Here is a 57671-nt window from a genome sequence, read left to right on the forward strand (position 1 = left end):
AGTTTTTAAATTTACCTAGCGATCGCTAATGATTGTGCAAGGATTTTGAGCCTCTAGATGTTATAACTTTGCACTTGCTTGGTGGAAAAAGGCTTGAACCCCTTATCTGGACTACCTTACACTTTTATTCAGCAACCCCTAAGTATTGCCATTTTCGGGTTTTTTACCGTTACCTTCTTGAGTTATGGACTCGGCTATCAACTCCTGAAACATTTCAGTTGAGTTAGCTGGGTCTACAAAGACAATTTTGGCATTATTGCTCTCACTAAGTTTTTGGCTGGCATCTACATAATCTTGAGCTACAAGATACCGCAGAATGCCCCTACTTTCGGGATTGGAACGTAATGCTTGAGAAATTATCTCCACTGATTTCATAGTTCCTTCTGCTTTCCGAATAGCAGCTTCCTTCTGCCCTTCTGCTTCGGTAATCAGCGCCCGTTTTTTGATTTCAGCAGCTTGCTCCTCTTCTCTTGACTTTCGCACACTCTCAGGTAGTGTAATATTCTGAAGATCCAACCGGACAATCTCAGCTCCCCAATCCGTCGTTACATCATTTAACTGATCTGCGATCGCTGAGTGCATCTCTGCTCTAGAGACATTGGTCTGCTCAAGGGTGTTCTGGGCAATGATTTCTCGGAGCGTGGTTGTAGTCAGGTTTATCAGCGCTGCTTGGAGATCTTCAATAGCGTAAAAGCTTTTCTCAATATCTCTAAGGCGCCAGTACACAACACCATCGACTTCCAGGTTAATGTTATCTTTGGTGATCACATTCTGAGGCTTGATGTCTAAAATTTGCTCTCGCGTAGTATCTTCCATCACAATCTGATCGACAAAAGGAACAATAAAGTTAAGTCCAGGCTTAAGTTTCCGATGATACCGACCCAAGCGCTCAACTAAGGCTTCATTACCTTGATTAATCAGTTTTGCAGAACCTAAGGCATAACCTATAAGCACTAAAACTATAAAAATGATTGGCTCCATATATACTCCTATTCAGCTTTGGGGAGAATTTAGTGTCAAGGATATGCTAATAGCTTGTCATATCTTTGAGTTTAATGTTTTGAGTCTGTAATTTTATGAACACCAGTTCTAATGTCGAGTCGCTGCGCGTCTTGTACATATTCTATAAGTAGAACTGTTTTGCAGAATGCGTAGAAGCTTTGCTTCTTGTCGTCAGACATCGCTATTAAAGCACCTTGATAACACGCTGGCAAGGACTACTTGATGTAATCAAAATTACTTGTACTGACACCTGCAGACGGTCGAGGTTTTAATTCAGTATATTCACTTCTTTTTGTCCAAATAAATGTAAAATTTAGCAGGGATTTAAAAACCCCACTACGATCCAGGCCAAACGCACCTTATTTTCTCATAAAAACTAATCTGTAGATTACCGCTTAATTGTTCACGTTCGTTATAATATCGGAATTATTTTTAGCAGCATTAGCATCTGGATATAAATTACTAAATGAGGGCAGGATAAACTTTTAAAATATGTAAATATAATAGTATTTTCTCATTTCTGGTAGTAGCCAAGACTATATTTTTCGCCAGTTAATAGTACAATTATGAAAATTTAGTATTATAATTTTTCCATATTCTCTACTGCCGCTGAGAGTGCATTGGGACACTTAGATTAACTTGTAGCTAAGTGCCAATTTTACAACTCAGAAGCACACATAACCCGCCTCAACTGGACGATTAACCTCTTAATCTAACTTTAGCTCAGGGGGATTTTACTAAGTTTGAGGCTGATATTACAATGGAAACTATTGATAATGAGGAAAAAGCAAGAATGACTCAGGTGCTTCTAGGAGAGAACGAAGGAATAGACTCAGCTTTGCGTCGGTTTAAACGCCAGGTTTCCAATGCTGGTATATTAGCCGACGTAAGGTATCATCGGCACTTTGAAACACCGATAGAAAAACGCAAACGTAAGGCAGTGGCAGCTAGACGCAAAAGAACTTTTAAATAAACCCATGTGGTTTGGAACTAGCGTTGCTTTATTTAATAACCTTAAACAGGCAACAGCGTGTAGACATTGCCATTATTTTTACAAAAATTAAGCAAGATGTACCCACACCCCAATTAGGGTATAGATGAGTCATCTTCCCTATGCGCGGAGTGTGTCAGAGGTGTTATTTTGGTTGGATGGAACAAGATAAAATCGCTGCCCATCAACCAAAATAAGTGCTTTTGCCAAGCTTACCAAAAAGGGGAAAAAGGGAAGGGGGAAGGGGTAAAGGAATTAAAGTTAAAACTTTTCCCCATACGGTATAAAGCCCACTTCGGCAAGCTCAGTGCATCGCCTATTTTTAAATATGGAGAATAAAGAAGATTTTTAAGACACGTAGTGCGTTCGCTCTTAGCGTCTCGTAGAGAGAAAAATCAGCGTCCAGATTTTTGTTACCCCTATTTTAAAATATGGGGTTCCCTTTCCCCTTTCCCTTCTTCATAGGGCAGTATTCATGCCTTCTTAAGACTCAGAATTATTAATGGTGCGGCTATTACAAAGATTCATCGCCTTTTCTACTCCCTGCTTAAGGCTTAGTTCTATACACTCAACTACGAACTGAAGTACAAGAGACATCAGCTGATTTTCCGCAACAGAAAATCGCCCCAGCACATGGGATATAGTATCTGAATCATCGTTATTAGCTGCATCTTTGGGTTTACCAATACCGATTCGCAACCGGGGAAAGTTTTGGCTGCTAAGATGTGCGATGGCGCTTTTCATGCCGTTATGTCCCCCAGCCGAACCAGACAAGCGCAAACGAGTCTTTCCTAAAGGCAAATCCATATCGTCATAAATTACCAGCACCGACTCAGGCGGCAATTTATACCAACTTGTCACCGCTTGGATTGCTTGTCCTGAGCGATTCATATAAGTCAACGGTTTTAGCAAGCGAATCTTACCTCCACCTGATGCCATACCCTCGCCATACTCTCCCTGAAACTTGCGATTTTCCGCGAAGGGAATGCGCCAAGAACGGGAGAGAGTTTCCACAGCAGCAAAGCCGATATTATGGCGTGTTTGGTCGTATTTGCTTTCTGGATTCCCCAACCCGACAATTAGCTGGGGAATCACCAAAGCTGGTTGCGTAACACCTTCTGTCATTTTGCCTAAAATAAATCTATATGCAGCACTCTTTTAGCTAGTAGTCTGCCAAAACAACCTTGATGAGTGAATAAGTTTGTAGTCAGGACTTTAGTCCTTGATTTGAGTGCTAAAGCGCTCACTACAAACCCAGCAAACTTAGCTTGTCAGACTACTAGGTTGGGAAGAGCTAGCGGTATCATGTTCAGATTCAGCAGACTCGATTTGCTTAGGTTCCAATTCAGCAGTAGTCTTTACAGTTTCTTCTAACTGTTCTACTTCTTTTTGAAACTCGTTTTGAAAATCCTTGGAAGCTTCTTGGAAACTACGAATTGTTTTGCCCACACTCCGACCAATCTCTGGCAGTTTCTTTGGGCCAAAGATTAACAATGCTACTACCATAATTACACCCATTTCCGGCAGACCGATACCAAATATATTCATTTTTTGTCTCCTATAAACTCTAAAACCATTACACTACAAAAATTCACATATTATCTAGTCTACTCAATAGTTAGTGTGCACTGACCATTGACAAAAAAACCCGGACGAGCCGGGTGTAACTTAACTTGTTATCCAAACTTGATAGCTCTGTATCCGTTAACGCCCTACAGTCCGCCAATCGACAAGTACATCCTGAATCAACAGTGATTTATTGTAAAGTTGCAGAATAATCAGCAGAAACACGAAAAATAGCAAAATAAAAACAGCCATTACAGGGGTAGTACCCCAACCTGGAGACACCTTCCCATACTCAGAATTCAGGGGTTTCAGGATATCTCCCAACCAAGTCCTTTGCGCCATAGTTCACCTAAGATTACTTGCCAAAGCTTTTTTTAATCTTCTGTAATATTCTATAAGAATAGCACTCATAATCTATACCTCAATTATGGAACCCGCAATAGTTCTTAGCATTTCTGTGGCTGTCATGGTGGTTGGCATCACCGTACTGTCGATTTATACCTCCTTTGGCCCTCCTAGCAAGCAATTGAACGATCCCTATGATGACCATGAAGACTAAAAGAGTAGAGACGCAATTAATCGCGTTTCTACAAGATGCTGATCCCAGCTAAGGATTAGTCGCTGGTATCACCTTGAAACTGGCGATTTTCCAGGGTGGTATCGTCAAGATTTGTTGCCCAGATGAGAATTCAGTAGTTGAGGAACGCTCTAACAAATCTACCGTGTCTCCTAGACTCAACCCTAAATCACTTTGTAAAGATAGCTTGGCTGTATCTCCGTGACATTCATAACACCGCAAAATCAACTGTTGCGGATCATCTTCCGATAGTTTCAAGGCCATCAAGATTAAATTTTCAGCTGATAAATTCAGGAAACTCGCCCTGTCAACAGTGCTGTTAGCGGTAGCGGAGCCTTTAGCCCGTGTCCAGTTGTAAGTAGTGAGTGAGTTGACTATCACTTGTAAAGGTGTATTCAATTCATAGCCACGTCGTACCGTCTGGGCTGATTCCCAGCGATCGCCGTGGGGATACAATGTATATGTAAATTCGTGAAAGCCTCGGTCAGCGTCTATATCTGGCCAAGTAGAACTTCGTAGCAATGTCAGGCGGAGTTGATTTGGTTTGCTGTCATAACCATATTTAGAATCATTCAGCAAACTGACACCATATAAACCCTCCTTTATCTCCCCAGTTAAATCAGCCCAACGTAAGGCGGGGACTTCCCATTTTGCTTGTTCTGCGGGGGTTTGGGGTTTAGTTGAACGGCGAATCGCGCCACAGGGAATTTCATAGGTAGCAAAGTCTGCTTCGATATTTAGAGGAAAAGCAGCTTTCACTAATACATGATTTTCTTGCCAATTGACGGTGGTGGCAATATTCAGCAGAGGTGAGCCAGCTTGGAGAATATAGTCTTGGCAGAATTCCGATTCACCCAACTGACGCACCACGCGCACACGACTTTGCACTGTACCTTGTTCTAGCCACTGAATAGATTGAAGATTTGTTGAGGGTAAGGGATGATCAGCATAATTGGGATCAATATTCCAAGCATCCCAATATTGACCACTGTCTTTAAAAGCTTGTAGTTGATTTCCCGCCCCACTCAAAACTTCCCGTTGATAAGTTTTGTCAAAAACACTTGATAAATCTCCAGTATCAGGATCTATAACAACTCGCAGGAATTCATTTTCTAAAATCCAGCTTGGAAGAAGTGGAGGAGATATGACAGATGTAGGGGATGAGGGGGAAAGCCAAAATATGCGGTAGCCTACTGGTGGAATTTCGGTGGCGAGAAATAGTAGCGTTGATTGTGCAAATAATTGGGAGGTCAGCTGTTTTCCAGAAGCATCGTAAATCTGCCATTGCTGGGTAGCTGTTGCTGGCGTGGGTAAGGCTATAGAGACTACCTCAGAACGCTGCCAATTGAGAGAATTGAAAACGAAAATAGGCAAACTATCAGATTTTGGTGGTTCTGATAGAGTAATGTGAGATGCGATCGCTAAAAGTGATGACTGTAATATCTTCGTTCCTACTTGTTCTACTTGCTGCCATTGCGGTAGTGCATCCAGATAAACTTGGCTAATTGAAGAACCAGGTAAAATATCGTGAAACTGTTGAAATAACACCTGCTTCCAAGCTGCTTCGATTTCGGCTTTGGGATATGTCACGCCACAACTGATGTTTGCCAAGGTAGCAAATAGTTCGGCTTGATACAATAAAATTTCACAACGACGATTCCAGCCTTTTTGATCTGCGTGGGTAGTATAGCAACCTCGATGGAATTCGAGGTATAGTTCGTCATTCCAAGTAGGGAATGAGGGGGATGGAGGGGAATAATAACTGCTGACTTCTGACTCCTGACTTCTGACTCCTGATTTAATTTGCTGTAAATATTTTTCAGCCGTCGTAAATTCTAAATTTGGGAAGAAAGGCGACTTTTGCCAGCGTTGGGCGGTTTCTAACATATCACGAGTGGGGCCGCCGCCGTGGTCGCCGACACCGGGAAGCCAAAGGGATTCTAGCAACCCAGTTTGGGATTGCCATTCAAGAGCATAGGATGCCATTTTAACTGGGTCAATGCTTTCACCGATGGGTGCAGACATCAAACTAAAGACTTCACTGCCGTCAGGCGATCGCCACCAAAAAGCCCCATAATCAAATTTAGTAGTATCATTCCACCGCAACTTCTGGGTGACAAAATACTCAATTCCAGCATTAGCGAAAAACTGCGGTAAAGTTGCACAGAAACCAAAAGAATCTGGAACCCACACCACAGTTGAAAGCTGGCCAAATTTTTCCTGGATGTAGCGTTGACCATACAATAGTTGACGGACTATTGATTCACCAGCAATTAGGTTGAGTTCCGGTTCTACCCACATCCCGCCAATAACTTCCCAACGTCCAGTAGCTACCTGCGTTTGAATTGCCTTAAACAAATCCGGGCGATGTTCTTCAATCCAAGCATAAAGTGCGGGAGTCGAATGACAGAAAATTAGCTCAGGAAAATCTTCTTGCAACTTTAGAACCGACTCAAAAGTTTTTTGTGCCGCATTCCAGGTTTCACTCACAGTCCATAGCCATGCTAAATCTAAGTGAGCATGACCCAACAGGAAAATTTTAGATTTTTGATCCCCCCAACCCCCCTTCACAAGGGGGGCTAAGATGTCCGATTGAATTAGGTTTTGGCGTAAAGATAAAAACGATCTTACTAACTCTCCCTTCTCCTCTGCGCCTTTGTGGTTCGTAACCTCCCCCACCATCGCCGCCAAAACATCCAGCTTCTCCGGCGCAAATTTTTCCAAATAAAGTTGCACCACAGCTAACTCATCAGCCACAAAACCCGGATCGGGATTATTATTATCAATAGACTCATAAACTAGGAGCGATCGCACTAAAGCACCATCACAATGTCCCGGACTCACTAACCGCAAAGCCACAATAAACTCTTCCCCTGGCGTCACCCCCTGACTGACAAGCACTCTAGGCGAACAATCAAATAAATCACCCTCCAGCACCAACTCCCCATTTACATAAATCTCAGCCGAATCCGCCCACCAAACTAGCGCCAGCCGTAAAGATAACCCAGATAAAGGATAACCCTGTAAATCTTGGGGAACCACCAATCTTTGCACTAGCCATAGAACTTTTTTCCCACCTGTCCAAGTGATATGTTCTTTAGCATTTAACTGAACAGGTTGCCAATGAGACGAATCACCAGCTACAACATCAGTAATAATCAGGTCAGATTCCTGGTATAGCCAGGTAGACTGAAGATTAATTTGACAGTAAGAGCGCAGTTGCTCAATCGCTTCTTGTAAGATGAATTTGGCATCGGATTGAGAGACAGTCGGGGTCATATTTTCGCTAAAATGAGGTGTTGGTCGTTTTTATTGTTTGGCGGAGTCTAATAACTCAACAAGACTTAAACTAAAAAATTACTACTATGTCTTCTGGTTCCTCTGGTCATTATCAAAGCAGACTATTTAACTTTGTTCAACATCAATCTCGACGGGTGACACAACGGTGGGAACACACCTTCCGACATTTGCAAGTTGCCACTAAATGGGGTGTGGAGATACTACTTTATCCAGTGTATCTACTGTTTCAGTCATCGGAAATATCTGGGAAAACGCTATACACCAAAGAACCACAACCTAGCCTAAAGTTACAACCAAATGATCCCGATTTTCCACCTGAAACTTTTCTAACTGTTGATAGCCCCATTCAAAATGTACTTGAGGCTGTTTATTATCTATCATCTGATGAAGCCGCTTCTATTCCTGCAAAAGTATCTGAACCTTTCAACCCCTTGGTTCTCTTGGGAGTTTTTGGGCTGAAATTTGTTTATAACAACTCTAAAAATAACGCTACTTTTCCTCAATCCTTAACTATTACAAAGAATAAAGCGGGAAGTCTCAATCCCTCACAGCTAGAAAATGCCCTCCAGCAGCATCTTCCAGTGGTAAGGGGAATTGCCACAAATTTGATGAATCGTAATTTGGTACTTGTTACTGCCGACAATGAAATTTTAGATATTTTGACACCCCAGCAGCAGGCAAAATTAGAAGATCAAATTATTAACGAAGTTGCTAAGTACTGGCAGTTTTGGAGGTTGATTGCAGCGAAAAAAGAAACGGAGCTATTACCACAAATTGACAGGTTATTAGCAAAACTGACTGACGCAAATACAGTCAAAATTCCAGTTTTAGCCGAGGGGATACCGAAAGATTTACTTCATACAGATAAATTATTAGCATTTCTAGATGTAGCTGTTGCTAAGTTGGAATCAAATGCTTTAGTACCTGTGCAAGAACGTAGCCAGGAAATTGTCAAAGTTGCCCAAACTCAGTTAAATATATTTCTTTATGGCAAAGAGCAATTAGCTGGTACGGGAGAAATTGCAACCAATACTAATAGTTTAGAAACTCATACACTGAATTTTCAGGCTTTGATTGAGGAGGCGCTTAATTACTTTTTTGGTGTTGGGAGTAGAAAAACACTTGAGCCAACAACCACTGCTGATAGATTGCCAGGTAAACTATTATCACCACGCATTAGAAAAGTTTTGTCCAAAAGCCGTCAGTTCGAGAACCAGGATTTAAAAGATGATCCTTGGTTAACATGGAATGATTTATTTGGTAGCACCGAAACCGTTGCTGACAAGCCAGTTGCACCTTCTCAAACTATAAATTCTGCTTTAGCCTCAAGTTTACCAGTAGGACATTTTTCACAAAATAATTTGACTGTAAAACAATCTAAAGTTGGCTCTGGCTTAGTACGAAAGAAACAACCAACTAGTAATGTTACCTCAAGTCAAAAAATATCGGGAAAAGTCGCTTCTATAAAAAAAACCCAAGCCCGTATTTCCCAAAGTAAAAGCGATAATTACAAAGGGGAAATTTTGCAGCAACAATTTCACCAAAGCAGTGAAGTTGAGGTACAGCCAGATTGGATAGAAACTAAAGCAACTTCAACTGGTTATGAGAAACACCCCTTAGAGCAACTTCTGGAATGGCTTGATTATGTTATGCTCTGGCTAGAAGAGAGATTTGTAAATATTTTTCAGTCGTTGCGGCAGCTATGGCAGAGGAAATAGTACTAATTCGTAATGACGCTCCTACGTCGCTAACGCTGCGCTAACGTAATTCGTAATTAAGCAAGTTAGATTACATGAGCAACACTTACTATATGAGACAAGGCTCATAAACAAGTACAATACCTAAACACAAAAAAGACAATAATTGCAAAACCCGCCGCTACATAAAACACGCTATTAATTCCGCCAAAACCAAAGGCATAGCCCATCAATAACGGCCCTAAAGTTTGCCCTAATCCAAAAAATGTACCGTTTACTGATATAATCGTCGCTAAATATTCTCTTGGTGCTAAATCTGCTAAAAGTGTTTGGATGCTAGGAAAACCAATGCCAAGCCCAATGCCAAAAATTGTACTAGGGATTAATAATAACCATAGATTTTGTACAAAGGGAACAATTAACATTGCTAAACCATAGAAAATATAAGATGCACTAATTAAAGTCTTAGCTGGAAATCTTCTAGCTAATCTGCCTAACTGAGAAGATGTAATTGTAATTGCCACAGAAACACTAGAAAGTAGCAACCCAATTATGGTAGGCGGTGCTTTAAATGTATCGCTAATTAATTGTGGTAAATAAGTGACGTAAGCGCCATAAAGGAAAACAAAGTTAGCTGCACTGGCAATAAAAAGTCCAAATAACTGACGATTTTTGAGAACTTTTACGGCATTACTTAAATACTGTTTGAGGTTGCGATCGCCTTGTGGTTCGGGATTTTTAAGTACAAACAACACTAATAACCCCAATGGAATCGCTAATATGGAAAGCGCAAAGGGATAATACCAACCCATTGTTGCTAATGCGCCACCTATCAGTGGATAAGTTGCGGTGCCAATACTGCTAATACTGGCATTGTAACCCATTGCGGTAGTACGTCTGTCTCCTGTATACAAATCGCCGATTAAGGTGATACCAAGAGAAAGCAAAGAAGCAGCACCAATTCCTTGCAGCAAACGTAACCATAGCAATAAATCAAAATTGCGGGCAAAGGCGCAAGCTGTACCAGCTATGCCAAATAAAAACAGTGAAGGAACGATAATTCTCTTTCTGCCCCATCTATCGGCAAGGACACCAATAATCGGCCCTAAAATCAGAGATGGTAATGTAAATACTGTAATCAATAAACCCAAATTTTTTGGATTGATATTTAAATCTTTTGCTAATTGCGGAAAAGCCGGAGTCACGCTGGAAACTCCGATAACAGCAATCAGTACAACTGCACAAATAATTTGAAAGTTTAACTCTAGATAAATTGGTTTCTGTCGTTCAAAGTGGCTGTTATCTTCTGGTGAATTCATGATAGTTATCCTGTCTATAAATCAATACGGTTCAGTTAGCGCAAAAAACCTTAAGCTGCGTAGGTTGGGTTGAGGAACGAAACCCAACATTTAGGCAGGTTTGTTGGGTTTCGCAAAGCCTCAACCCAACCTCCGATTCTCCTTAACTAAACCGTATTGGTCTATAAATAATCAAGAACGCGAAGTGTATGACGTTGACTGCGATCGCTCGTCCAATTCCCCGCGATGCACCTGTAACAATTACAACTTTTCCTGCTAACGCTGCCATAGATTCACCTGGTTTTGTTTCAGTTATTAATATATACACAAGATAAAAGTTAGGAGAACATTTTAACTCCTAACTCCTTACCGATGGCTAGTAGAAGGAACTTTGCCATCTTGACTAACATCTACCTCTTGAATCTGATGACGATGTGGACTGAAGCGATGGCGAATGTTGCCAATGACGATATATAAAATTGGGACAAAAAACAGACTTAAGAAAGTAGAGACAATCATCCCACCAGCGATCGCCGTCCCAAGAGATTTTCTACTAGCTGCTCCGGCTCCTTCGGGATTTACCAATGGCCAAACACCCAAGATAAAGGAGACGGAAGTCATCAGAATCGGTCGCAAACGTTCTTGTGATGCTTGCACCGCCGCTTTGGTAATTGAAAGACCCCGCTCTTGCAGTTGGTTGGCAAATTCTACAATCAGAATGGCATTTTTACTTGCCAAACCAATCAGCATTACTAAACCAACCTGGCAAAACACATCGTTAGGTAAACCCCGCAACATCTGCGCTGACAACGCCCCTAAAATAGCCAAAGGAACTGACAGCATAATAATTATTGGGTCAACATAGTTTTCATACTGAGCAGCCAGCACCAAAAACACGAAGACAAGTCCCAATCCAAAAATTAAAGGCGCTAGACCACCGGACTGTTTCTCTTCGGCGACAATCCCCGACCATTCATAACCCATACTTGCTGGCAAAACCTGCTTTGCTAGTTTCTCCATTGCTGTTGTTGCTTCACCGGAACTATAACCAGGAGCAGCGGAGCCATTAATTTCAATGGAGCGGAACAAGTTGTAATGATTAATCGTTTGCGCCCCAGTAGTAGGAGTAATTTTCACAAAATTGCTCAGAGCAATCATCTGATTAGTGGCAGAACGGACGTATAATTTACCGATATCCGCCGGGTTGGAGCGAAACCGAGCGTCTGCTTGGACATAAACCCGGTAAGTCCGCTGTAGTAAATTAAAATCGTTGACATACCGCGAACCCAAGTAAGACTGTAGGGTATTAAAGATATCGTCTACTGCAACTTGCAGGGATTTGGCTTTGTTACGGTCTACTTCAATCAACATCTGCGGCGTATTTGCACTAAAAGTGCTAAACACAGCTTGCAATCCTGGTGTCTGATTTCCGCGCTGGAGTAACTGACCCATAACTTGCAGCAGGTTATTTAAACCGCTGTTCCCTCTTCTATCTTGTAGCTCAAACTGGAAGCCGCCAAAACTGCCTAAACCCTGAATAGATGGCGGATTCACTGCGAAAATTCTCGCTTCGGGAATTCCCCCTAGCACTCCCCCCAACTTGGCAATGATTGCCTGTGCTGACTGTCCCGGTTCGTGACGCTTGTCCCAAGGCTGGAGTGTCGAAAAAATCGCGCCACTATTGGCAGAGTTACCACTAAAACCAAAGCCCCCGATCGCAAAAGTACCTGTGACTTCCGGCAATTTGAGGATTTCTTTTTCTACCTGAGCCATGACTTTGCTCGTGTAGTTGAGTGAAACTCCCTCTGGCCCTTGGATAATGGTGATGAAATAACCTTGGTCGTCATCAGGGATAAAGGCTGTAGGTACGCTGATGTAAAGCCAGCCCGTCACCCCCAATAACAATATAAATACTCCCACGACGAGCGCTTTAATCCGTGTCAAACCTTTGAGTACGCGCTCATATTCTTGACGCATCCAGTCCAGAAACCTGTTAAACCGCCCAAAAATCCAGCCCAACCAACCGCGTGGTCTTTGCCCCGGACGCAGCAGCAAGGCGGAGAGGGAAGGAGTCAGGGTAATAGCCAGAAAGGTAGAAATTGCCATTGAAAAGGCGATCGTTAGTGCAAATTGCTTGTATATCTGTCCTGTAGCTCCTGGGAAGAATGCCACTGGTATAAATACAGCCATTAACACTAGGGATGTGGCAATTACTGCCCCGAACAGTTCCCGCATTGACTCAGAGGCAGCTTGTCCGGGTGACATTTCCTCATCTTCAATTAAGCGAGAGATATTTTCAACGACGATAATTGCGTCATCAACCACCAATCCCGTTGCCAAAGTTAAACCAAACATGGTCAGGGTGTTGATCGAAAATCCAAAAACCTTGATAAAGGCAAAAGTACCAATCAGAGTTAGGGGAACGACAATCACCGGAATGAGTGTAGTCCGCCAGTCTTGTAAGAAGATATAAATTACTAAGACGACAAGAGCGATCGCTTCTACCAACGTCTTAATTACTTCTGCTAGAGATGCTTCGATAAAAAGTGTGGTATCAAACGCCACTTGATATTCTAATCCTGGCGGAAAACTTTGCCTCAGTCGGATCATTTCCGCTTTCACTGCCTTAGCAACGTCTAAAGCATTACTCCCAGGACTGGGAAATATCCCTAGACCTACACCTTCATTGCCTTTAAATCGCAGGAAAGTACTGTAATTTTCTGCTCCCAACTCCGCCCGACCCACATCTCTGAGCTTGACCAGTGTGCCATTCTCAGATGTGTTGATCACCATGTCGGCAAATTCCTCTACCCCACTTAGTCTACCAACAGCTTGCAAATCGATTTGATACATCTGATCTGGTAATGTTGGCTGCTGTCCGATTTGCCCAGCACCCACCTGCAAGTTTTGCTCGTTGAGTGCATCGATCACATCTTGGGCGGTGAGGTTACGGCTAGCAAGGCTGTTGGGGTTGAGCCACAAGCGCATTGCATAGCGGCGTTCACCAAAAATCTGCACCTCACCCACACCCTTGAGTCTTTTCAGGGCATCTGTTATGTAGAGGTCAGCGTAGTTACTTAAAAAAATGTTGTCGTATTCTTTGTTATTTGAGTACAGCCCGATCGCTAAGAGGATGTTGTTAGATTGCTTAGTGACGGTGACTCCAGTTTGCTGCACAACTTCTGGTAACAGCGGTTCGGCGATCGATATCCGATTCTGCACATCTACCGCTGCAATATCTTTGTTGCGCGATGCGTCAAATGTGACGGTAATTGTACTATTGCCGTTGTTACTGCTGTTTGAAGTCATGTACTTCATGCCTTCAACGCCATTAATCTGCCGCTCTAAGATAGTTGTAACGGTATTTTCTACGACTTCGGCATTAGCGCCGACATAGTTAGCACTAACGTTAATTTGAGTCGGGCTGATCTCTGGATATTGATCTGTGGGTAGTGTAGGGATACTGATGGCTCCCACCAGCAGAATGACGATGGCGCAAACACTTGTAAATACAGGTCGCTTAATAAAGAAATCAACAAACATGGGGATTGGGGATTGGGGATTAGGTCTTAAGTATTAGGTATTAAATATTAGGTCTTAGGTTTTTATTGTATTGGGGATTAGGGATTGCGTGTTAGGTACTAGGCATTAAAGTATTGGGTAGCAGGTATTTGGTTATTCAAAAAACTCTTCCCCATTACCCCTTATCCCCAGAGGGGGCCCCACAATCCCCATTTTCAAGCTTCTGGAACGATCGCCACCCCATCCCTCAGATTGAGCAACCCTGAGATCACAATTTTATCTTCTGACTGTAATCCTTCGATAACTTGGTAATTATTACCTCTACTCTCGCCTAGCTTGACTTGTTTTTGCCGAGCTACTTGTTGAGATATACCTTGGGGAGATTTTTCTGTTTCAACTACATAGACAAAAGTTTCTCCAGCTACACGAGTCACTGCTGTTGTCGGAATTAAGACTCCGGGGCGCTGATTCCAGATCACTCTTGCCCTTACCAACTGATCTGCATTTAGCTGACCTTTAGGGTTATTAAAGAGGGCTTTGATCAGTATTCCTTGTGTTTCATTACTGACATTAGTTGCAATAAAAAATACCCTACTTCTATCTAATTTCTGACCTTGTGGGTTCAAAACCTCCACTGGCATTCCCTTACGCAATTGTGGCGATCGCTGTAATGGTACAAAGATGTTAACTTCTAAAGGTTGATTTTGGGCGATCGTAACTAATTGTGTAGAAGTATTAACCAAGTCACCGACTTTTACCGGGATGTTGCCAACTGTACCACCAAAGGGAGCGGTGATTTTGCCGTCCTGAATCTGGACTTGTTGGTTTTGAGTATTTAAATTAGTTTGCTGCAAGGTTTTTTCAGCCTGCAATATGGTGGCTCGTTGGGCTTGAATCCTAGAATCAATGGCATCAAGATTAGTTTTGACAGTGGCGAGCCGATTAGCAACCTGATTTCTAGTCTGTCGAGACACGGCTCCTTCCTCAGCTAAAGCAGAATACTTTTCGTAGTCCTGCTGGTATAATTGCACATTAGCAACGTAGGATGGTCGTTCTGCTTCCAGAGATTGGAGTGTAGCGCGGGCATTTTCCAATTGCACTAAAAATGCCTGAGGCGCAGTATTGCCCCTTGTTATAGCTGCTTGTTGCGTTGTAGGGTCTACTTGGATAATTGCTGCTCCTTCTGTAACTTGATCTCCCGATTTAACAAATATCTGGGTAACTTGACCCGGAATCTTTGGTTGGAGCGTGAGCGATCGCTGGGATTTTAGGCTAGCAATAAAATCTGAACTTTCCTCAATTATGCCGCTTTGTACTGTCGATATTTTGACTCTTACCCCTTGAAGTTGAGTGTTAGCAGTTGAAGGTGCTGAATTTTGGGGAGTGAGCAAACGCCAAACTATAGTTGCTCCACCCCCTAACAATAATAGAGCTGCTAAAAATAACCACAGCGATCGCCTTTGTCTAGGAGGTGGTTCAAATGAGGTTTGGGGAAGATTATCTTCAAAATCAGTTTTTGGCTCAGGGGATGTCATGGCTGATAAGGGGGCAGGGGGCAGATAAACAAATTAACTGGAAATCAGTCAAAATTGTGTCTATTTATATTTAAATTACTGATTTAGCATGATATTTTGTGTCAAATTATATGTTATTACATCCAAATTCCTTATATTACGTGTTGATGTGATTCATCTAATATGCTTGATGTCAACATTTTTTCAAAAACCTTGGAGAGAGCAGTTTGAAAACGCTGACGATGCTTGAGTTTCAAAAAAGGTCGAATTATCTCTGCGTAGGTGTAGCCAGCCGTAGACATCGCACCATAGCCCTCTCTATTATCAATAACTCGAATTGCTCTCAAAGTTCCTAGCTGTATTTCTTTTTTTACCATCAACTCAGAAATTCCAATTGCACCTAAACCATTCTCAATTGCGGCTTTTGTCATCTCTCCACTGCTGAACACTAAAATAACATTGAGTTCACTGAGATTGATTCCCCAATTTTGTAAAGCTTCTTCAAACCTTTGCTGGGTTCCAGAACTTGGTTCTCGCATCACCCAAGGGGTTTTAGTTAGTTGTGTTAAATCAATTTCTCCCCACTCAAACCAAGGGTGAGTTTGTCCTACCACAATTTGTAAGCGATCGCTCCCCACAATTTCGGATTCTAGAGTACTCTGAAGCACTGGCTTAACATCTCCTTCCACCAAACCCAAATCAAACTGTCCTGCCGCAGTTCCTACACAAATCTCTTCCGTATTCGCTAAGGTACAGTCAATTTTAATACTTGGATATCGGCTCTTAAACTCACTAATCTTACTTGGTAGCCAGTAGTTACCAATTGTCAAACTCGACCCTAATTTCAATTCACCCCGTTGGAGATTGTTCAATTCCCGCAATCCCCTTGCAGTCAAGGTTACTTGGTCGAGAATTTTCTGAGCTTCCACTTGGAGTAATTTACCAGCCTCAGCAATTTCAATATGGCGACCAATTCGATGGAACAGTTTCACACCGTATTCTTGCTCTAAGTTGTGGATTGCTGCACTAACCGCAGGTTGTGTAATATAAAGCTCTTCCGCTGCACGAGTAAAGTGCAAGTGCTGCGCCACAGCCAGAAAGATTTTTAGCTGCTCAAGCGTCATCCCTGCCATTTATAGTATTCCTAAGACTTGGTATCAAAGTTTTAATCACTTACATTTATCATTTTGGCAAAAAAAAGTTTAATTCTATCGGTAAGTTTGATTAAAGTATAAATCATGCTTTCGATACGGATTCAAACAGCCAAAGTAGAGTTTGAAAATTTCAGTCCAGCAAATGAGCGAAGCGCGTCAGGCAATACGGTTTAGTTAAGAGGATATTTGAAAAGTAGTTGGCTGTAATTTTAGGCACTTATTGAGCCTTCCTAACCCCCCGTGAACGCAGCTATCCATTATAAACATCTTTCTTAATAAAAGTTTTGACAAAAGCCAGAAATTGTATATGTTCTATACGAAAACTCTGAAACATAGCAAAGTCAGCAAATGGAACAATCGATCACACAAGAACTAGAAAAACCAAACGGTTAATCAAAATAGTCGAAAATTTAAATGCTAAACCCGAAGCCAGCGTTCCGCAAGCAAGTGGAACATGAATGTCAGATATTATCCTCATTAAAGAGCTTGATTGGATGATGGGATCTTACTTAAAGATAACTGGCTGTTTTGATGAATATCGAGAAACCCTCAGTGGTAATTTAAGGAGTACGATCAAAAGGTCCGGAAAGAAACTCTATCAACTAAAAAAAGACGATTTGTAAAGTAGTATAAAACTTTTAGTAATTAAGAATAATAGGTGTAGGTTCAATACTTCTGAGTTAAGGACTTTTAACTCGGAATTGGCTTTGGGGATAAAGATAAAAAGATTTTTTAAGGGACACGTAGTGCGATCGCCTAGCGTCTTGTAGAGGCAAAAAACGTGTCCCTGTTTGAAACCCCTAAATTTCTTTATGGGGTTTCCCTTGTATTCTCTGCCAATGTTATCTAGTTATACCGAGAATGTCTTTTTAAAACCGAACCTTGTACAACTCGAATAATTCGGTTGATTTCTGTGCTATTACTTTCGCACCAGTCGCTTTAATTGTTTTTTCCCACTCAGCTAAAGGCTCTAAAAACACCTCAGCACCCAAATAGGTTTCTAAAACAGCCCAATCTTCTGCTAAAGGCTGTTCTGGATTAAGGATGTCAAATACAAAATGTCCGCCAGGTTTCAACACCCGCTTGACTTCCATCAGTACAGCATTCCAATATTCAAGGGGAAAATAACAACTAAATCCGGTTGCGATCGCTAGGTCAAATTGCTCTGATGAATAGCTTAACTGATCAGCTGCTCCCAACTCAACACCTTTGAATAGCTTAGAATTCAATTGCGGCCCACGGGAATTAAGGGTATCACGTGCCACATTACTGATTTCTTGCCCATGAAAAAATGCTTGCCAATCCCGCCAAGGATAAATTAAAAAGCTGATCCCACAGCCAATATCTATACAGTGTTGGTTTTTTTGAGGTTGAGCAATTTCCCAGAAAGATGAAGCAATTCTTCCTGAGAAACTCCCAGCAATCCACTCGCGGAATATCGGCATCGCCTGTACTTCTATTGGGAGTTCAAAGGTTTCACCTTGATACTCCCGGTTAAAGCGATAGGCTATTTGGGCTAATCTTTCGTCCCAATTGGTCAATTTTTGTGAAGAAAAGAGATTTTGTAACTGCGAATCGGACTTTTTAGACATTAGATTATTGCTGCTCTTTCTAAGGATTGTAGTCAAATTCGCTTTGCGATCGCACTAATTACTTTAGCTGGTTAAAATCTTCTTCTGTAATGCCCAACTGTTTGAGAATTTCATAAAACAACCAACTACCAATTTCAGCGTTGCCATGAATGGGAATTGTAGTTACTCGTCCATCTGGATGTTGCCAACGAGCATGACTACCCTTCTCTCGGACTTTTTCAAATCCTAGTTTTCGGGCAACCCTTTCCAATTCACTTGCTTTAGCTGGCATTTGCAATCACCAGTTCTACATCTCCAGGTAGAGAACGCCCTTGTTGTTTGTACTCTTCTTGAATCATTTCAAAAACAGAGACAAGTTCAGTATGGGCTTCATCTGGTGTTTGTCCCCAAGCGTGACAACCAGGAATTGCTGGAACATAGGCAACAAATGTGCCATTATCATCAGGGCGAATCACAGTAGTATAGTTTTGCAGAGACTTCATAGGGATAGCCTGAAGTTTAGGTTATATTTTTTTAGTTTCAAGCGATGTCTAACAACAAGCTGCTTCTCTACGAGATGCTCCGCGTAGCTTGCTTCGACCTAGTAATATGCGTCTACACCTGACTCTTAATTAGGATGCGATCGCCTATAATTTTAATATTACAGTGTGTGCTTCAAGGAAAAATTCTGTAGATGTCTTTGCGGTGACCAACTCGTTGGCAGATTAATGTTTTTGTTGTTTGATCAAGAGTAATACTAATACGATAATTACCAACTCCAATCTTATATTTATCACTATAGCCTTTCAGTTTTCCCAGATATCCTAATTCAAACGGATTCTCTGATTCAAGTTCTTGAAACACGATAGGTTATACGCGGCTTTGAATCTCAACTGGTAAAGCAGCGAGTTCTTTCAAGAATCTCTTAGTATAGTCAACTTGCCACATTTTCTTCTTTTAGTGCTTGATAATATTTTAGTGCTTCATCTTTTTACAGTGGTTCTTCTTCCTCTACCTCTTCCATGAATTTTACTAAACCGTAATTTTCAAGAATTTCTTCAATTTTTTCAAATTCTGCGATAGGAATTTGTACGGCAATAGGTCGTTTATTTTCGTCAATAACATAGCTTTTGTGAAGTTCAAGCATTTTAATAACTCCTATGTGTAGAAATCCATACCCTTACTACAAGCTGTAGTAATGAAGCGGGTTTTTATGTCTTATTTTTCCCCAAAACTCACCTGAACTAACTATTTTAAATATTCTTCGTTAGATAGATAAATCTCTATATTCTCTAATATTGCCTTTAAATAAGAAATAACTCTTTTTTGAATTTTTAATAACTCATACGCAGTAGCGTTTCTACCAACTTCCTCAAATGACTTAGAACCATGTGCAAGATCATTTCTGTTGGTCTTAACTGTTAGTAAATCGCTCCCATTTTGAGTTTTTCTAGCATTTGTCTTATATGAAAAACCATACATATTTGCTGTATCTTTTATTTCTCTTGCATCGACATTACCTGAAAATAATCTCTTTTTGTTAAAACTAGCTGATATAATATCAACTGAAATATTTTGGATACTAACTAAAAGATTATTTGTGGATTTATTATCTTTATCTTTAATGTTATCAATAATAATCTTTTTAATTTCATCTCTAACATCATCAAAAGAAATATTTTTATTTTTTAGTTCATCGAAAACTGCTTCAATCGCATTAGTCATAGTGGATTCAATTAGATTATAGAGCAACAAAAATCCTGTTGCTTTAAGAGTTTTTTCTAAGTCATTGTTTATTGATTTGGTTTTTGTATTCTTAGCATTACCCATGCTTAATTTAATTGAACCTTGCTCTAAATTTTTCAAAAATAAAAAATATCTACTAACTTCTTGAGCGCGTTCATCAAAATCTTGAAATAATGTACTTTTCATTAATTGCCTAGAAGCTGATCGCGAACATAATGAATACGCTTATTGACCTTATTTTGAGAACTACTTGCATCAGATGGAGTACAATCTTTAAATGCTTGAGAATCTAAAAAACCAGTTGATTTTGGTACTAGATTTGGGTTTTCTCTTAATGCTAAAGCAATACCGACAGAGATTGATTCAAACTTGATTCGAGTTGTCGGTTCATAGCGATTTTTTATTTTTCGATAAATATGTAAAGCATTAGGAAAATGCTTTTTCACAAATTCTAACATCAAATAAAACTCATTTTTCATTGTATCAATACTTAGAGAACTAGATTTATTTTCTTGTTCTAAATAGTCATCTAAAAACTCATGAACTTTTCTACCAGAGTAATTTTTATAATTATTTAAAAATGCAAAAAAACGTAGTACAAATTCTTGTGGATCTCTTTTATCAATTTCAGGTTTAGTAAAAGAGCATAAATCTTGAAAGTTTTTATTTCTTGATAGTTCCTCAATTAGATCGAGAAACTTTCCTGGTTTACTTCCCCTGCGTTTCTCCATTTCGTTTAATTCAACACTACCACTATTAATTCTCTCAAAAAGATCCCTTCTGACTTCTTCATCTGCTTCTTCTGTTAATTGAATCATTCTAATAGTAGTTCTGTTAAAACGTCTTTGGCGTTGTGGCGGTAAATCTTCAAAAGTAAACCCATTTAGAGTTTTTAATTTTTCCAGATTTTTTAATCTAAGTTCATTGTTAATAAACCTAGTTAAAGTGCGAATACGTTGTGTACCATCTATAATTTCTAAACGTGCTAAATCTTCTGATTCTGATATATCAGCAACGAAAATATAAGGTATTGGTAAACCTAAAACTACAGATTCAATAAATTTTGATTGCCTATCTTCATCCCAAGCCATTTCTCGTTGATAGTCTGGAATAAAGAATTCATTTTCATCTTCAGCTTTGCCATCTAAATATTTTTTAACAATTACTTCGATAGGGTATTCTAAGGTGGTGTAGTCAACACGCTTTCTTTTGTCACGAATTTCTTCTTCAGCCTTTTCTTTACGTTCATCTGTAATTTCTAATTGAGTTACCATAACTTGACCATTTGTTTTCGTTAATGTTTAGTCTTAGAGATTTTTGTATTGATTTAACTAATCTGACCAAATTTTCCCACTTGGCTAAGTTAAAGATGAGTCTCGAAAAAACATTCTATCTGATCTAATAATTCTACTAAACCCTAACTTCATTAAGCTTAAGTATCTTCTCCCCAGGAATCATATCATTTCCTAAAGTTAAGACTCGCTTTAGCTAAAATTATACCAACTGTTAATTTTATCTACTTACAGACAGGGTTTTTTCACCAACCATATCCGCAAACAGTTTAACTTCAGCATATTTGATTGGATAGGGATCAGCCATAATTGTCCAGCTATCTTTAATTAAGGCATTTTTCACGGCATTATGGTAGATATCTTTTGCTGGCATTTTTACCCAGATAATAAAAATTAGGTGGGCATTGCCCACCCTACTTTACTTAATAACGCAAACTACTAGCTGGCATACCCAGAATATCCTCAAGCCTTGGCATATCTTCCAACGCAATCACGCGCCCTTCATCCTCAAAACCGACGATTTGATCAAAGTTCAAATACCGATACAAATCATCGGCAAAAGGCTCAATTCTATTCGCCACAATATCCAAATATTCCTGCACTGTCGGAAGCCGCCCCAGCAGCGCACAAACTGCGGCTAATTCTGCTGAACCAAGATACACTCGCGCATCTTTACCCATGCGATTATTGAAGTTGCGGGTAGAGGTAGAAAATACTGTTGTGCCATCAGCAACTCGCGCCTGATTACCCATGCACAAACTGCACCCTGGCATTTCTGTTCTAGCACCCGCAGCCCCAAAAACGCTGTATACACCTTCTTCTTTTAATTGGTGTTCATCCATGCGCGTTGGTGGTGCTATCCACAGGCGAGTTTTCACTTCACCTGCACCTTCCAAAACTTTCGCTGTTGCCCGATAATGACCAATATTCGTCATACATGAACCGACAAATACTTCTTGTACTGGATCATTAGCAACTTCCGATAATAATTTAACATTATCGGGGTCATTGGGAGCGGCAACAATTGGTTCTTTGATTTCGTTCAAATCAATTTCAATTATTTCGGCATACTCCGCATCGGCATCGCCTTCTAATAACACAGGATTTGCTAACCATTCTTCCATCTTTGCCACACGGCGCAGCATGGTACGCGGATCATGATAGCCTCGTGCTATCATATTTTTCAGCAGCGCTATGTTAGAACGCAGGTATTCCGAAATTGTCTCTACACTCAGCTTAATTGTACATCCTGCACACGATCGCTCGGCACTAGCATCGGTGAGTTCAAAGGCTTGTTCAACTTTTAAATCTGGCAAACCTTCTATTTCCAGAATTCGCCCAGAGAAAACGTTTTTCTTGTTCTGCTTCTCTGCTGTTAGTAAACCTTTTTGAATTGCCACGTAGGGAATGGCATTCACAACATCCCGCAGAGTGATACCTGGTTGCAATTCACCTTTAAATCTTACCAAAACTGACTCTGGCATATCTAAAGGCATGACACCCAAAGCGGCTGCAAACGCCACTAATCCAGAACCCGCGGGGAAGGAAATACCTAAGGGGAAGCGGGTGTGAGAGTCTCCGCCAGTTCCCACGGTGTCGGGTAGCAGCATCCGATTTAACCAAGAGTGGATGATACCATCACCGGGACGGAGGGCGACACCGCCACGGGAGGCAAAAAAGTCGGGGAGTTCGTGATGAGTTTGGATATCAACTGGTTTGGGATAAGCAGCTGTGTGGCAAAAACTCTGAACCACTAAGTCTGCACTGAAACCAAGACAGGCGAGTTCTTTTAATTCGTCGCGGGTCATGGGGCCTGTGGTATCCTGGGAACCAACGGTTGTAATGATGGGTTCGCAGGATGTGCCGGGACGCACACCAGGTAATCCGCAAGCTTTACCTACCATTTTTTGTGCTAGGCTGTAGCCTTTGCCTGTATCAAAGGCTTGCTGGGGACGAGTAAAGACTGTGCTGGGTTCTAAACCAAGTGCAAGACGGGTTTTATCGGTGAGAGTACGTCCAATAAGTAGGGGGATGCGTCCACCTGCGCGAACTTCGTCGAAGATGGTGTCAGGTTTGAGGGCAAAGGTGGAAATGACTTCGCCTGCAACGTTTGTAATTTCGCCTTTGTAGGGATGGATGGTAATTACTGCGCCGGTTTCGAGTTTGCTGACATCGCACTGGATAGGCAAAGCACCGGCATCTTCTGCTGTGTTAAAGAAAATAGGCGCGATCGCACCACCTAAAATATAACCCCCAGCGCGTTTGTTTGGCACAAAAGGTATATCATTTCCTGTATGCCACAATACTGAGTTGATGGCAGATTTACGCGAGGAACCAGTACCAACTACATCCCCTACGTAAGCTATAGGATGCCCTTTTTTCTTCAGTTCGGTAATGGTTGCCAAGCTTCCCGGTTGCCGTAACTCTAACATCACTAAGGCGTGTAAGGGTATATCTGGGCGAGTTGTAGCACTTTGGGCGGGGGATAAGTCGTCGGTATTGGTTTCGCCAGGAACTTTAAAAACGGTGACAGTAATCGCTTCTCTTACTGTGGGGCGCATGGTAAACCATTCAGCTTCCGCCCAAGAGTCAATCACCCGCTTGGCGAAAGGATTGGTTTTAGACAACTCTAAAATATCGTGGAAAGCATCATACACTAAGAGGATTTTGCTTAAGGCGTTGGCGGCGTAAGCGGAGATGGGTTCCTTTCCTTGTCCACCCATGACTAGAGGTGTTTCAGATGAGTCTGACAGGGATACGGTAGGCCATTGCAGCAAATCGATTAAAGATTGCACGTTGTAACCACCTACCATCGTCCCTAACAATTGCACCGCTTCTATGCGCGAAATTAAGGGACTAGTGATTTCCTTTTTGGCAATGGCACTGAGAAATCCAGCTTTGACATAAGCTGCTGGATCAACACCCGGAGAAACGCGATCGCTCAATAGATGTAATAATATATCTTCTTGACCCTTTGGGGGATTTTTCAATAATTCACACAGTTCAGCTGTTTGCTTTGCGTTTAATGGTAAAGGTGGTATTCCTAATGCTGCCCTTTCAGCAATATGTTGACGGTATTGTTCTAGCATTTTTATGTTCTCCATTGGGGTATTATCCCCTTAATTATGAGCTAATTTAACGCCAGCTTTGGCTATCACAGTTTACCCTATTTTTATTGTTGAAAACGTTAATGATAAACGATTCCGTGAGATGATGTTTTATGGCTGATATCTAATCTTCGCTAATTGCACTCAACTCTGTAAGACGACGGGTAAGCTTTTATATACTTAGATTATAGTTCATTAAATCAAGTGATAAATTTGTCTAGTCGTTACGAATCTCTGATAGCGTAGCATGATTATTTGCTGACACAATCTCTTTAAGAACCTTCAATTGTTGTTCGTTTAACTTTGCTGGAGTTTGTTGTATCCTGATAGGAACTATATTTCCTGTTTCTCGATAGTGTTCAATAAAGCTTAAAGCCACTCTAAATCTTTTGGCTAAATGGCGTTGTGATATTCCGCCTTTTAAATATGGAGCAACTATCTTTTGACGTAAGTCGAGCGAGTATGCTTTCATTTCTATCCTTATTTAGATGCACAACCTTATTTATTTAACTAGGTGTAACTCGGTAGACCGGGAAATTCTATATTACATTCCAAAATATCTCTCCTCTGCTTCCCTGCTCTCTAACTTTTTTGGGGTATAAAAAAAATAAGTATATGGATTTGACTATAATTACTGAAACCATCCATCTTTTTGCCATTTGTGAGTGAATCATAATTTGAGTTAGCAATACCGGAACCTTAAAGGGGTTGCGCTGATTGCCGCTCAAGTTGAGAATAAATAGGCGAAGCACACAGGGAAACTAACGTGAGTCAAGGATTTGATTACGATTTAGTAATTATCGGCGCTGGTGTAGGCGGACATGGCGCAGCCTTACACGCCGTAAGTTGCGGATTGAAAACAGCGATTATTGAAGCTGCTGATATGGGAGGAACCTGTGTTAATCGGGGCTGTATTCCTTCTAAAGCGCTGCTGGCGGCATCTGGACGTGTGCGAGAGTTACGCAATGCCCACCACCTCAAGTCACTAGGAATTCAAGTTGGGAGCGTGGAATTTGATCGCCAAGCGATCGCCAACCATGCTAACAGTCTTGTCTCGAAAATTCAAGGCGACTTAACTAACAGTCTCAAACGTCTAGGAGTCGATATTATCAGGGGTTGGGGAAAAATCGCTGGGGCGCAAAAAGTCTCCATTACCGGAGACAGTGGTGAAAAAACCATCACCGCCAAAGATATCATCCTTTCGCCAGGCTCAATTCCTTTTGTACCTCCAGGGATTGAAGTAGACGGCAAAACTGTCTTTACCAGTGACCAAGGTGTGAAGTTAGAATCACTACCAGACTGGGTGGCGATTATTGGCAGTGGTTACATCGGCTTGGAATTTTCTGATATTTACTCAGCTTTGGGTTGTGAAATCACCATGATTGAAGCCCTAGATCAGTTAATGCCAGGATTTGATCGCGATATTGCCAAACTTGCCGAACGGGTGCTGATTACTCCCCGCGATATTGAAACGAAAGTGGGGATATACGCCAAAAAAGTCATTCCTGGTTCACCTGTGGTAATTGAGTTAGCAGATTTCAAAACCAAAGAAGATGTAGATGTCATCGAAGTAGATGCTTGTTTGGTAGCCACCGGACGCATCCCGGTAACACAAAATCTCGGTTTAGAGTCTGTAGGTGTGGAAGTTGATCGACGCAATTTCATTCCAGTTGACGATCGCATGGCGGTGCTGTCATCTGGTGAAGTAGTGCCGCATCTGTGGGCAATTGGTGACGCCAATGGCAAGATGATGTTGGCACACGCGGCTTCTAATCAAGGCATCATCGCGGTAGAAAATATAGTTGGGAGGGAAAAAATAGTAGACTATCGCAGCATCCCCGCAGCGGCTTTTACCCACCCTGAAATCAGCTATGTGGGTTTAACAGAAACCGCAGCGAAGGAGTTGGGACAAACCGAAGGGTTTGAAATCGCCGCAAGTAAGAGTTACTTCAAAGGGAATTCCAAAGCGTTGGCAGAAAATGAAGCCGACGGTATGGCGAAAGTTATATATCGCAAAGACACAGGAGAAGTCTTAGGCGTTCACATTTTCGGACTGCACGCCGCAGACTTAATTCATGAAGCGTCAGCAGCGATCGCTAACCGTCAATCTGTTCAAAACCTCGCACATCTAGTTCACGCCCATCCAACACTTTCGGAAGTGCTGGACGAAGCTTATAAACGAGCGATCGCCGTTTAGCCATTTGTTCTTTGTCATTTGTCCTTTGCCAAAAAACAAGGACAAATGACCAATGACTAATGATCAATGACTAATGACTAATTATGCAAATTCGTCGCCGTTCACCTAACCCAGTTATTGCTGTGTCCATGTTATGTTATCAAGTTGCCGTACCAGATGCAGCGCCAAATAACATTTTGGAAGAAATTGTCTGGCATAAAGAAGTAGAAGTTGACCAAATGCGGGAAAAGGTTCCTTTACGGGAATTGCAACATCAGGCACTCTGGGCGCCGCCAACCCGTGATTTTGTCGCCGCCTTGCGCCAAGGTAAGACTCAGCCAGCGTTGATTGCTGAGGTTAAAAAAGCTTCGCCGAGTCAAGGCGTTTTACGAGCAGATTTTGACCCAGTTGCGATCGCCCTCTCTTATCAGCAAGCTAAAGCTAGTTGTCTTTCTGTGCTAACGGATGTCAAGTTTTTTCAAGGCAGTTTTGATAACTTAGCCAAGGTTCGGGCTGCCGTAGATTTGCCCTTATTGTGCAAAGATTTTGTCATTTATCCTTACCAGATGTATTTGGCACGGGTTCAGGGTGCAGATGCGATTTTGTTAATTGCGGCTATTTTAAGCGATCAACATTTGCAATACTTCCTTAAAATTGCTAACAATCTAAAAATGGCAGCCTTGATTGAAGTCCATAGTTTGGCAGAACTTGACCGTGTGTTAGCCTTAGATAGCGTCTCCTTGATAGGAATCAATAATCGCAATTTGGAAGATTTCTCTGTTGACCTGCAAACTACTTGCCAACTTTTAACTGCAAGGCGTAGCCAATTGCAGGAGAAAAACATCCTTGTTGTCAGCGAATCAGGATTACATAATCCAGATGATTTAAGTTTAGTCGTTGCAGCAGGTGCATCTGCTGTACTTATTGGAGAATCTTTGGTAAAACAACCAGATATTGGTGCTGCGTAGGCGTAGCCCGTCGTAGACATCGCCCGTATATTGCCGAGGAATTTCTAAAAGAAGCATCTCCCCTGCACTATTGGCGCAAAGCATCTGTACACAATTGTTAGGCGATCGGGCAAACTGCTACGTAGACACGTAGCAGTTTATCACCAAATATTATCAATATCTTTGCCAAATCTTCATTGCTACTGATATCAAAGTTGTAAACAATTAGTTATTTATTATGTAACAATTCATTAACAAGAGAAAAGTCTAACTAATACAAAATTACAAATATGAAATCAAAACTTAACTTTATGGAGCAAATTCCTCTACCTTCACCTATCCACTACGAACTGATACTCCAACTTTTAGAAAGACAAACCATGTTAGCGGTAAATGACAATCCAGATTTACGGTATCAAGTGAATCAGTTAATTATTACTCTTAGAAAAGCTGCCGTGCAACAAAAGCGACTAGAAGAAATTTGCGAGTTTTCCTCTGTGACTGTTGATTACCGTTGGTCGATCAACCATCATAACGGTAGCAAAATGGTTGCCCCCGATTGAAGCTGATAACTCAATATCTCAACCTCAAATTTGGCATCCTTGTTGGGTTAGATTATCACTGTCAGAAAGTGTTTATATATTGAAAAGGTCAGTACTCACAGCTTCCACCGCACTTGCCTGACTTAAATGCAAAGTTTGGGGTGCGATTGAAAGTCAGCTAAAAAGATTATAGTAACAAAACCAAAACTTTATCTGTTTTGCAAAAATACCTAGAGATACAAGATCAAGGTTTGAAATCGGCAGTCTCAACGCTCAAATGTTGATACAAATTTAACTTTAGCTAGCCAGTTTCATAAATTTATATAGAGTTATTTCTATCTAACTACTAACTTATTTTTAATAAATACAGCAACTATGATGCACCACTGAAAATTTATGACAAAGCGAGGTGAAGGGAGTTGTCAGCTTTGAAAATTATTCTACCAACAGACGTAGCCACAGAACTTGAGGCTCATCTACCTGATGACATAGTAGTTGTGCGTGTGGATAGCGAAGGTAACTTGGATAGCGATGCTAAAGATGCCGAGGTTTACTTTAGCTGGTTTTTCCTCAAACCTACAACCTTGCATCGAGTTTTAGAATCTGCGCCGCAATTGCGTTGGCATCATGCACCAAATGCTGGTGTAAATCACATCGTTACACCCAAATATATAGAACGTAACCTCATTTTGACCAACGGTGCGGGAGTTCACGCGATTCCTATTGCCGAATTCGTCATTGCTTATATGCTGTCCCATGCCAAGCAACTACCCAAATTACACCAACAACAGACTCAACACCGTTGGCAAAAAGGTCTGCCAATTCAAGAATTGCTAGATAAAACCTTATTAATTATCGGTGCAGGTGGAATTGGACAAGAAATTGCGTCCCGTGCTAAAGCCTTTGGGATGCGTATTTTTGGGAGTCGTCGTCACCCGCAACCACTACCTAACTTTGACAAAGTAGTTGGTTCAGATGAATGGAAAGCACTTTTGGATGAAGCCGACTATGTTGTGATTGCCACACCTCTGACTTGGGAAACTAAAGCTATGATTGATGCTGAGGTATTGCATCTGATGCGTCCCAGTGCTTATTTAATTAATATTGCTCGTGGTGCAATTGTAGATGAATTTGCACTAGTCAAAGCATTACAGGATGGTGAAATTGCGGGGGCTGCTTTAGACACAGTGTTTACAGAACCACTACCACCAGAAAGTCCATTGTGGTCATTACCCAACGTTTTTATTACACCCCACTGTTCTGGTAATTCTCTCAGAGTTAAGGAGCGATCGCTTGCTTTGTTCCTAAATAATTTTACCCGCTATCGCCAAGGTAAACCTCTGCGTAACGTCGTAGATCAAACAGTAGGTTATTAGTTTATTTGAACTACTCTGATGATTTTTTTCTCACAGTCTAGATTACAACAAATCACTAGCTTGTTACTGACAACTTTGTTTATGGGTGTTTTAGTTACTATAGATTGGGTAGCAATCGCAAAGGCAATAATTTTAGTCATGTTTTTATGTATTAATATTTATTTTAAGGTAATAAATATTTTTTAGTACTGAAAAAAATTATTAGCGATCGCACCTTTTTTTCCAACCTCATAAAATTGCGTTGCTGCGTCATTCTATAGAGTTCTCTTGGCAATCATCAAAACGCTAATTATTGCCATCGCTAAACTGATTGCAAAGACTCCCTGATAACCAATTACCTCGGCAATTAAACCGCTAACAGAACCAGTACCAAGACTACCAAGAATACCTACTGAACTTTGGATGGTGTAATCAGTACCAGGTGTTTCTAAACTGCTTTTATCCATCATGATGGTGAACGTAGCAGTATTCATAATCCCAATAGTAAAAAACGTACTGATGGCCACCAAGTAGAGAATAGGCAGACTGATGACACCGAATGCCGGAAGTAAATAAGTTGTGATCGCCATCGCCCATAATAAACTGAATACAAATAGCGATCGCTTTCTTCCCCAAGAAAAAAGAATCAAACCTCCGACAATTCCACCAAGCGCCGAAGCACTCGCACCTATAACTCCCAGTAGCCAGCCAATCTCTGATAAAGACAGTCCAATATCTACGAGTAGAGGAGGATACATAGTAGCTGCCATTTGAGTACTTGCTGAATATAGCAGCAAGATCAGCAACCAGTTGAGCATTCCTGGTTTACGGCAAAAGTCAATAAAGGTATTGAAATAAGAAGCAGACAATTTAGTTGGAGATGTGGATGAAGTAGATAGTTTATCTGTAAAATTCCCATATTGTTTATCAACCACCATTTGTCTGTTCCCTACATTTTCCTGATGCCAAAACACCGGTAGTAGTGCTACCACCATAATCAGCGCTAAGGTTTGGAGAGTGGCACTCCATCCCCAGCGATTAAACAAAATCAGCATTCCTCCCCCGCCGATGACAGCACCGAGAGAACCACCTACACTTTGTACTGAGTTCCCCAAACCTCTCTCGTGTGGTTTCAGTAAATTTATAGCCAAAGCATCAGTAGCAATATCCAAGGTGGCACACAAGAAACTGATTACAGCTATAGAAATCAACAAAGCAGTAAAGTTATGTTCCACACTTAGCAAAGCACAAATAGCTGTCATACCGGCAATCAGAAGTTGAAAACAGATAATCCAGAAACGATAGTGTCCCCAGCGAGTAAATCCATAGCGGTCAATTAGAGGCGACCAAAGAAAATTTAGCGCCACAGGGAGAGCAAGCAATTGCAATAAGCCGATTGTTTTTAACGAAAGTCCTTGCTGACGCATGAATACAGGTAAAGCTTGGTACAGAAACCAAAATGGCATGAACTGCGACACATACAAGCTGCCGAGTAACCCAAATTTCTTAAGGCTTTTGATGCTAATCACAACAAATAAATTCCTCTCATACTATATGGGGGCATTGGGCATGGGTTATTCTCCTCATCCCCCTCATCTCCCAATCAAAACTGCACCGAAATTGAACCAATTACTGTAAAAGGTTCACCAGGATATATCCCACTGGTTCTGCTAAAAGGTACGCCACTGATGTAGTCAATATCAAAAATATTCTTGAAGTTGAGGGCGAATCGCCAATTGTCTCGGCGGTAAAAAATAGCAGCATTGGTAAGAAAATAGCTATCTAACTCAAAGCTGTTTTCGAGGTCTCCTTGACGTTCTCCAAGATAGTTAACTCCCACCCCAATGCCCAAACCCTGCAAATTACCACGTTGTAATTCGTAGGTTGTCCACAAACTAGCGTTATGTCTGGGAACCCCGATGAGTCTATTGCCAATAGGTATGCTACCGTCTGCTGTGACTTCTGCATCTGTGTAGGCGTAGGAGGCAATAATATTCCATCCTGGTAGGATTTGCCCACTAACATCAAGTTCAACTCCTTGACTGCGTTGTTCGCCTGTTGCTACTGAAATGCCCAGTCCAGGAAAATTCAGGTCTTCTGTAGCAACATTTTGTTTGGTAATATCAAAATACGCTAAGGTCGCAAACACTTTGCTTTCTAATAACTCAGCTTTAACTCCAACTTCATAACCTTCACCCCGTTCCGGTTCTAATGGATCGCCATTGATCGTGAATCTATCAATATTGGGATTAAATGATTGTGAATAGCTGGCGTAAAAGGATAGCTTTTTGATTGGTTGATAAACAATTCCGACACGCGGAGTCCAAGCTTCATTAGATTGATTGGTGTCACCGTTTGGATAGAATAGCGATGGTTGATTATTGATTTTTTGGTCTACAGTTTCATAGCGCAGTCCGGCGAGTAGCTTCAAACTGTCAGAAAAAGCAATCTCGTCTTGCACATAAATCCCTAATCTATTTGTCCTAGATTCCCTATCTATAAGCACATCATTTAGAGAAGTCCGAGGAAAGTTTCGATAAACAGGATTGAAGATATCAAGGGGTGCTGAGTTAAAAAAATCAGCCTTGGAAAAAGTACTAGAGTTGGTTCGATTTAAATCCAAACCAAACAATAGAGTGTGCTTCACCGAACCTGTATTAAATTTACCGACGACATTTGTCTGTAATGAGTAATCATCGGAGTAAAAATCATCATAAGCGTAGACACGATCAAGAATACCTGTTGTCTCATCAAACGCAGTCGGAATCGTCAATTTATCGCTAAATACCCTCGTTGTGGCGTAGCGAAAGGCATTGCGTATCTTCCAACTATCGTTAAAACGATGTTCCAAAGCATAGCCAGTATTGATAAATGTCCGCTCAATATAGTCATCTGGTTCATTGAGAATGCGATCGCGAGGAACATCAACCACGCGATCGCCTACAGCAATTAAACCCGCATCAAATGGTCGGATACGGTTGGAATACTGCAAATCAAAGGTGATATCTGTGTTTTCACTCACTTTCACGGCTAAAGCAGGTGCAACGAAGAATTGCTCAAAGTTTTGGTCAAATCCTCGAAAACTCTCACTATTGAGATAGGCTAGATTTAGCCGATATAATTGACTCTTGTCATTATTTAAAGGCCCCGAAATGTCAATTCTGGGACGGATCAAACTATCATTTCCTACTTGTAGTTCAGCCTCGTAAAAAGGTTCTGATAAGGGTTGTTTAGTAACAGCATTGATTACCCCGCCTGGTTGAATCTCTCCATATAAGATTGAGGACGGGCCTTTGAGGACTTCGATGCGTTCTAAGTTCGCTGTGTCAGGAACCTCTGGATAGCCATATTGTCTAAAACCATCTATTAATAATGGCGCATTATCAAAACCGCGAATTGTGTATCTAGCTTCTGTATTGGTATCTGCACCACCAGCAATTACATTACTGACGTTGTTTAGTGCTTCATCTAGTCGAATTACTTGTTGATCGTCAAGGACTTTCCGAGGTATAACCTGAATCGCTTGGGGAATATCCAGAATAGGGGTGTCTGTTCTGGTAGCAGTGCTAGCGTTTGGTGTGCTATACCCATCTTGCTCACCAGTCACTACCAGTTCAATAGGTTCATCAGTTTCGGCTGATGGTTGTGGTGGTGGAGTTTCACTCTGTGGCTGTGGTGGAGGTGTGAGAGATACAGCAGTATTTGTTACTAAGCCAAAAATCAAACCCTCACTGCTGTCGAACAATTCAACTTGTGGTAAACCCGTTTCACCCTTCACTGTCACCCGAATAGTCTTAGCATCTTGGTTACTAACCGTAATTTCCGTAATTCCTGCAACTGGTTTTTCCCTGAAGAATCTATCACCACTAGAAAGGCGTAGTTGTGCATTGGGAATATCAGCGATATATGTATTACCTTCAGTTTTCGCTGACACTTGTAACTGCTCACCTAAAGTAGATTCTAAAATTACCTCTACACCTTTATCAGTGGAATTAACCTTTACTCCGGTAATTTCCACGACTTGTTGTAAACCAGCTTGGCTGAGTATAAATGGCTGTAACAACATTTGAATATTGGTAAGCGGGCGCAGAATTTCACTCAGTTGGCGAATTTTTCGGATCGGTTTTACCGCTTTTGTCGGAGAAACTACGGTTAATGGTTGATTGGAAATCTCGCCATTTCCAATGGGCGCAAAAGAGGATTTTAGGTTTACCTCTGCTTGAGCAGGAGTTGCAATTATCACAACGACAAAGAATGTGAACAACGGGCTTGGCACGAATTGCTCTGGTTTCATTATTTTCCTCATATTCCATCGTGCCATTGAATATTTTGCTTAATGACACAACAGTTTTCAGATTATTGAAATTTGATCGCGTTAATTTTGCAAGTCAAATGTTTTTGTTGCAAATAAGATTCTACAAGGAATCCAATCAGTATTGAGAACTTATTGCAAATTTAACTTAACTTAATATTTATGGATAAGACTATTATCTACAATATCGGTAAAGCTAATGTTATTTAAATTACATTTTCAAAAATTGCTTTTATCCTAAGTCCATTTATAGCAGTTTTTTAACGGTTTTTTAATTAGTATAAAAAAATAGATTTATATTAACGTACTTAAATTTGAAGATCAGAATGTGTCATGTTGCTATTGACAATTAGCAAAAAATGTGAGTTTTCGTAGGTATCTTCTGATAAGTAAAAACCCTAGTATTTAAAAAACCGATAAGTTTATTCTATTAATTTCCTATTGCTAAATGCAAAAGGTTCCCATTAAAGTAAGGTAGAAATTAATTGAAAACTTATGTCAATAAACTTTGGCAAACCTGGATTTTTCACATCAGGGACAAGCAGTAGCCGACTACCTTGGTAGAAGCAGGAGGTAAATGCTAAATCAAGTCTGATGCTTGTTTATGTAAGTTTTATGAAGCAGTGCATCTCAATGCTTAAGGCTCAATATGTCTCAACAAATAGATGACCCAACAGAAATTTCCCCTATTGATTCTCTAGTAGAGTCTGACTGCAAAGACACTGAGAAAGTGATGAAAACTCTCAAGTCAATACTTATTAACCTCGATATTTCCGAAGAGTCACTTGATGAAGACACACTACTGTACAAGGATTTGCAGCTTGATTCCGTTGAGATTATAGAAATTGCCTTGGGATTGAAACGTCAGCTAGGGGTGAATGTGAAACTAGAAACTCGCCAGGATTTGACCTTGGCTCAAGTCTGCGATAAAGTAAAAAGTGCGATCGCCTGTCAAGATGCAAACCACGATTAAGGGGTTAGGTGTAGATATTGCACCAATCACCAGAATTACCAAACTCGTCGCTCGCTATGAGCGTGAAATCTTAAATTTGTTGTTTACTGCTAGCGAGATAAATCAGTGTCAAGCAGCTAGCAATTCCCACCAATATTATGCAATCTGCTTTGCCACTAAAGAAGCCGTAGGTAAAGCATTAGGTACTGGAATAGTGGGTATTGCTTGGAATGAAATTGAAGCCAACATTATAGATAACAAATTAACTATTCATCTATATGGAGAAGCAAGCAGTCAAGCTAAAAAACGTGATATTCAGAAATGGTTAGCTAGTTGGTTTCATTGGGATGATCATGTATTAGTTCACGTCCTGGCTTTGGGAAATGGGATGACAAATGACCAATGACAAATTTAACGTTGCAGCTTACTTTATAGAAGGTAACTTAACACACGAACGTAGTGATAAAATAGCCTTTTATTATCAGAATAAAACATACACTTATGCACAAGTCAGCAGCTTTGTGCGACGCAGTGCTAGGTTACTCGCTAATCTGGGACTAGAACCGGAAAACCGCATCGCTATTTTGCTACCAGATTCTCCTGAGTTTGTATTTGCCTTTTGGGGTGCAATCTGGTTGGGGGCTGTGCCGATTCCGATTAATACGACTTGTAGCCTTGATGATATCCAATACATTCTGCAAGATTCTCGCGCCAAACTTTTATTAACTACTCAAGAGTGGCAAGAAAAACTAACTCCGATTCAGTCAAAGTATTTACGTAATATACTGCTCAAAGAGGGAGAAAATCCTTATATTTCCTTACTTAATCAACAAGATGAACAACTATCTTGTGCAGAAACTTCGACCGATGAACCAGCTTTTTGGCTCTATACATCTGGTAGTACAGGCCGCCCTAAAGGTGTAATTCATCTGCATCAAAGTATGGTAATTTGTGCAGAAAGGTATGGTAAAGCAACTTTAGGTTTACACCAAGATGACATCACTTATTCAGTTGCGAAAATGCCCTTTGCCTACGGATTGGGGAATACCTTATATATGCCAATGTCCGTAGGTGCAGCCAGCGTCCTTTCTGATGCCAACAATGCTTTTGATATTATTACAGACATTCAGCGTTATCGACCAACGATTTTGTTTGGCATACCTAGCGTTTATGCAGGTATTCTCGCTTTATGTGAAATCTCTCCTCTAGATGTGTCTTCTCTGCGGTTATGCGTTTCTGCGGCTGAACAATTACCTAAGAGTATTTGGCATAAGTGGCTTGAGACTTACAACCATGAAATTTGTGAGGGAATTGGAACTACTGAGTTTTTACATATTTTTCTCTCCAACCAAATAGGAGAATGCAAACCAGGTACTTCTGGTCGTCCGATTGCTGGTTACGATATTCAAATTATTGATGACAATGGTTGTTCTTGTCTTCCTGGTGAAATTGGTAATCTCCAAGTAAGTGGAGAAAGCCTCATGTTGGGTTACTGGAAGCGAGTAGAACAAACACGGCAAGTTATTTACGGAAACACCATGCGAACTGGAGATAAATATTTGCAGGATGCTGATGGCTATTTCTACTTTATGGGACGTAATGACGAGCTTTTTAAAGTTAATGGTCAGTGGATATCACCGATGGAAATTGAGGATATATTACATCAACATCCTCAAATTCTGGAAGTAGCTGTTGTACCTGAGTCTGACAACAAAGAACAATTAACTCAGATTGTTGCTTATATCAGTCTCAAGGCTGGACAAGAAGCTTCGCCAGAATTAGAAACTAATATTCGGAAATTTGCCAAACAAAAGTTGCCTCATTTTAAAGCTCCACAAAAAGTTTATTTTCTGGAAGAATTACCACGTACTTCAACTGGAAAAATTCATCGAAAGTTATTAGGTAAAAATCAAAGTTTAGCTACGAGTTTAATTCGTAATTCATAATGGCGCTCTCTACGAGACGCTAAAAGCGAACGAATAATCGCTAACGTAATTCGTAATTAATCTAGCAGCTTGGGTTAAATAAAGCGTAACCTAACAAAGTCTAGGAAATGTTGGGTTTCGTTCTTCAAGCCAACTTACATATCTTGTATTATTAATAAAGGAAAAACTGATGGTTACAGAGTTTCAGACAGCAATAAAGTATAATAAGAAATTTATACATGGTGGCAGGAATCATATTGTTGTATTGCAGAATCTCCTGAAAGCTGGGATTTTGAATAATTATGTTTTGTATGAAGGGAAGAATGAAGTTCGGATTGCTGGGAATGAGTTAGCTAGGGTGTCGGTAAGTCAGGATTTTGTCACTCTCAAAGGTTTGGGTAAGTCTCACTCTGAATCTGTGGATCAGCCTTTTAAGCAAGTAGAGAAAATGCTGGCTTCTTTACAAATTCAAGATTGGACAGCTTATGGATATGTTGCTTTTGATATAGCTCGTTTTTATTCTGCATATTCCAAAGCAATTCAGCAGGATATCCTATATTTTTTCATCCCAGAAATTGAACTTATTTTTACAAATGAGGGAGTTTGCATTAAAAGCACTAAGTCTCTAGAACAAATTCAAGAAATCTTACTTATCGAGAGTCAAATACCCAATTATGTGGCCGCTGATTTGTCAATAAATTTTAGCGATCGCACAATTTATCAGCAACGAATTATGCAGGTAATTGCAGCGATTCAAAAAGACGAATTGCAGAAAGCTATTATTTCCCGTTCGTTAAAAATCCCTGGTGATTTAGATGTTTTGGGAACTTATGTAGTAGGAGCCAGATATAATAATTCAGCACGTTCATATTGTTTGAATATCGGAGATGTTCGTGCAGTTGGCTTTAGTCCTGAAATCTTAATGGAAGTTGATGACGATGGTTTTATTGTCACTAATCCTTTAGCAGGAACTCGTCCTCGGAGTCAAAGCTTGGAAGAAGATACTCGCCTGAGTCATGAATTATTTACTGATGCTAAAGAAGTAAAAGAACACGCCCTCTCTATTTGGTTAGCACAAAAAGAGATAGACTCACTTTGTTTATCAGGTAGCATTCAAGTTTTCAATTTCATGGAAGTGAAAAAATATCGCTGCGTCCAGCATCTATCATCAAGAGTTGGTGGACAACTCAAACCAGGAAAAACTTTGTGGGATGCTTTAACGGTATTATTTCCAGGGATTACTGTTTCTGGGATTAATAAAGAACAAGCTCTAAAATGGATTGACAAATTAGAAGACGAGCCAAGAGGGATATATGCTGGTGGTATCGGTTGGGTAGATAGTAGAGGTACAGCAGATTTAGCGATCGCAATTCGTTCTGTTTATCAATACGGTGATAATATTTACTTAAATGCGGGTGCTGGGATCGTTGCAGAATCAATACCAGAAAAAGAGTATATCGAGTCAGTCAACAAGATGAATACTATGTTGACCAACTTAGTTTTGAAATCTTGAGCAAGATACTTATCGGTCATGGGATGGAAATCGTTGCTATTGATGACATCAAATCATTTTTAGAGCAAATGGGGGAAGATTTTGTGATGGAATATTTTACCGCAACTGAGCGTAGAACATCTGAATCTGGTGTCAACCGCATTCAATATTTTGCAAGTCGTTTCTGTGCTAAAAAAGCAGTACTGAAAGCTTTGGGATTAGAATTGCAGCAAAATAGTTTTTGGCTAGAGATTGAGGTGCAAAATCTGCCAACTGGTGAACCGTCGGTAGTGTTAAATGGTAAATGTCAAGAAATTGCAGATCGACTGGGATTAACAAAGTTGCTGTTGAGTATTAGTCATGTATCTGCTTATGCCGCAGCAAGTGCGATCGCTATTAGTAAAAGTTCGCAAGCATTAGTTTTATCATGATGAATTACTCAATAGGTATTCGCTCACTTGCAGTTAGCTTTGGTAGCATCATCCGTACAAATGAGTATTGGTTAAAGAAGTTTCCCCAATTAATTCCACAGCAAAGGGTTAGAAAGCCAAGGCTGTCTCAGTCTACTACTGCTGGTAAAGATATATTTGATATTTGGTCGCAAGCAGTAGCACCATATTTATCAGACCCCTTTCGCGGTAATGTCGAACGGCGGGTAGTTGATAACGATGAATCTTCCCTAACATTAGAATATCGGGCGGCAAAAGATGCTCTGAACGCGGCACAGATGTCTCCCCACGAAGTTGATTTGATGATTGTGGCTTCCCTATTTCCCGAACAAGTGGGACACGGTAATGCTGCTTACCTTGCCCAGCAATTAAAACTCCGGTGTCCCGCTTGGAATTTAGAATCAACCTGTTCTAGTGCCTTGGTAGCACTGGAAAACGCTTATGCACTCATCCAAACAGGTGCATATCGCAACGCCTTAGTTGTTGTATCCCACATTGGTTCTAAAACAGTAGATGAGGAAGATACCCTTTCAGTGTCAATGGGTGACGGTGCTGGAGCTTTTGTAGTAGATGCACTCAAAGCAAACCAAGGAATTTTGGGCAGTAAAATTGTTAACACTGCTGCAACTTGCGGTGCTTATGTGCATGAACTGGTGACAGATACCCAAGGACAGCCCCGGATACGCACTCGCACAGGTGAGAATGTTAGTACCCTTGCTAAGACATCGGTAAATTTCGTCCGTACCTGTTGCGAAGGTGCAGTGGCGGCGGCTGGCGTAACTCTTGCTGAAATCGACTTTTTTGCTTTTAATACTCCTACTGCTTGGTACGCCAACGTCTGTATCCAAGCATTAGGCATTAATCCAGAACGGACTATAAATCTCTATCCGCGATATGCAAACATCGGCCCGGTGCTGGCGATCGCTAACTTATATCATGCTGCTCAGGCGGGTAAAATTCGAGAAAATGACTTAATTTTAGTTTATACTAAAGGTGCAGCCGCAACTGCCGCCGCAGTGGTCATGCGTTGGGGTGATGTCGCACTTGGTTTAGTTCCAGCCCCGCCCGGAAGTGTTACCCAAAGCCAAGAAAGTATTCATCTAACAGAAGTAAATAGCCTCCCAAAAACAGTAAGCAGCATATCAAGAGAAAACCTCTTACTTGCTTCTGCAAAAGAGCAACGAAAAATGCTTGAAAGTTATCTGTTGCAATGGCTGAGTTATTCATTACAAATTCCTGTATCGCAAATCAATCAAGAGAAACCTTTAGCCTTGTTGCTTGACTCTCTTATCGGCTTCTTATTCAAAACCAAAATTGAAAATGATTTGAAAGTGCAAGTACCGATGGAGAAATTTTTTGGTGAAAATAATCTCACTCATCTAATTGAACTGTTGCTCACTCAATTAGCCTTAGTTCACCTCATAACATCAAACTCAACTGACATCGAAGAAAGAGAAAAACTGAGCATTTAAATTTTATAACTTACATTTAGTATCTCTCTCCAACTCTGATTTCTGCGTGCCTCTGCGTGAGACAAAAAAACATAAATACATTATGGATTTGCATTCACTTTTAACCAACCTTGCCAATCAAGGCGTAAAAATCTCTGCTAATGGAGATTTACTAGATATTGATACGCCAAAGGGAGTAATAACCCCAGAATTACGTAATTCATTAGCTAAACATAAAGCAGAACTGCTGGCATTACTACATCAGAACGGCACAAGTTCTAGTTCTCTACCAAAAATTGTGCCAGCACCAGAGTTGCGCTATGAGCCTTTTCCTCTCACTGATATGCAGTCTGCCTTTTGGGTAGGACGCAGTGGAATACTAGAACTTGGGAATGTCGCCAACCACGGTTATTATGAGATTGAATGTAAATATTTAAACTTAGAAAAATTAAATTTGGCGCTGCAAAAACTCATTGAGCGTCACGATATGCTCAGGGCTATAGTTTTACCAAACGGACAACAACAAGTTCTCGAAGAAGTACCTTTATATACTATTGAAATTTTAGATTTAAGGGGAAAAGTAGAAGACATTGCTACTGCGGAAATGGAAGCAGTTCGTGAGCGAATGTCTCATCAGGTGCTACCAAGCGATCGCTGGCCTTTATTTGAGTTTAAAGTCACATACTCTTCTGAAGAACGCTTACGGTTACACGTCAGCTATGATTTGCAAATATTTGACGCTTGGAGTCTTTTTCGGCTGTTTGATGAGTGGTTTCAACTTTACCAGCAGCCTGATCTAGTTTTACCACCCTTAGATATTTCCTTTCGGGATTATGTCTTAGCAGAGCAAAGTCTGCAAACAACAGATTTGTACAAGCGATCGCAAGAATATTGGTTTAATCGCCTAGACAACTTACCCCCAGCCCCAGATTTACCTCTGGCCAAAAATCCCAAAGAAATCAAACAACACCAAAATAAGCGTTATGAAGGGCAACTAGAAGCAAGTGAATGGCAGCAGTTGAAGCAGCGTGCTGCTAGGGCTGGTTTAACACCCTCTGGTGTTTTACTGGCTGCTTTTGCCGAAATCTTGACTGTATGGGGTAAAAATCCCAGATTTACGCTGAATCTCGCCTTATTTAATCGTCTACCGTTGCACCCCCAAGTTAACGATATTTTAGGAGACTTCACCTCTGTCACCTTATTGGCTGTAGACAATTCTAATCTCGAATCATTTATACAGCGATCGCGCCGTCTCCAACAACAACTATTCCAAGATTTAGAACATCGTTACATTAGCGGTGTGCGCGTCACACGGGAACTCGCACGGAGACAGGGAACAGCGCCCAGCGCTATGCCAGTTGTCTTTACTAGCACCCTTGGCTTTGGTTCCCTTGGGCAAGAAACCTTAACCTTCAGTCATTTTGGCGAGTTGATTTATGGTATTAGTCAAGCATCTCAAGCTTGGATGGATATTCAAGTTTGGGAAGAAAAGGAAACTTTAACCTGCAACTGGGATGTGGTGGAAGAACTATTTCCCGAAGGTTTGATTAGCGATATGTTTGCGGCTTATTGGCGTTTCCTCAAACAACTGGCTACTTCCGAATCGGCTTGGCTGGAAACAAATAGACAACTAATTCCTCCCGCACAATTAGCACAACGCCATAACATTAACGCTACAACTGCGCCAACTTCCGATGAAATGCTGCACACGTTGTTTGCCAAGCAAGCACAGCAGCGAGGAACAGCACCAGCCGTCATTTCCTCCCAGCGCACTCTAACTTACCAAGAGTTATACACCCTTTCACATCAACTAGGTCATCGACTGCGGCGACTGGGGGCTACTCCTAACCAATTGATCGGCGTAGTCATGGATAAGGGGTGGGAGCAAGTTGTTGCTGTCATGGGTATCTTGACTTCCGGTGCAGCTTATGTGCCCATAGACCCAGAATTGCCACAACAACGCCGAGAATACCTACTACAAAACAGTGAAGTCAAGATTGTTCTTACCCAATCTTGGTTAAATGAGAAATTAGAATGGCCTTCAGGAATTCAACGTCTGTGTATAGATACAGAAGAACTAGCAAATGAAAATGAACAGCCACTACAATCAGCCCAAACCCCTGATGATTTAGCCTACGTCATTTACACCTCTGGTTCCACAGGCTTACCCAAAGGGGTGATGATTAGCGATCGCAATGTTGTTAATGTGGTTCTGCATACGAACCAACGCTTCAATATTGGTTGCCAAGATAGAATTTTGGCTGTGACTGCTTTAAACCACGATTTATCTGTGTATGACATCTTTGGTTTATTATGTGCAGGCGGTGCAATTGTTATGCCCGATGCGTGTGGTGTCAAAGACCCGGCACACTGGGCAGAGTTGATGGTACGCGAAAAAGTGACGCTGTGGAATTCAGTACCCGCCATGATGCAGATGTTGGTGGAATATGCAGAGAGTCAATCTGTAGTCATACCTGCAAACTTGCGTTTGGTAATTATGGGTGGCGATTGGCTGGCGATTTCCCTACCTCATCGTCTCAAAACTCTAGTACCAGAAGTACAAATACTGAGTATTGGTGGCCCAACAGAAACGACCATTTGGAATATTGGTTATTTAATTACAGAGGTGAACCCGAATTGGAAGAGTATTCCCTATGGGAAACCAATGGCAAATGCCAGATACTACATTTTGAATGAAGCCTTAGAAGATTGCCCTGTTTGGGTTTCTGGTCAAATGTACTGTGCTGGCGTGCAGGTTGCTCAAGGCTATTGGCGCGATGCAGAAAAAACTGCTGCTAATTTCATTACCCATCCTCGCACTCAAGAACGGATTTACCGTACAGGCGACCTTGGTCGTTATTTACCTGATGGCAACATTGAATTTTTAGGACGGGTAGATTTCCAGGTCAAAATCAGGGGTTATCGCATCGAATTAGGGGAGATTGAAGCAGCTTTAAAACAGCATCCCGGCGTGAAAGATGCTTTAGCTATTACGATTCCAAAAGCCGAACAATCTCATCAACAAATCATTGCCTGTATAGTGCCAGATCAACAGCAATCAGAGACGCTGTTTGAAACCGAAATGGTAGACAGTGCCAACGAAACACAACGGTTATGGCAAAATTTAGTTGAAAAGGGAGCGAACACATCTCAACAAAACTTGGATGCTGTTAGCCCGAAAGCCTTTGCTGCTTTTTGGGAACAACATCTAGATCCACTTTATACCTACGCTGTGAGCATTGCCTTACATCAGTTTGGAGTTTATACCCAACTACATGAGGCGCACTCTCTTGATGAATTGATGCAGCGAGGTCAAATTAAACCTCGCTATCGAAAATGGCTGAGTCGCGCTTTATCCTTCTTAGTAGACTTGAGATGGTTGCAAGTACATGGTGATAAGTTTGTTAATACTCGGCTCCTACCTACTAGCTTTCCTACAGAATTGTTAGCCAAGATTTTATCAGAAGCAGCGCCCATCTTAGACTACAACCAGAATACAGTGGCGCTGTTGGTCAATTCGGCAAAAAATCTGGCAGCAATTCTCACAGAAAATATCCATTCGGCTGAGATTATTGCTACAGAAGAAATTCCCGCACTCTATCGCAAAGAATTTCAAGCTGGTAGTTTAGTGATTCGGGAAATTTTGCGTAACCTTGCCCAATCTTGTCAGCCAAAAACTAACCTACGAATTTTAGAAATTGGGGCTGGAACTGGTGCTGTCACTAGGGAAATACTCCCTGTATTACCACCTGAAAACACCACTTATGTCTATACAGATATTTCTCAGTATTTCTTACACATAGGACAGCAAGATTTTGGTAACTATTGTTTCCTAGAAACTGCTTTATTCAATCTAGAACAGCCGCCCCAAGAGCAAGGCTATGAACTCCACAGTTTTGATGTAATCATCGCTGGTGGTGTTATCCATGCTACTCGCAATATCCGAGAATCTCTGGAGAATGTGCGATCGCTCTTAACCCCTAATGGTTTACTGCTATTCGTAGAACCAACTAAACTGCATCCTTTTTGGGAGCTATTTATGGGATTGCAGCAAGGATTTGATCGCTTCGAGGATATCTCACTGCGGTCTAATCCTCTCCTCTCGCCAAAGCAGTGGCAAGAAGTTTTACTGGCGCAAGGATTTACCGATTGTACAGTGTTTAGTAAACCAGATTCCATTGCTGACTTTTTAGGAGTTTATACCTTTATGGCGCGGGGTGCTGCATCTGTGCAGAAGTTTAAAAAGCAGGAATTTAGGAGCTTTTTACAGCAAAAATTGCCAGAATACATGATTCCTAGCGAATTTATCCTTCTAAATGCTCTGCCACTAACAGCAAATGGTAAAGTAAATCGCCAAGCGTTACCTCAGTTACAAAATCTCCGGCCGCAATTCAAAACAAACTATGTCACACCCCAAACTGAAACTGAGCAAGTCATTGCGAGTATTTGGCAAGAGGTGTTGCAAATCGAAAAAGTAGGTATTAACGATAACTTCTTTGAATTAGGGGGAGATTCTCTACAAGCGACTCAAGTTATCTCTCGAATGCGTGAAAAATTTCAAATCAATTTCCCGGTACAAAACTTACTCCAAGCACCAACTCTCACAAGTTTATCCAAGTCGATTGAAGAGATTCAGCAAACAACTCAAAAACTCCAAGCCCCGATTCATGAAGCATTAGATAATCGAGTGGAGATTGAGTTATGAAACCTATTCAAGAATTTTTGTCTGAACTGAGCAAGCTAGATATCAGGCTGTGGTTAGATGGCGTTAACGGAGTACCTCCCCAGGAGGCTCGTCTGCGATGTAACGCTCCCAAAGAAACACTAACACCAGATTTACAAACAGAGATAATTGCCCGCAAAGCAGAAATACTCCAGTTTTTTAATGCTAGTTCCACTCAGGAAATAATTAAACCAGTTCCACGAAATCAAAATTTACCTTTGTCTTTTGGTCAACAAGGACTCTGGTTTATAGACCAATTGGAAGGCGGTAGTACCGCTTATAATCAATTATTTGCCATTAAGTTACAAGGTGTATTACAGGTAGCCATTCTTGAGCAAGCACTTAGAGAAATAGTCCGACGGCACGAAATTCTGCGTACTACATTCAGAACCATAAATGGGCAAGCCTTCCAAGCGATCGCACCCGAATCAAATTTCACACTGGCGGTAGAAACACTGCAACTGAAAGAACTCCAGCAATTTGCTGTTGCTCAATCCCAGCATCCCTTTGACTTGGCAGAGGGGCCATTGCTGCGAGTCACCTTAGTTAAACTCGCCCCCGAAGAATATGTATTGCTGTTTGTAATTCATCATGCGATCGCTGATGCTTGGTCAAGTACAATCATTATTCGGGAACTAGCAACAATCTATGAGGCTTTCTCTCTAGGTAAACCGTCACCTTTACCAGAATTACCCATCCAGTATGCTGACTTTGCTTACTGGCAGCATCAAAAGTTACAGCAGTCATTACCAGAACAACTGCAATATTGGGAACAGAAACTCAGTGATACACCACTTGTACTTCAATTACCAAGCGATCGCCCACGACTAGCTGTGCAAAGTTTCCGGGGATCTATCATCACCCTAGAATTAAACCAAGACTTAACTACCAAGCTAAAACAACTAAGTCAGCAGTCAGGGGTAACTTTATTTATGACCCTGCTGGCGGCATTTAATACACTCCTGTCCCGTTATACCAATCAGGAAGATATCTGCGTCGGTACTACCATTGCCAACCGCCACAGCCGCGAATTAGAATCACTAATTGGTTATTTTCTTAACACTCTCGTGATGCGTACTGACTTATCAGGCAATCCGTCTTTTCGAGAGTTGTTGCAGCGAGTGCGGGATGTCGCTTGGGAAGCATACAATCACCAAGACCTACCCCTCGATCAGTTGGTAGCAAAATTACAGCCAAAGCGGGACTTATCCCATACACCGTTATTTCAAGTGATGTTTGTCTTAGAGAATGCACCTAAACAAGAGGTGCAACTTCCAGGACTTACACTCAGTTTTGTGGAAATACCATCAGCAGCGGCTAATTTTGATCTCAGCTTGTCAATGCGGGAAACTGAGCAGGGGTTGTTGGCGAAGTTTGAATATAATACCGACTTGTTTGATGCTGACACGATTACCCGAATGGCGGGACATTTCCAGACTTTACTTTGGGAAATTGTTACTCATCAAGAGCAGTCTATCTCGGAATTACCTCTGTTGAGTGCAACTGAACAGCATCAGTTATTAGTAGAGTGGAATAATACTCAATTTGAGTATCTGCAAGATAAATGTATTCATCAATTATTTGAGGCTCAGGTAGAACGCACACCTGAAGCAGTGGCAGTAATTTTTGAAGACAAGCAGTTAACCTATCAGGAATTAAACGCTCAAGCCAATCAACTGGCGCATTATTTACAAACATTAGGTGTAGGAAAAGAAGTACTCGTAGGGATTTGTGTCGAGCGTTCCCTAGAGATGCTTGTGGGATTATTGGGTATTCTCAAAGCTGGTGGTGCTTATGTACCATTAGACCCAGCATACCCCAAAGAGCGATTAAGCTTCATGCTGTCAGATTCCCAGGTGTCGGTGTTGTTAACTCAACAAAAGTTACTGGAAAATCTGCCAACATCGAATGCATATTTGGTGTGCTTAGATAAAGACTGGGAAGAGATTTCGCAACACAGCCAGGAGAATTTAGTAAATATTGCTACGCCTGAAAATTTAGCTTATCTAATTTACACATCAGGTTCTACAGGTAAGCCCAAAGGTGTGATGATTCAACACCAGTCTCTAGTAAGTTTTACGGAAACAATCAAGGTTGAATATGGAATTACCAGAAGCGATCGCATTCTGCAATTTGCCTCGATTAGTTTTGATGCAGCAGCAGAAGAAATCTATCCCTGTATAACGAGTGGTGCAACTTTGCTGCTACGCACTGATGAAATGTTGGCTTCCATACCCACGTTTTTACAAAAGTGCCGGGATTGGTGGCTCACAGTATTGGATTTACCAACAGCTTACTGGCAGCAGTGGATGACTGAATTAGAAAATACAGATTTGGGTGTTCCTGAGTCTCTACGGTTGGTAATTATTGGTGGAGAGCAAGCACACTCGGAAAAAGTAGCAATTTGGCAAAAGAGATTAGGCGATCGCATACAGCTAGTAAACAGCTATGGGCCAACAGAAGCAACTATAGTCTCAACTGTTTACAAACTACCAAATTCGATATCTCAATCTGTACCAATTGGAAAAGCGATCGCTAATGTGCAAACTTACGTGCTAGATCAACACCTACAGTTAGTTCCGATTAGTGTGACTGGTGAATTACATATAGGTGGCTCTAATTTAGCCAAAGGTTATTTGAATCGCTCAGATTTAACTAAAGAAAGATTTATTCCCAACCCTTTTGACAAGTCGAAAGCAAGTCGTTTGTACAAAACTGGGGATTTAGTCCGCTATTTACCAGATGGCAACATAGAGTTTTTGGGTAGGATTGATCATCAAGTAAAAATTCGCGGTTTCCGCATTGAAATCGGAGAAATTGAGGCAATACTAAATCAACATTCCCAAGTTCGGGAGACAGCAGTTATAGTCCGTGAAGATACACCAGGTAATAAACGGCTAGTGGCTTATATTGTTACCAAAAATGAACAAGTTAGTGCCAATGAACTCCGCCGCTTTTTAAAGGAGAAACTACCCGATTTTATGATTCCAGGAGTCTTTGTCAACCTGGAAGCATTACCTCTAACTCCTAACGGCAAAATTGATCGCCGCGCTTTACCCGCCCCAAATACCTCCAGCCTGACTCCAGAAACTAGCTTTGTAGCACCCTGCAACACCTTGGAACTGCAATTGGCACAAATTTGGTCAGAGATTTTGGGTGTCAACCCTGTGGGTATTCGAGACAACTTTTTTGAGTTAGGCGGGGATTCAATTATTGCGATTCAGATCGTCGCCAGGGCTAACCAAGCTGGTATTAAGCTAACAACTAAACAATTATTTCAGCATCAAACTATTATTGAGTTAGCATCTGTAGCAGTCTTGAAACAGGCAATTCAGACTGAACAAGGAATCGTTACAGGTTTGGTATCCCTGACACCGATTCAACATTGGTTTTTTGAGCAGAATTTCCTAGATCGTCATCACTGGAACCAGACATTTACCCTGGAAGTGTCACAAGTTCTAGATTTAGATTTATTAGAGCAGGCATTACAGCAGTTAGTATTACACCACGATGCCTTACGGCTGCGGTTTGAGCAACAACAATCTGGTTGGGAGCAGTTTCTGGTTGATTATGATACACCAGTGCAGTTGACACGTTTCGACTTTTCAGCACTAACAAAGACAGAACAAGAACAAGCTTTTCAAACTACGGCCGGAAAATTACAAACCAGTCTTAACCTCTCAGTCGGGCCGTTAGTACGATTTGCTGTTTACGACTTTGGGATTCAGCAGCCACAACGCCTGCTACTAATCATCCATCATTTAGCAGTGGATATATTCTCTTGGCGAGTTTTACTAGAAGATTTGCAAACAGCTTATGAACATCTAAACCAAGGGAAAAAGGCACAGTTACCAGCCAAAACAACTTCTTTTAAGTACTGGTCACAATATCTGCCTGAGTACGCAAAATCTGTTACCTTGCAGAAAGAAAGGCATTACTGGTTAACTCAGTGCCAAAAGCAGATAAACCCTCTGCCAGTGGATTTTCCTGATGGTGAAAACGCAGTCGCTTCTGAGTGCAAGGTTGCGGTCGCACTTAGTGTAGAACAAACTCAAGCCTTACTCCAAGAAGTACCACAAGCTTATAACACCCAGATAAATGATGTGTTACTTACAGCACTGGTACAGGCTTTTTCCCAATGGACTGGTACACGCTCTTTGTTAGTTGCACTAGAAAGTCACGGAAGAGAGGAAATTTTCGACGATTTGGATTTATCCCGCACAGTTGGCTGGTTTACATCTATCTTTCCTGTACTTTTAGATTTAGGAAAATCTTCTCATCCTGGGGAAGCATTGAAAACAATTAAAGAGCAATTAAGAGCTATTTCTCATCGAGGTATTGGTTATGGGATTGTTCGCTATTTGAGTCAGGATAATGTACTGCAAAATTTTCCAGAACCAGAAATTATATTTAATTATTTAGGTCAATTTGACCAGACTTTTTCTACCTCATCGCTATTCACATTTGTCGATAACTCCAGTGGATTAATGAGCAGTCCACGCAACAAAAGAAGCGCACTGCTAGAAATCAATGGTCTAGTAATTAATAATCAACTGCGATTTGAGTGGGCATTTAGCGAAAAAATACATCGACATTCCACAATCGAAAATCTGGCTCAAGAGTTTGTTAAAGCATTGCAAACAATCATCACTCATTGCCAATCATCTCAAGTAAAAAGCTATACACCTTCTGATTTTCCAGAACTAGACTTAAGTCAAAAAGGACTGGATCAGTTATTATCAAAACTCAATCGCAAAGGCAAATAATTATATGAAGACAGAAAATGTTGAAGATATCTACGAAGTTTCACCACTACAGCATGGCATTCTTTTTCATTGTGTATATGGTTCTGAATTGACACTATATTTTTCCCAGTTGGGTTTTACTTTGAATGTTCACGGTGATTTCAATTTTGTTGCTTTTGAGCGTGCTTGGCAAGAAGTAGTAGCTAGACACACCATGTTGCGTACTGGCTTTTATTGGGAAGATATTGACAAACCTCTACAAGTTGTCTATCGCCATGTCAAATTACCTATAGAGCAATATGATTGGCGAGGAATAGAGCCAACAGAACAGCAAAAGCGTTTCGATGCTTTTTTAGCGAGCGATCGCGCCCAAGGCTTTGATTTATCCCAAGCTCCTTTGATGCGAGTGACTTTGATCCGCTTTGATGATCACTCTTACCAATTCCTATGGAGTTCACACATGATTACTGTCGATGGGTGGTCATCGCCGTTGGTAATCAAAGATGTGATGGAACTATACACCGCATTTTGTCAAGGTGAAGATATGCCTGTTGTCCAAGGTAGTACATTTCGAGACTACATTACTTGGTTACGACAACAAGATTCATCCAAAGCTGAAGATTTTTGGAGGCGATCGCTAAAAGGATTAAAAGCACCTACTTCTTTAAGAAATCTCTATGTTGATAATTTGGATAATCCTGAAGAAAGATACGATGAACCACAAATTAAGCTATCAAAAGCAACCACAGCCAAGCTACACTCTATAGCAAGGCAACATCACATCACCATCAACGCATTCATTCAGGGAGCTTGGGTTTTGCTCCTGAGCCGCTACAGTTGTACAAATGAGGTGGTGTATGGATGTACTGTTTCTGGTCGTCCAGTAGATTTAAAGGGTTCAGAGTCGATGGTGGGTATGTTAATCAACACCTTACCAGTCAGAGTCAAGGTGGATGGTGAACAGTATCTAATACCTTGGCTCCAGCAATTTCAGGAACAATTAGTAGAAATTCGTCAGTATGAATACACCTCGCTAGTAGATATTCAACGCTGGAGTGAATTACCGCCAGGTGCGCCGCTATTCGATAGTATATTTGTGTTTGAAAATCAACCAGTCGATGAGATGCTGTTGCGATCGCAGCAGCAAAATCAGGCTATGGAACTCACTCTGAATCTCTATAAAACAAACTATCCATTAAATTTGGTTGGTTATCCCGGTTCAGAGTTACGAATCGGAATCAGTTACGATTTTCGCAGCTTTGATGTCGCAACAATTTCTGGCATACTTAAGCATTTTGAGATATTACTCCAAAGTATGTCCATAAATCCCGAAGTGCGCCTTCAGGATTTATCTTTACTAACAGAAGAAGCACGAAATATCAGCTTAATGTTAGATGAAAAAGCGACATTTAGTTTTGTGTAATTCAGTTATATGTTTTGGACACAAGAAGATTTTTATCACGCAGAGACGCAGAGGCGCAGAGAGAAGTTATGGTTACTATTTCTTCAGAAGTTGAACGACATCATCAAATATCTGGTGAGGATTTTTTAGTGAATTATGTAAATAAATCTCAGCCAGTGATTATTTCGGGTGTGATTCCTAAATGGGATGCTTTTAGCAAATGGTCTTTACCATATTTCCGATCAATTGCACCGGAATTGAATATATGTGCTAAAAAATTTCACAATGGAAAAATTGCAAGAGAAAGTTTTACTATCGAAAAATATGCAGAAATTTTAGAGGAATACGAGCAGACAAAAAACCAAATTCAACCGCCATATTGTCACGATATTCCCTTGTTTAGTTTAATTCCTTCATTAATAAAAGATGTTCAGCCGTTTGCTTTAGATTATTTACCAAAATGGTATGCTTATAAGTGGTGGCGTTATTGCCAATTCTTTATCGGCTCATCTAATAGCCTTACACCTTTACATTTTGATTGTCTCCTCACCAATAATCTATTTTTTCAAATTGTTGGACGCAAACAATTTACTTTACTTTTGAGTGAAGACTCTAAATATTGTTATCGACATAATTGGCGATGGTTTAAGATTGACCCCGAACATCCAGATTTTGAACAATACCCTCTATATAAAAATGCTAGACCAATTAAAGTAATTGTGCATCCCGGAGATATTTTATATATGCCTCCTGGTACGTTACATCATGTGAGAAGTCTAGATATGTCAATTTCTTTTAATGTTGATTGGCATACATCAAAAAGTTCATTTAATGGTATAGCAGCCAGTTTCAAAGGTATGCCAGTAAAAAATGTTTATTACAACTTATTATTAGCACTAGGTTTAATATTTAAAGTTCCGCCTCAAGTAGTTTTTCGTTTTTATAAATCTTACTTAAATTATGTCTCTTAATCTGAAAAAACTCTGCGTTCCTTTGCGCTTCACTTTGCGTTTAAAAATAACAAGGTAAAAATCAATGAACATCTTTGAGCAACGAGAATCTAATGTCAGAAGTTATTGTCGAAGTTTTCCAGCCCTATTTCATAGAGCTAAAGGTTCTTTTATCTATTCTGAATCTGAAGAGGCATATATTGATTTTTTAGCAGGTGCAGGTGCTTTAAATTATGGACATAATAACGATTATATTAAACAAAAGGTGATATCCTACTTACAAGCCGATGCGATCGCACATGGTTTGGATTTGCATACATCGGCAAAAGAAGAATTTCTATGCAAGTTTTCAGAAACAGTTTTATATCCTAAAAACTTAGATTACCGAGTTCAGTTTTGTGGGCCTACAGGAACAAATGCTGTTGAAGCTGCATTAAAACTAGCAAGAAAAGTTAAAAACAGACCAGGCATATTTTCATTCATGGGAGCCTATCATGGGATGACACTAGGTAGCTTATCCATTAGTGGTAATCGTGATATTAAACATGGGGCTTATGGCACATCAAGTAATGTAACATTTATGCCTTATCCCTATGGATTTATGGAAAGCTTTGACACCATAGAGTTTATAGAATCAGTACTAAATGATGTTAATTCAGGAATCGAAAAACCAGCAGCAATAATATTTGAAACTGTGCAAGCAGAAGGAGGAGTGATTGTAGCACCAATTGAATGGATGCAAAAGCTGAGAACGTTATGTGACAAACATGATATTTTATTAATTTGCGACGATATTCAAGTTGGCTGTGGTCGAACAGGGCCTTTCTTTTCCTTTGAAAGAGCGAATATTGTTCCTGATATGGTAGTGCTTTCAAAATCTATTGGTGGTTATGGTTTTCCCATGTCACTACTGTTGTTTAAGCCAGAGTTAGATATTTGGGAACCTGGAGAACACAATGGAACTTTTAGAGGAAATCAACTGGCTTTTGTTGGTGGAACAGCTGCTCTAGAATATAGAGAAACTACTAATCTGGAACAGGAAGTCAAAATTAAAGAATCTTTTTTACAGAAGTTTTTAGTTGACAAAATAGCCTCAATTAGTGAGACAATAAAGATCCGGGGAATAGGTTTGATTTGGGGTATTGATATTGGCGATGCTAATTTAGCAAAAAAAATCACTTCCCGCTGTTTTGAACTAGGATTAATAGTTGAGAAAACTGGCAGAAATAATACTGTAATCAAAATATTGCCGGCTTTAACAATTGAAATATCTACTTTAGAGAAGGGATGTTTTATTATCAAAGAAGCTTTTGATGAATGCTTTTCATAAAATACTCAATAATCTTTGAAACGCAGAGGTGAGAAAAATATGTGACTCTCTGCAAAGTTGTACTTAAGACAATCAGTAAAGCATTTAGTTATAAGGTGACAGACGATGGTTGCAATTCAAAGTAGAAATATGTTGACGGATGAAGAGTTATTTTCTCAGAAAATCTATTGGTTAAATCAGTTATCAGGTGAATTACCAGAAACAAATTTGATTACAGATTATATTAGACCTGTAGTTTATAGTGGTAAAAATAAATCTATTAGCTTTCAATTATCACAAGATTTATCAGCAGCTATTATTAAGCTGAGTAATATTTCTGATTTATCAATATATTTAGTATTGCTCTCGGCATTAAGTATATTAATGAATAAATATACTGGTAGCAAGGATATTATTATTGGTTCTCCACTTTATCAATTAGAAGGGATTAATAATAATTCCAATAAAATCATTCCCTTGCATATTAGTGTCGATAAAAATCTGACATTTAAAGATTTGCTTCTCCAAGTCAAAGAAACAACAATAGGCGCATATAGTCATCAAAATTATGCTATTGATGAATTAGTTCAGCTATTAAATTTACCCAACCATCAGAATCGCTGTCCATTTTTTGACATTGCTATTTTATTAGAAAATATCCACAATCAGAATGATTTAGCAAATATCAGCAATGATTTGACGTTTACATTTAAAGCTGCTGATAATTTGATAATTGGTAGAATAGATTACAATGAGAGTCTTTTTCAACAAGATGTTATTAGATATGTTATTAAATACTATCTTAACGTCCTTGAATGTATTGTTAACGATTTCCAAACTAAGATTACAGATATCTCTTTTTTAAAGTCAGATGACAAGCACCAGTTGTTAGAGCAATTTAACAGTAAGATAAAAGAATACCCCATCACTCAGACAATTAATCAGTTATTTGAAAAGCAAGTAGAAGAGACACCTGAGAGAATTGCAGTTAATTGTGAAAATACTCAATTAACATATCAAGAGTTAAATGAAAAAGCCAATCAACTTGCTAGATTTTTACAGAATTTAGGAATTAAAAAGGGGGAAATTGTTGGAGTTCTTAAAGAAAGAGACATCAATTTTTTGATAGGCATACTTGCTATCTATAAGGCTGGCGGAGCTTATGTACCGATTGATAGTCAGTATCCGTCAGATAGAATTAAGTACATGGTGTCTAACAGTGAAGTCAGAATAATTTTAACAGATTCATTTTGTTTAGATATCTTTACAGACTTTAGAGAAAGTTGTCTGTATTTGAAGCACTTAATTTGTTTAGACAGTACCAATAATCCTCATATACACAATATTAATATTTATAATCAATCAGATTTTAATCATCTGCCGAATGATAATTTAGTAGCTATAAATGCCGCAACAGATCTAGCTTATATGATGTATACATCTGGTTCAACTGGATTGCCTAAAGGTGCAATAGTCAGGCATGATGGTGCTATTAATCATATTTATGCTCAGTTTGATGAATTAGAGTTGACAGCAGATTTTTGTTTTCTCCAAAGCGCTCCTGCTTCTACTGATATTTCTGTTTGGCAATTTTTAGCGCCGCTTCTCATCGGTGGTAAAACAGTTATAGTAGATAGTGAATCAGGATTTATTCCTGACAAATTATTCAAAGTTTTAAAAGAAAAAAGAATTACTGTTGTGGAATTAGTCCCAGCAGTATTCGGAGGATTAATAGACTATATTTATCAACTCCCGCCTGAAAAAAGACTTTTACCAGACCTAAAATGGATGATGGTAGTTGGTGAACCAGTTTCAGTCCAAAGGGTAAATCAGTGGTTGAATCTATATCCTAAAATTACAATAGCTGATGCTTATGGACCAACTGAGGCTGCGGATGATATCACGCAATTTATCATTGACAAACCTTTACTAGAAAATCAACGAACTGTTTCTATTGGCCAGCCTTTAGCTAACTTAAATATCTATATTATTGATCGAGAAATGCAATTAGTGCCAATAGGATTTCCGGGAGAGATTTGTGTAGCCGGAATTGGTGTAGGAGATGGCTATTGGAAAAATGAAGAGAAAACTAAATTAAGTTTTGTTCCCAATACTATAAAAAAATTACCCTCTGGTAATAGAGATTTAATCTACAAAACCGGAGATTTAGGTAGGTGGCTACCCAATGGTAATATTGAGTTTCTCGGACGCATAGATAATCAAGTCAAGATTCGCGGTTTTCGCATTGAACTCGAAGAAATTGAAGCAGTAATACGTCAGCATTTGGCTGTGCGGGAGACTGTAGTTATAGTTAGGGAAGACACTGGTGATAAACGTTTAGTCGCTTATATAGTTCTGCAATCTGATAGTCAGGATTTGCCAGAAAATCTAATATCAGAGCTAAGAAATCTTCTTAAAGCACGATTACCGCAGCAGATGATACCATCAGCTTTTGTGGTACTAGAAAGTTTACCATTAGCTCCCAGTGGTAAGGTAGACCGGCGTGCATTACCTGCACCTGATTTTACACAACTACAAAACGAAAGCACTTTTGTGGCTCCGGGTACGCCCATTCAAGAGATGTTAGTGGGAATTTGGGCGGAAGTTCTTGGTCTGGAAAAAGTAAGTATTCACGACAACTTCTTTGAATTAGGGGGACACTCCCTGCTAGCTACTCGCGTCATTTCCAAAGTGCGGCAGATTTTTGAGGTAGAATTGCCTTTGCGTCGCTTGTTTGAGCAGCCAACAGTAGCCAGTTTAGCAACATTAATTGAGAAAAATATCAAAGCGGGGATAGGTTTAGAAATTCCCCCCATTGAGCGCATTTTTAGGGACGAAGAATTAATCTTATCCTTTGCTCAACAACGTTTATGGTTTTTAACTCAACTACAACCAGATAGTCCCTTCAATAATATATCAGCTGCTTTTTGCTTACAAGGACAGCTTAACCAACAGGCGCTACAAGAGAGCCTTAACGAAATTGTCCGCCGTCATGAAGTCTTACGAACCAACTTCAAAACAGTTGCAGGACGACCCATACAAATCATCTCATCAGAGGCAACACTTTTGCTGCCAATAGTTGATTTGAGTGAGTTACCACCTGATTTACAAGAAATTCAAATAGAACAACTGGCACAAATAGAGGCACAACAGCCCTTTAATCTTCAGACTGACTTGATGATACGAGCAAAGTTATTGCGTCTTGGTGAACAAGAACATATAGCGCTATTAACCTTACATCATATTGCGTCTGATGGTTGGTCTATAGGTGTATTTGTGCAAGAACTTTCTACACTTTATCAATCGTTCCGCATAGCACAACTCCCTAGTTTATCAGAAGTGCCAATTCAGTATGTAGACTTTGCAGCATGGCAACGAAATTGGTTAGTAGGAAAAGTATTAGACTCTCAACTTGCTTACTGGAGACAGCATTTAGATGGCGCACCAGCACTGCTAAATTTACCCACTGACCATCCACGCCCTGCTGTTCAATCTTTCAGGGGTGCTAACTATACTTTTGAAATTTCTCCAGAACAATCTGCTGCACTCAAAACCTTAAGCCAGGAACAAGGATGTACCTTGTTTATGACGCTACTAGCAGCTTTCAAAACTTTGCTGTATCGCTACACAGGTAGTGAGGATATTGTAGTGGGTTCTCCCATAGCCAACCGCACCCATGCTGAAATAGAAAGGTTAATTGGCTTTTTTGTTAATACTTTAGTGTTACGAACCAAGTTAGAAGGCAATCTTACTTTTGAGGAGTTATTGAGCCGAGTACGTGAGGTTGCTTTAGGAGCATATTCTCATCAGGATTTACCCTTCGATGTGCTGGTAGAAGAATTGCAGCCACATCGTTCTTTGAGTTACACACCACTATTTCAAATAATGTTTGTGCTGCAAAATGCACCAATGTCAGAGATAGAGTTGTCGGGTTTAAACTTGAGTTTATTAGAAAGCGATAGCGCTACGGCAAAGTTTGATTTGACTCTGTTTGTGGAAGAAACAACTTCAGGATTAATCGGAACTTTTGAGTATAGTACTGATTTGTTTGAGGCAGAGACTATACACCGAATGGCAGAGCATTTGCAGACATTGCTAGCGGGAATTGTCACAGATTTTCAGCAGCAGCTTTGGGAGTTACCACTGTTAAATGAAACTGAGAAGACGCAGTTAGCAAAATGGAATGATACCCAGATAAAGTACCCACTTGAGAAGTGCATTCATCAGCTATTTGAAGCGCAAGTAGAACGTACACCCGATGCTGTGGCGGTGATTTGTAAAGAAGAGGAGTTGACTTACAGGGAATTAAATCAGCGGGCAAATCAACTGGCGCATTATTTGCAAAAGCTGGGTGTAAGTTCAGAAGTGCTGGTAGGAATATGTGTAGAGCCTTCCTTGGATATGATAGTCGGGCTGTTAGGAATTCTCAAGGCTGGTAGTGCATATTTGCCGCTAGACCCAGCATATCCGCAGCAGCGATTAGCTTTTATGTTGTCGGATGCGCGAGTGTCATTCGTTATTAGTCATTCGTCATTTGTTAATAAGTTTGACAAAATTACAGTTGTCTGCATAGACACAGATTGGAATAAGATTGCCCAAGAAAG

Annotated in this window: 40 protein-coding genes and 1 pseudogene (1 of these 41 running past the window's edge); 20 read left to right on the top strand and 21 right to left on the bottom strand. The window is 40.5% G+C overall.

The annotated features are described in order from the left end of the window. Positions 1 to 138: 138 nt before the first annotated feature. Positions 139 to 981 (bottom strand): SPFH domain-containing protein, encoded by an 843-nt coding sequence (locus ACEW80_RS12595; RefSeq protein ID WP_373526897.1) that lies wholly within the window; start codon positions 979 to 981, stop codon positions 139 to 141. A gap of 814 nt (positions 982 to 1795) precedes the next feature. Here ACEW80_RS12595 and rpsU point away from each other — a divergent pair. After that, on the top strand, positions 1796 to 1975 hold the full coding sequence (rpsU, locus tag ACEW80_RS12600) for a 30S ribosomal protein S21 (protein ID WP_373526946.1): 180 nt from the start codon (positions 1796 to 1798) through the stop codon (positions 1973 to 1975). 501 nt (positions 1976 to 2476) lie between these two features. On the opposite strand, the gene pth is transcribed toward rpsU, so the two are convergent. The 3 genes from pth to psbH form a co-directional block, all read right to left on the bottom strand. After that, positions 2477 to 3118 (bottom strand): aminoacyl-tRNA hydrolase, encoded by a 642-nt coding sequence (pth, locus tag ACEW80_RS12605; RefSeq protein WP_373526898.1) that lies wholly within the window; start codon positions 3116 to 3118, stop codon positions 2477 to 2479. Positions 3119 to 3256: 138 nt separating this feature from the next. Then, positions 3257 to 3541 (bottom strand): TatA/E family twin arginine-targeting protein translocase, encoded by a 285-nt coding sequence (locus ACEW80_RS12610; protein WP_373526899.1) that lies wholly within the window; start codon positions 3539 to 3541, stop codon positions 3257 to 3259. 156 nt (positions 3542 to 3697) lie between these two features. Continuing rightward, entirely contained in the window at positions 3698 to 3901 is a 204-nt protein-coding gene (psbH, locus tag ACEW80_RS12615) for a photosystem II reaction center phosphoprotein PsbH (RefSeq protein ID WP_373526900.1), read from the bottom strand. Between the two features lie 85 nt (positions 3902 to 3986). On the opposite strand from psbH, the gene psbN reads away from it, so the two are divergent. Further along, positions 3987 to 4118: a photosystem II reaction center protein PsbN gene (gene psbN / locus ACEW80_RS12620; RefSeq protein ID WP_373526901.1), complete on the top strand. Its 132-nt coding sequence runs from the start codon at positions 3987 to 3989 to the stop codon at positions 4116 to 4118. Between the two features lie 48 nt (positions 4119 to 4166). On the opposite strand, the gene ACEW80_RS12625 is transcribed toward psbN, so the two are convergent. Continuing rightward, positions 4167 to 7415: an alpha-mannosidase gene (locus ACEW80_RS12625; RefSeq protein ID WP_373526902.1), complete on the bottom strand. Its 3249-nt coding sequence runs from the start codon at positions 7413 to 7415 to the stop codon at positions 4167 to 4169. Positions 7416 to 7501: 86 nt separating this feature from the next. On the opposite strand from ACEW80_RS12625, the gene ACEW80_RS12630 reads away from it, so the two are divergent. After that, positions 7502 to 9154, top strand: a complete 1653-nt coding sequence (locus ACEW80_RS12630; RefSeq protein ID WP_373526903.1) for a hypothetical protein — start codon at positions 7502 to 7504, stop codon at positions 9152 to 9154. Positions 9155 to 9258: 104 nt separating this feature from the next. Here the strand turns inward: ACEW80_RS12630 and ACEW80_RS12635 are convergent, their stop codons facing one another. The 5 genes from ACEW80_RS12635 to ACEW80_RS12655 all read right to left on the bottom strand — a co-directional run bounded on the left by ACEW80_RS12635 (position 9259) and on the right by ACEW80_RS12655 (position 16600). After that, positions 9259 to 10452: an MFS transporter gene (locus ACEW80_RS12635; protein WP_373526904.1), complete on the bottom strand. Its 1194-nt coding sequence runs from the start codon at positions 10450 to 10452 to the stop codon at positions 9259 to 9261. Positions 10453 to 10594: 142 nt separating this feature from the next. Next, positions 10595 to 10720 (bottom strand): hypothetical protein, encoded by a 126-nt coding sequence (locus ACEW80_RS12640; protein WP_373526905.1) that lies wholly within the window; start codon positions 10718 to 10720, stop codon positions 10595 to 10597. A gap of 77 nt (positions 10721 to 10797) precedes the next feature. Further along, complete coding sequence (locus tag ACEW80_RS12645; protein ID WP_373526906.1) at positions 10798 to 13974, bottom strand: efflux RND transporter permease subunit; 3177 nt, start codon at positions 13972 to 13974, stop codon at positions 10798 to 10800. Between the two features lie 194 nt (positions 13975 to 14168). Continuing rightward, a complete protein-coding gene (locus tag ACEW80_RS12650; RefSeq protein WP_373526907.1) occupies positions 14169 to 15488 on the bottom strand; it encodes an efflux RND transporter periplasmic adaptor subunit in 1320 nt (439 codons plus the stop codon). A 131-nt stretch (positions 15489 to 15619) separates the two neighbouring features. Continuing rightward, a complete protein-coding gene (locus ACEW80_RS12655) occupies positions 15620 to 16600 on the bottom strand; it encodes a LysR substrate-binding domain-containing protein (RefSeq protein ID WP_373526908.1) in 981 nt (326 codons plus the stop codon). A 377-nt stretch (positions 16601 to 16977) separates the two neighbouring features. On the opposite strand from ACEW80_RS12655, the gene ACEW80_RS12660 reads away from it, so the two are divergent. Further along, the gene (locus ACEW80_RS12660) at positions 16978 to 17079 is read left to right on the top strand and encodes a transposase DNA-binding-containing protein (RefSeq protein WP_373526947.1); all 102 of its coding nucleotides are present in this window, start codon (positions 16978 to 16980) and stop codon (positions 17077 to 17079) included. Positions 17080 to 17490: 411 nt separating this feature from the next. Here the strand turns inward: ACEW80_RS12660 and ACEW80_RS12665 are convergent, their stop codons facing one another. The 9 genes and pseudogenes from ACEW80_RS12665 to ACEW80_RS12705 form a co-directional block, all read right to left on the bottom strand. Further along, positions 17491 to 18213 (bottom strand): class I SAM-dependent methyltransferase, encoded by a 723-nt coding sequence (locus tag ACEW80_RS12665; RefSeq protein ID WP_373526909.1) that lies wholly within the window; start codon positions 18211 to 18213, stop codon positions 17491 to 17493. A 58-nt stretch (positions 18214 to 18271) separates the two neighbouring features. Further along, positions 18272 to 18484 carry a type II toxin-antitoxin system HicA family toxin gene (locus ACEW80_RS12670; protein WP_373526910.1) on the bottom strand — a complete coding sequence of 71 codons (213 nt, stop codon included), beginning with the start codon at positions 18482 to 18484 and terminating at the stop codon, positions 18272 to 18274. Next, positions 18474 to 18695 (bottom strand): type II toxin-antitoxin system HicB family antitoxin, encoded by a 222-nt coding sequence (locus ACEW80_RS12675; RefSeq protein ID WP_373526911.1) that lies wholly within the window; start codon positions 18693 to 18695, stop codon positions 18474 to 18476. The genes ACEW80_RS12670 and ACEW80_RS12675 overlap by 11 nt, the downstream gene beginning before the upstream one ends. Before the next feature lie 488 nt (positions 18696 to 19183). Continuing rightward, on the bottom strand, positions 19184 to 19339 hold the full coding sequence (locus ACEW80_RS12680) for a hypothetical protein (protein ID WP_373526912.1): 156 nt from the start codon (positions 19337 to 19339) through the stop codon (positions 19184 to 19186). 101 nt (positions 19340 to 19440) lie between these two features. Continuing rightward, positions 19441 to 20124 carry an MAE_28990/MAE_18760 family HEPN-like nuclease gene (locus ACEW80_RS12685; protein ID WP_373526913.1) on the bottom strand — a complete coding sequence of 228 codons (684 nt, stop codon included), beginning with the start codon at positions 20122 to 20124 and terminating at the stop codon, positions 19441 to 19443. Continuing rightward, entirely contained in the window at positions 20124 to 21212 is a 1089-nt protein-coding gene (locus ACEW80_RS12690) for a DUF262 domain-containing protein (protein WP_373526914.1), read from the bottom strand. Before ACEW80_RS12690 ends, ACEW80_RS12685 begins: the two co-directional genes overlap by 1 nt. A gap of 241 nt (positions 21213 to 21453) precedes the next feature. Further along, positions 21454 to 21603 (bottom strand): annotated as a pseudogene (locus tag ACEW80_RS12695) (element excision factor XisH family protein); the annotation flags it as partial. A 49-nt stretch (positions 21604 to 21652) separates the two neighbouring features. Further along, complete coding sequence (gene acnB, locus ACEW80_RS12700) at positions 21653 to 24319, bottom strand: bifunctional aconitate hydratase 2/2-methylisocitrate dehydratase (RefSeq protein ID WP_373526915.1); 2667 nt, start codon at positions 24317 to 24319, stop codon at positions 21653 to 21655. 235 nt (positions 24320 to 24554) lie between these two features. Next, entirely contained in the window at positions 24555 to 24809 is a 255-nt protein-coding gene (locus tag ACEW80_RS12705; RefSeq protein WP_373526916.1) for an IS630 transposase-related protein, read from the bottom strand. 294 nt (positions 24810 to 25103) lie between these two features. On the opposite strand from ACEW80_RS12705, the gene lpdA reads away from it, so the two are divergent. The 4 genes from lpdA to ACEW80_RS12725 all read left to right on the top strand — a co-directional run bounded on the left by lpdA (position 25104) and on the right by ACEW80_RS12725 (position 29378). Next, positions 25104 to 26534 (top strand): dihydrolipoyl dehydrogenase, encoded by a 1431-nt coding sequence (gene lpdA, locus ACEW80_RS12710; RefSeq protein ID WP_373526917.1) that lies wholly within the window; start codon positions 25104 to 25106, stop codon positions 26532 to 26534. Between the two features lie 83 nt (positions 26535 to 26617). Continuing rightward, entirely contained in the window at positions 26618 to 27481 is an 864-nt protein-coding gene (trpC, locus tag ACEW80_RS12715) for an indole-3-glycerol phosphate synthase TrpC (protein ID WP_373526918.1), read from the top strand. Positions 27482 to 27771: 290 nt separating this feature from the next. Then, positions 27772 to 28023 (top strand): DUF5340 domain-containing protein, encoded by a 252-nt coding sequence (locus ACEW80_RS12720; RefSeq protein ID WP_373526948.1) that lies wholly within the window; start codon positions 27772 to 27774, stop codon positions 28021 to 28023. A 407-nt stretch (positions 28024 to 28430) separates the two neighbouring features. Further along, entirely contained in the window at positions 28431 to 29378 is a 948-nt protein-coding gene (locus tag ACEW80_RS12725; protein ID WP_373526919.1) for a D-2-hydroxyacid dehydrogenase, read from the top strand. A gap of 254 nt (positions 29379 to 29632) precedes the next feature. On the opposite strand, the gene ACEW80_RS12730 is transcribed toward ACEW80_RS12725, so the two are convergent. Further along, a complete protein-coding gene (locus ACEW80_RS12730) occupies positions 29633 to 30886 on the bottom strand; it encodes an MFS transporter (protein WP_373526920.1) in 1254 nt (417 codons plus the stop codon). Positions 30887 to 30960: 74 nt separating this feature from the next. Then, positions 30961 to 33651 (bottom strand): TonB-dependent siderophore receptor, encoded by a 2691-nt coding sequence (locus ACEW80_RS12735; RefSeq protein WP_373526921.1) that lies wholly within the window; start codon positions 33649 to 33651, stop codon positions 30961 to 30963. A gap of 667 nt (positions 33652 to 34318) precedes the next feature. Between ACEW80_RS12735 and ACEW80_RS12740 the strand changes: the two genes are divergently transcribed. The 12 genes from ACEW80_RS12740 to ACEW80_RS12795 all read left to right on the top strand — a co-directional run. Continuing rightward, positions 34319 to 34642 (top strand): acyl carrier protein, encoded by a 324-nt coding sequence (locus ACEW80_RS12740; protein ID WP_373526922.1) that lies wholly within the window; start codon positions 34319 to 34321, stop codon positions 34640 to 34642. After that, positions 34626 to 35027, top strand: coding sequence for a holo-ACP synthase (locus tag ACEW80_RS12745; protein ID WP_373526923.1), 402 nt, complete (start codon positions 34626 to 34628; stop codon positions 35025 to 35027). The genes ACEW80_RS12740 and ACEW80_RS12745 overlap by 17 nt, the downstream gene beginning before the upstream one ends. Beyond that, positions 35017 to 36567, top strand: coding sequence for a benzoate-CoA ligase family protein (locus ACEW80_RS12750; protein WP_373526924.1), 1551 nt, complete (start codon positions 35017 to 35019; stop codon positions 36565 to 36567). The genes ACEW80_RS12745 and ACEW80_RS12750 overlap by 11 nt, the downstream gene beginning before the upstream one ends. Positions 36568 to 36736: 169 nt before the next feature. After that, entirely contained in the window at positions 36737 to 38059 is a 1323-nt protein-coding gene (locus ACEW80_RS12755) for a salicylate synthase (RefSeq protein WP_373526925.1), read from the top strand. After that, positions 38056 to 38469: a holo-ACP synthase gene (locus tag ACEW80_RS12760; RefSeq protein ID WP_373526926.1), complete on the top strand. Its 414-nt coding sequence runs from the start codon at positions 38056 to 38058 to the stop codon at positions 38467 to 38469. Before ACEW80_RS12755 ends, ACEW80_RS12760 begins: the two co-directional genes overlap by 4 nt. Beyond that, positions 38466 to 39959: a 3-oxoacyl-[acyl-carrier-protein] synthase III C-terminal domain-containing protein gene (locus ACEW80_RS12765; RefSeq protein ID WP_373526927.1), complete on the top strand. Its 1494-nt coding sequence runs from the start codon at positions 38466 to 38468 to the stop codon at positions 39957 to 39959. The genes ACEW80_RS12760 and ACEW80_RS12765 overlap by 4 nt, the downstream gene beginning before the upstream one ends. Before the next feature lie 82 nt (positions 39960 to 40041). Beyond that, positions 40042 to 44643, top strand: a complete 4602-nt coding sequence (locus ACEW80_RS12770; RefSeq protein WP_373526928.1) for an amino acid adenylation domain-containing protein — start codon at positions 40042 to 40044, stop codon at positions 44641 to 44643. Then, on the top strand, positions 44640 to 49427 hold the full coding sequence (locus ACEW80_RS12775) for an amino acid adenylation domain-containing protein (protein ID WP_373526929.1): 4788 nt from the start codon (positions 44640 to 44642) through the stop codon (positions 49425 to 49427). Before ACEW80_RS12770 ends, ACEW80_RS12775 begins: the two co-directional genes overlap by 4 nt. A 4-nt stretch (positions 49428 to 49431) precedes the next feature. Further along, a complete protein-coding gene (locus ACEW80_RS12780) occupies positions 49432 to 50829 on the top strand; it encodes a condensation domain-containing protein (protein WP_373526930.1) in 1398 nt (465 codons plus the stop codon). A 68-nt stretch (positions 50830 to 50897) separates the two neighbouring features. Next, positions 50898 to 51779 (top strand): cupin-like domain-containing protein, encoded by an 882-nt coding sequence (locus tag ACEW80_RS12785; protein WP_373526931.1) that lies wholly within the window; start codon positions 50898 to 50900, stop codon positions 51777 to 51779. A gap of 64 nt (positions 51780 to 51843) precedes the next feature. Next, a complete protein-coding gene (ectB, locus tag ACEW80_RS12790; RefSeq protein ID WP_373526932.1) occupies positions 51844 to 53088 on the top strand; it encodes a diaminobutyrate--2-oxoglutarate transaminase in 1245 nt (414 codons plus the stop codon). 105 nt (positions 53089 to 53193) lie between these two features. Next, positions 53194 to 57671: the 5' portion of an amino acid adenylation domain-containing protein gene (locus tag ACEW80_RS12795; RefSeq protein ID WP_373526933.1), read on the top strand. The gene runs 1465 nt beyond the window's last position; the window shows 4478 of its 5943 coding nt (coding positions 1–4478); it begins with the start codon at positions 53194 to 53196; its stop codon lies off the right edge, out of view.

The organism is Nostoc sp. (assembly GCF_041747015.1).
Taxonomy (GTDB): Bacteria; Cyanobacteriota; Cyanobacteriia; order Cyanobacteriales; family Nostocaceae; genus Nostoc.

Coding starts and splice junctions, on each gene's coding strand:
- ACEW80_RS12595 (WP_373526897.1), bottom strand. CDS start 981: ATGGAGCCAATCATTTTTATAGTTTTAGTGCTTATAGGTTATGCCTTA.
- rpsU (WP_373526946.1), top strand. CDS start 1,796: ATGACTCAGGTGCTTCTAGGAGAGAACGAAGGAATAGACTCAGCTTTG.
- pth (WP_373526898.1), bottom strand. CDS start 3,118: ATGACAGAAGGTGTTACGCAACCAGCTTTGGTGATTCCCCAGCTAATT.
- ACEW80_RS12610 (WP_373526899.1), bottom strand. CDS start 3,541: ATGAATATATTTGGTATCGGTCTGCCGGAAATGGGTGTAATTATGGTA.
- psbH (WP_373526900.1), bottom strand. CDS start 3,901: ATGGCGCAAAGGACTTGGTTGGGAGATATCCTGAAACCCCTGAATTCT.
- psbN (WP_373526901.1), top strand. CDS start 3,987: ATGGAACCCGCAATAGTTCTTAGCATTTCTGTGGCTGTCATGGTGGTT.
- ACEW80_RS12625 (WP_373526902.1), bottom strand. CDS start 7,415: ATGACCCCGACTGTCTCTCAATCCGATGCCAAATTCATCTTACAAGAA.
- ACEW80_RS12630 (WP_373526903.1), top strand. CDS start 7,502: ATGTCTTCTGGTTCCTCTGGTCATTATCAAAGCAGACTATTTAACTTT.
- ACEW80_RS12635 (WP_373526904.1), bottom strand. CDS start 10,452: ATGAATTCACCAGAAGATAACAGCCACTTTGAACGACAGAAACCAATT.
- ACEW80_RS12640 (WP_373526905.1), bottom strand. CDS start 10,720: ATGGCAGCGTTAGCAGGAAAAGTTGTAATTGTTACAGGTGCATCGCGG.
- ACEW80_RS12645 (WP_373526906.1), bottom strand. CDS start 13,974: ATGTTTGTTGATTTCTTTATTAAGCGACCTGTATTTACAAGTGTTTGC.
- ACEW80_RS12650 (WP_373526907.1), bottom strand. CDS start 15,488: ATGACATCCCCTGAGCCAAAAACTGATTTTGAAGATAATCTTCCCCAA.
- ACEW80_RS12655 (WP_373526908.1), bottom strand. CDS start 16,600: ATGGCAGGGATGACGCTTGAGCAGCTAAAAATCTTTCTGGCTGTGGCG.
- ACEW80_RS12665 (WP_373526909.1), bottom strand. CDS start 18,213: ATGTCTAAAAAGTCCGATTCGCAGTTACAAAATCTCTTTTCTTCACAA.
- ACEW80_RS12670 (WP_373526910.1), bottom strand. CDS start 18,484: ATGCCAGCTAAAGCAAGTGAATTGGAAAGGGTTGCCCGAAAACTAGGA.
- ACEW80_RS12675 (WP_373526911.1), bottom strand. CDS start 18,695: ATGAAGTCTCTGCAAAACTATACTACTGTGATTCGCCCTGATGATAAT.
- ACEW80_RS12680 (WP_373526912.1), bottom strand. CDS start 19,339: ATGCTTGAACTTCACAAAAGCTATGTTATTGACGAAAATAAACGACCT.
- ACEW80_RS12685 (WP_373526913.1), bottom strand. CDS start 20,124: ATGAAAAGTACATTATTTCAAGATTTTGATGAACGCGCTCAAGAAGTT.
- ACEW80_RS12690 (WP_373526914.1), bottom strand. CDS start 21,212: ATGGTAACTCAATTAGAAATTACAGATGAACGTAAAGAAAAGGCTGAA.
- acnB (WP_373526915.1), bottom strand. CDS start 24,319: ATGCTAGAACAATACCGTCAACATATTGCTGAAAGGGCAGCATTAGGA.
- ACEW80_RS12705 (WP_373526916.1), bottom strand. CDS start 24,809: ATGAAAGCATACTCGCTCGACTTACGTCAAAAGATAGTTGCTCCATAT.
- trpC (WP_373526918.1), top strand. CDS start 26,618: ATGCAAATTCGTCGCCGTTCACCTAACCCAGTTATTGCTGTGTCCATG.
- ACEW80_RS12720 (WP_373526948.1), top strand. CDS start 27,772: ATGGAGCAAATTCCTCTACCTTCACCTATCCACTACGAACTGATACTC.
- ACEW80_RS12735 (WP_373526921.1), bottom strand. CDS start 33,651: ATGAAACCAGAGCAATTCGTGCCAAGCCCGTTGTTCACATTCTTTGTC.
- ACEW80_RS12740 (WP_373526922.1), top strand. CDS start 34,319: ATGTCTCAACAAATAGATGACCCAACAGAAATTTCCCCTATTGATTCT.
- ACEW80_RS12745 (WP_373526923.1), top strand. CDS start 34,626: ATGCAAACCACGATTAAGGGGTTAGGTGTAGATATTGCACCAATCACC.
- ACEW80_RS12750 (WP_373526924.1), top strand. CDS start 35,017: ATGACCAATGACAAATTTAACGTTGCAGCTTACTTTATAGAAGGTAAC.
- ACEW80_RS12755 (WP_373526925.1), top strand. CDS start 36,737: ATGGTTACAGAGTTTCAGACAGCAATAAAGTATAATAAGAAATTTATA.
- ACEW80_RS12765 (WP_373526927.1), top strand. CDS start 38,466: ATGATGAATTACTCAATAGGTATTCGCTCACTTGCAGTTAGCTTTGGT.
- ACEW80_RS12770 (WP_373526928.1), top strand. CDS start 40,042: ATGGATTTGCATTCACTTTTAACCAACCTTGCCAATCAAGGCGTAAAA.
- ACEW80_RS12775 (WP_373526929.1), top strand. CDS start 44,640: ATGAAACCTATTCAAGAATTTTTGTCTGAACTGAGCAAGCTAGATATC.
- ACEW80_RS12780 (WP_373526930.1), top strand. CDS start 49,432: ATGAAGACAGAAAATGTTGAAGATATCTACGAAGTTTCACCACTACAG.
- ACEW80_RS12785 (WP_373526931.1), top strand. CDS start 50,898: ATGGTTACTATTTCTTCAGAAGTTGAACGACATCATCAAATATCTGGT.
- ectB (WP_373526932.1), top strand. CDS start 51,844: ATGAACATCTTTGAGCAACGAGAATCTAATGTCAGAAGTTATTGTCGA.